Here is a 57,671-nt window from a genome sequence, read left to right as displayed (position 1 = left end):
CTCGGGCAGCACGCAGGCGATGCCTTTCAAGCCGACGGCCGGCAGGTCCAGCTCGATGGTGTCCAGCGGGGTGAATCCGAAGACCTCCTTGCCGTACTCGGCCAGCGCGCGGGAGCGGGCTCCCGGCGTGCGGTACGTACGCGCCCAGGGTGCGGGCTCGGGGTTCACGGACGCGCCCGGGCCGCCCGTGCCGCCTGTGCCGTCGTCGAAGGTCACCGGGTGGCGGAGCAGCGAGCCGAAGTGGCGGGCCAGCGCGTGCACCTGTGCCGGACGGGTCCACTCGCCCGCGTCGGCGCGCGGCGTCAGCGTGACGGTCGTGCCGGGCCGTGGGCGGGCGGAGGCGGGCAGGGTGCGGACGGTGTAGCTGCCGTCGCCGCGTCCGCGCCACTCCACGGCGGGGGCGTCGGGGGTGCGGGCGGAGCGGCTCAGGACGTGGATCTCGTCCGCGACCAGGAAGCAGGAGAGCAGCCCGATGCCGAACTGGCCGATGAAGTCGGCGCGTTGCTCCGCGATCCGGTCGGCGCGCTTGCTGCTGCGGCCGATCGTGGCGAGGAAGGTGTGCACGTCGGCCTCGGTGAGACCGACGCCGTCGTCCTCGACACGGACCACCGAACCGTCGGCGTACAGGCGGATGCCGAAGGCGTCGGCGGGTGTGTCCGTTGCCAGGGCGTGCCGGGCGGTCAGCGCGTCGACCGCGTTCTGCATGAGTTCGCGCAGGTAGACACGGGGGCTGGAGTAGAGGTGGTGGGAGAGGAGATCGACGAGGCCACGCAGATCCACCTGGAAGGTGCGGTCGGCGGCGGCCGCGTTCGCGGCGGGGTCGGGCAGAGTCATCAAGCAGTCCGGAGAGGGAGGGGCGACGGGCGGGCGGGGCGGGGCCGGCGTGCGCTCAGGCGCGGCGGTGGCAGCGGGTGAACTGCTTCTCGGGCTCCGCGAAGTAGGTCCAGGGCCAGCTGGTGTAGGCGCCGTCGAGCGCCTGGAAGACGCGCCGGACCGTGTGGCGCTCACCGGCCAGCGACAGGGCCATGGCGAACATGTTGAAGTCGTGCTGCCAGCCCGGGCGACGCGGATAGGCGGGATGGAGGATGCTGTGGTCGGCCGCGGCCCGCAACTCGGCCTGGATGTCCGCGGTTTCGAGGCACTCCGCACGGTCCGACTCGACCCAGTCCTCGATGTGCGCCATGGCGATCACACAGCCGAGGCGATGCCCCTGCGGGGTGCGGGCCAGCGCGCCGCGGGCGAACGCCAGGCCCTGGCCGGGCTCGCCTCCCCAGCGGGGCTGCACCTGCGAGAGCCACTCCAGGTGGCTCTCCAGGTCCAGCGGGTCGCGGCGCAGGGCTGCGTGGAACCGGGCCTCGTTGACGGCGGGGCTCAGCGACATGCCGCGGCCGGAGGTGAGCAGGCGGCGCCACGGCGTGATCCAGTCCGGCCGCAACTCGGCGGCTTCCAGCAGCTGCTCCTCAGCGATCTGGAGCCGCTCGTGAAAGACCTGCCACTGCTCCTGGGTGACGTTCACGGCGAGCGCGGCGGTGCGCGCCTCCCAGCCCCAGCTGATGTGGCGCGTCCCGGATATCAGCAGGGCCGTCGCCCGGTGTTCCTCGTCCTCCTCGACGGCCCGGCCGATCCACTCCTGCAGACCGTCCACGTCGGCCAGCTCACCGAGGACCTGGTGGTCGCGGCCGAGATCGAAGGGAGCCAATGCGGCCTTGACCGCCTCCCAGTCACCCGCGACGGCCGCCTCCGTGAGCGCGAGCACCCGCGCGTCCCCGAGCGCACGCAGCGGATAGACCCCGTGCTTCTGCCTGGGCGGGATAGGCAGGGCGTGCGGATCCGCCGCCGATCTCTCCGCACCCCTGCCGAACAGCTTGCTGAACATGCCGCGCTCTCTCCTGGTCCCCTGGCTCCACGTGATCTTCCTGGTCCCACGTGATCTTCCAATGCAGCATAAGGGACCCCACGGACATAACTTCCACAGGGTTTTCACCGATGCTTCACGATCCCGACCCCGACTCCGCCCTCGACCTGGCCGCCACAGGACTGGACCCATCGAGGAACTTCGACCATACGACCAGGTGCGCTCACGCTCGCCTCGACGGCTTCCCGCGGCGACCGCGAACCTTGACATCCGGGGACTGGGCCTTCCCGCTGCACCGAACAGCCCTCTCTACCGAACAGCCCTCGGACGCGGTCACCGTCGACAGGCGCGGCGCGGGTGGCCTGTGGGGTGAGATGACCAGACCGCCGCGATCGGCCAGCTCCGAGCTGGCCTTTATCGGTCGCAGTGGGTTGTTTTGATGGCCGGTCTGCTGCTGAGCACCCGGGTCACATGCCGTCGCGACGCGACGGCCCTCGACTATCCAGTCGTCAGCCAGTTCGCGGCGCAAAGCGTCCAGTGCTGCCTGCCGCCGCCTGCCGCTTGCTACCTGAACAGGATCCACTGCTCCTCCGGCCACGACGACGGGCCCGGTGGATACCCCCGGTCGATGGATGACTGGTACCACTGACGCAGTCTTGCCAGCTCGTCCCGCGTGGCAGTACTGATCGGCAGTCGTTCGAGCTCGCAGGGGGCCGCAGGGGCTGTTGACATCCGGGGGCCACAGAGGGACTGGTGCGGTCGAAGTCCTAGCGGGCTTGCCGACTGCGTTCGGTCCAGGCATGGTTGACCTGGAACCGGGGTGTCGTCGCTCATGGCCTTGCACGCGACGTCCGGCCGCCACAAACCGACCGGTGACCGCGGCAGTAGTGGTCGAGGCGAACCGCTGACAGACAATCAAGGGCACAGACCGTCGCTTCGCGAACCGCATGGGCATGCCCGCCCCTCAACGATCATGCCACCTCGCCGATCCGCGACTTCAAGTTGGCGCGGCTTCAATCCTGGGGCATGTCGATGAGCAGGCGAATACCGTCGATCAATGCCTGCGCCTGCCCATCGGGCCAGTCCGCGATCAGGCCCGCAAGGTGCCGGGTCAGCGCGTTGCGGAGCTCAGTGACCGTGGCGCGACCCTTGGGCGTCAATGCGAGCAGGGTGGCCCGGCCGTCGCAGGGGTCGGGGCTGCGCTCAAGCAGGCCCGCGCTTTCTAGCCGGTCGGCATAGCGGCTTGCGCCGGATCGGTCGATGCCGACCTCGTCGGCAAGCCGCGCTGCCGATTGCGGTCCGAGTCGAGCCAGCCCACTGAGCACCGGGTAGGTCTGACGGTCGACACCCGTCGGCGCCGAGTCGAGGACCGCGTCGTAGAGCGCGCTCCGGTTGCGCCGCAGCAGCAGCTGTCCCAGCGCTTGCTCCAGGTCCCGTGCCAATCCCGTATTCGCCATCCACCAATAATACGTGCGAAACGCACGGAATGAGCGTAGGGTTATTGCGTGCAAGTCGCACGCACTTTCCCTAGGGGGGTCTCATGGTCATAGGTCATGTGCTGACCCTGCGGATCATCGGTCAGCCGGACGACGCTGCGGTCGGCATCGCGCGCTGCTTCCAGCCGTCCGACGTTCAGGTCACCGATGGTGTCGTCAGCGACTACTCGGAGTCCGTCGCGCACATCCCACAGGTTCTCCGAGGCGCGTTGCTGGGCCTTGCAGACACCGAGCTTGCGACGTTGATCGGCGCGGGCGAGGTTGTTGAGCGACTGAGGGGCACGCGGCGGACCGAGGGGACACGGTGATGACCGAGAGGCGTCACGGCGCCCTGATCGGGCCGGTGCTGGTGCTGGCCACGCTGGTCTCCAGCATCATCAGCTCGTTCGGTGCTCCGCTGATCCCCACCGTTGCTCGCGATTTTCATGAGCCGCTGAGTACGGCGCAGTGGTCGCTGACCGTGGCGCTGCTGGTCGGCGCGGCGAGTTCTCCGGTCTTGGGCCGGCTCGGCGACGGCCCGCGACGGCGAGTGACGTTGCTCGGCGGCTTGGCCATGGTCACGGCGGGCGGTGTCGTGGCTGCGCTGGCAGGCGGCTTGGGGATGCTGCTCGTCGGCCGCGGACTGCAGGGCGTCGGGCTCGGGCTGGCGCCGCTGGCGATGGCCACCGCCCGGGAAGAACTGCCGCAGGCCAAGGTCACGCCGATGATTGCGCTGTTGTCGGTATCGGCGGGGGCCGGCCTCGGAGCCGGCTACCCGATCAGCGGGTTGCTCGCCGAGGCGTGGGGATTGGCGGGTGCGTACTGGTTCGGCACGATCGTGTCCGGCCTCGCGTTGATCTGTGTCGCCGCAGTCGTACCGTCGAGCGCGGGGCGTAGCGCCCCCAACCGGCTCGACTGGGCCGGCGCCGTGCTGCTGGCGCTGGCGATGGTCGCCGCACTGGTGGCTGTGGCAGAGGGGACACAGTGGGGCTGGGGCTCGCCGGCGATCATCGGCCTGTTGGCCGTCGGCGTAGTGCTCTTCACGGTGTGGGCCGTGCAGCAGCTGCGCGCCGGGAACCCGCTGGTTCAGCTGCGTCTGCTGCGCCATCCCTCCGTGCTGTCCGCCGATGCCTGCGCCATGGTGCTCGGCGTCGCGATGTACATGGTGCTTTCGGGGGTGACGGAGTTTGTGCAATCCCCACGCTCGGGCGGATTCGGGTTCTCCGCATCGGCCGTCGTGGCCGGCCTCGTCCTCATCCCTCTGTCCTTCTTCATGCTGATCAGCTCCCGCACCCTGCCGGCTTTGGTGGCACGCATAGGGATCCGGGCGGTGCTGACGCTGGGCTGCCTCGTAGCCGCGCTGGGCTGCGGATTCTTCGCCGTCTTCCATGGCGCCCTGTGGCAAGCCTTCGTGATGACGGGTGTCCTGGGAGTGGGGCTGGGCACCACCTTCGCCGCGATTCCCGGTTTGATCGTGCAGTCGATCCCCGCCCGGGAGACAGGTAGCGCCATGGGCTTCTACCAAGTGGTCCGCTTCACCGGCTTCTCCGTGGGCAGCGCGCTCACCGCCACCATCCTGGCCGCTCATGTCAGCGGCAACGGCCAACCAACGCTGGGCGGCTACACCACGGTGCTGTGGCTCTCCGCCGGCTTCTGTGTCCTCGCCGCCGCCCTTGCGTGGTTCCTGCCCGCCCGATCCACCCGGCTCACGCCCGCGGAGCGCCTGCCCGCCGACGAGATCCGGCTACTGGAACAGACCGACGGCGACGACGTCTTGTCGTAGGCAGCTCCCAGGCATGACGCCCCGCTCCAGAGTCCGCCTCCCCTGCGCGTGGTTCGATCCACCGACCCCGTCCAGCCACGTCAGGACTGCATCGTGGTTCCTGCACGGGGCACGGGCGTTGCGCGGCGGCACCGGCAGATCGACAATGCGCAGCCGGTCTCCGGACAGGATCCGATGGGCGGAAGGACGGAGCACTTGGACACCAGGGCGTCCACTGAGCCGTCCTGTCTGAGATCAACTGGTTCCGTGGCGTTACCCTGCCGCTCTGCATAGAGTCATGCAGCACGATCTCGGCAAGCAGACAGGCGTCTCAACAGGTTGCGCGCCGCTCTCCCGCACGTATTGACGGCCCGTGGCTCGGTCGTCGCGGTCGTCTCGGTCTCTGCGCTGCGACACGGGCGAGGAAGTGCGGGCCGTGACGTCGGTGTTACCCGAGTAGTTGGGGCGGTTGTCCTTGCCGGTGCGGCGGACGGGGGATGAGGGTGCGTCCGGCGGCAACACATCCTCGGCGATGCCCGCCTCGCGGTGCCGGACCAGCAGCACGCCACGGCCGCCGACCTGCGCGGGCACCGCTTGCGTGACGGCCTGCTCCGCCTCCAGCTGAGCGCGCGTGCGCTCCCACACGCGCATCTGCCGCAGCGAGATCCTCGCGCTCCGCGCGGACCTTCTCCAGTCATTCGACCAGGAGCTTGTCCTCCTCGCCGAGTTCCGCCCGGCGAGCGGCGGCCGCGTTCGGCGACTTCGCTGATCTCCGTCATCCCGCGCCCCTACGAACCCGGTCAGCCCCCTGGCCTGGAAACGGACAGACCGCCCGTGGCCCTCGCCCGACGATCAAGACGACGGACTACCCGCCCACCACCAGCCTAAGGCACGTATTCACGCCCGTTGAGGGTCGGCGGGCCTGCTGCCCGTCTGCCTGTCTTTGGCCTGCCCTCGACCGGAGAGCGCGCCCGAGTGCGGGTGCGGGGCGCGGGTGCAGAAAAACCACTCCGCAACCCGCTGAGCATGCAGCAGGCTCCGCCGGTAGGTAGGGCCTTGCCCTGTGAAGGATCATGTGGGACATGACGATTGCGGATATAGCCATGGTGACAGGCGCGAACCAGGGGATCGGGCGAGAGGTGGCCCGGCAACTCGCCGCTGCGGGCATGGTGGTCTATCTCGGAGCCCGCGATCCGGAGCGGGGCCGCACGGCCGCACGCGAGTTGTCGACTGCAGGCAACGTACGGTTCCTACCCCTGGACGTGGCAGACCAGGCGCAGGTCGACGCCGCGGCCCGGACGATCGAGGCGGAGTGCGGCAGGCTCGACGTATTAGTGAACAATGCGGGCATCGGCGGCACCCGCCCAGCAGTGGAAGAGACCGTCGCGGACGATTTCACAGAGGTCATGGACGTCAACCTGCTCGGCGCGGTCCGCACAACGCACGCCCTTCTGCCCCTGTTGCACAAGGCTCAGCATCCGCGCGTCGTGAATGTGACGAGCGGCCGCGGATCGTTCACCATCAACGACGATCCGCAGCGCATGGAATCCCGGTTGCACGGCCTGGTCTACCCGGTCTCGAAAGCGGCCTTGAACATGCTCACCTACCAGTACGCCCGCGCCCTGCCCGACTTCCGCATCAACGCCGTCGATCCGGGGTTCACCGCGACCGCACTCAACAACCACACCGGCACCAGCACACCTGCGCAGAGCGCCGCGAGGATCGTGCGGCTCGCCCTGGCCATCGACGGACCCAGCGGACGGCTCTTCGACTGCACAGGTGAGGTCGGCTGGTAGCCCGGCGCCGCACCGACAAACCCGGCGCGCGGCCGCCGGACGACGAAGCCGCGGGCCAGACAGCGCACAACGAGCGGCCGGGCGGCGGACGGTGAGACGGGCAGTCGAAGGAGGCTCAGCGCACGGCGCCACCAGACCAGCCACAGCCGAACGCGGCGGCCGTACAACGAACAGCGAGCAGCGCGCACCGCCAAGGCAGCGGGCAACGAACGATGCCGCCGCGCCGAGCCGGACGGCAGCAGACAGGTGGTAGCCGGGGCGGCACGGGCAGCGGCCGATTACGGCGTACAACCGAAGGGACAACAGCCGCCGGCGGAACAACGGGACCGACAATCGCAGCTCCCCACTGCCCAACCGCCGGAGGACGACGGGCCGCTACTCGACAACGGACGAGCCGAACCAGCAGCGGCCGGACGACGACCAGGCAGCGTCAGCAGATCTCGCAGCAGCGAAATCCAACGGCTCAATTCGATTGAACCGACCGACAACACGCACAACGACCCCAGGTCCGGTTTCTTCAACCAGGTGCGAAGCCGTCATCCAGAGCATCCTCCTAACCGCTAATCAATGGGGCGCGGCGGGACTGGCTCAGTATCCCGCCGCGCTTGCCGGCTACCAGCGCTCCAGCCCGACAATCAGCAACCGCGCGTTCATTGAAGCCCCGCCATCTTGAAGTCGCAGGTCATCGGGGTGGTGTGACGTCGTGTCGGGATGCCTGTGCTGGTCGTGGGCGGCAGTCTGTGTCCTTGATCGTCAGGCGGCGGTCAAGGCCGGTCTGTTCGTTTCCAGGTCACGGGGGCGTACGGATTCGTAGGCTCGCGGGATGACGGAGATCAACGAGGTCGTCGAACGCGTCGCAGCTCGCCGGGCGGAGCTTGACGAGGAGGAGAAGCTCCTGGCCGAGCGGCTCGATGCGGTCCGTGCCGAGCGCGAGGAACTCGTGGTGGCGATGCGCGTGTGGGAACGGATGCATGCCCAGCTGGGCGCGGAGAAGTCTTCGGCGCAAGCAGAAAGGGTGCAGGTGGGCGGGCGCGGGCGAGGACACCCTGCCGCCGGACTACCAGCGGCTCATGAAGATCGTGCGGGATGCCGGTGGGCCGGTTCGGGTCAAGGACGTCGGCGTCGAGTTGGGCCTCGAAGTCGATGGGAAGGGACGACTGGAGCCGCTGCGCGGCAAGTTAAGCAAGCTCGCCGGGCGGGGCTGGCTGCGCAAACTGCCTGACGGACGCTTCCAGATCACACCGTAGGTACGGGGTCGCACCCGTAATTGACCTGCCCCCGGCAGCCGTTGGCTCGACGTATGCATGAAGAGGATCAACGAGCCTGCCGGGGACACCGGCTTCCCTGTTTACCAGTGCCGCCTGCCGGTGCCCCGAAGAACCAACGAATACTGCACCGATCTGCTGAGCCGTCACCTGAAGAAGATCGGCTCGCGCTGGCGCCGCTTCGCACCCGGACAGATCGTCGTCATCGTGCTCGCCGTACTCCGACACGACCAGCGCATCGCCGACATGGCCGGTGGCAACCAGGTCGGTGACACCACCGTGCGCCGCTGGCGCGATGAGCTGATATCCCTGCTCGCCGCCCGCGCGCCCCGCATGGACCGCGCCCTGAAGAAGATCGCGAAACGGGGTGGCGAGGTCGTCCTCATCGATGGCACCTTGATCCCCACCGTCCGCCGCACCGGCGCCGCGAACCGGCCCAACTACTCCGGCAAACACCGACGTCACGGCCTGCACTTCCTCGCCCTCACCGACGAGGAGGGCCACCTCATCTGGATCTCCGCAGCCCGCCCCGGCCGCACCCACGACATCACCGCCGCCCGCCGCGATCACATCCTCACCCACCTGCGCGCCGCCGGGCTCGGCGCCCTGGCCGACCTCGGCTCCCTCGGACTGCACGACGACAGTGACGATCCGGTGATCGTCACCGGATACAAAGCCACCCGCGCCCACAAGCTCACCCCCGGCGAGAAGGAGGCCAACCGCGTCCTTGCCGCCGGACGCGCCCCCGTCGAGCACGGCTTCGCGCACCTGAAAACCTGGCGCATCCTCACCAAACTCCGCACCGACCCCGCCCGCGCCACCGACCTCCTGCGCGCCCTGCTGGTCCTCTCGAACCTCGAGCTCTCACGCTGACGGACGATGCCGCCCGCGACCGGCACGAGCATCCCGACACGACGTCACGCCACCCCGATGACCCGTGACTTCAAGATGGCGGGGCTTCAATCATCACTGCTCCGTTACTCATCGAGGACTTGCGAGGTCATCGATAAGCAACGGAGCTTCGTCCGTCTCGGAAACGGCCCGCTGGCACCTCCTCACCGCCCGCGAGTACCGACACGAAATGCGCGAGCGTTTCCTTGCCTGGAACCAGGTCACCGGACGCACCGTGACTGCCTGACGGCACCATCTCCACAGGCAACACAACGCCCTGACATACCGTCAGGCCACTCCAAGCCCAACAACGTGACAATGCTGGGCTTCGGGATCGCCCGGCTGCCCCGTGATGAGCCTGTGCTGGTGGACGGCGCCCGCTCAGCCTTCAACATCCGGGCGTGGCGATCTGATCCCGCGCCGGCGGAATACCTCTGTGCGCCGGTGTTGACATCTGGCAGTGGCTCCGCGGAGGCGGAAGAATTGCAAATACACCAGGCTGTTCGCCACGGCTGTGACACGTCAGGGTTTGAGGTCAGTTGTATTCAAGATGAGAAAGATTCCCTGGGCGTAAGTTTGTGTCAACAACCCCTGCACAAGCGCCGCCTATTTACCAAGACCTGAATCCACAGAAGAGCCTGACCCAGTATAGTTGGAGGCAGACAGAATGCGCGGCATTTTGCGACTGCTGGTGAGCGTGTTGCTCACCGTGGGGTACTTCGCACTACCCGTCTCAGCGTCTCACGCTCAAACCGTGAAGCTTTTCTGTGAGGGATCGCAGACCCTGCACTACGCTCCTGGTCTCAGGCTGCGGCCTCAGCCAGTAACTGTCACAGGCTCCGGTGCGTGGACTGCCTGCCAGGCCCCCAGCGACCCGACACTGACATCTGCGACGTTCAATGTGGGACCGTTCACCACGCTCCTGTCATGCACCGCCTCCGATGTATCCGGCACCTTCACCTATCAGTGGAATAACGGCCGCAGCAGCACGATCCAGTCAACCTCTGACCTCCACCTCGCACCCGGCGAGATTGTCGTTGTTGCCCGTGGCACCGTCGTTGACGGAGAATTCTCCGGTGCACACACACTATTCACCTGGACAGGAAGTGGCCCGGGCCCCCTGGACTGCTTCCACCAGCCGGGTGTGCAATCCCTCACCGGCCCCATGACAATCACCTTCACAAGCGACGAATGAGCCTCTTTCGTGCAGGTACTGATCTTTAGGCTCCGCTTGACGTTCTGCCAGGTCGGGCAGGGCTGATGCGTTCTCGGCTGGCGGGATGTGACGGTACGTCTGCCCTGGCTGCTGCTAGGTGCTTTGCCGGAGTGGAAGCGAGAGGACGCGGCACCGGATGATCAAGGTTGCTGAGACCGAAGATCGACCAGGAGCCGCGTCCACGTGCCGTCCTCCCTGATAAACGTCCTCGCGCGCCACTGCGGGGACGCCGCTTCGCGAACTTGAAAGCCTGGCGGATCCTCACCAAGCTCCGCACCGACCCCGGCCGCGCCACCGCGCTCCTGCGCGCCCTGCTCGTCCTGACCAACCTCGAGGTCAACCGGGAACGGCGTCATGACGGACGATCAAGACAGCAGACTCCCGCCCACGACCAGCACGAGCACTCCGACCGACACTCACCCCAGGGCCTCCGACCAGCACGTTCGAAGATGGCGAAGGCTCATTACAGCGCGACAACGACAGCGCAGGCGATCTCAAGGGCCGCACCACCCGCGAGCGCGAGCGGCCTCTCCCCCGCGCCCGGCCAGCGCAACTACGCCCTCACCGTTTGATCACGGACTTGTTTGCGGACAGACTGCGGCCCATTGAGGTCCACAGGCGTGCCCGCCGACCCACAGTCCCCTCTGCGTCGAGGCGGGCCCCTCCGCCCAGGGGCAGCCTCACCGGTGAGCGCCAACCTGCCCTGCTTCCGCGACCTTCTACTCGGCCCAGGACGTCAACGGGAGGTTCTGCCCCTGGTGCACCACCGACGGCAGCGCCGCTGAACGATTCGAGGGTGAATTCACCGACTCATACGGGCTCGACGGCGTCAGCAACGAGACCCTGGAGTATGTCACCCGCCGCACCCCGAGCTTCCGCGCCTGGCAGGATCCGCACTGGCTCGTCCACTGCAACGACGTGGCCGCCTTCATCGGCGAGGTCGGATACACCGAACTGGCTGTCCGCCCCGAAGCACTCGACAAGCTTCGACTCGACCTTCGAATGGGCGGTTGGCACGACGCATCCCAGCTTGAGACCTTCCTGACCCGCCTCGGGCAGAGCGCAAGCGACGTGCTCTTCCGCTGCACCATCTGCGGCGCCCACCTCACCTACGCCGACGCTTCATGACCGCGGACCAGCTCAGCACGCGCCTTCCCTCCAAGGAAACCGCACCCCTCTTCGAGCATGGAGGCGACCATTTCACGCAGCGGAAGCTGACGGGGTGCGATGTTGAGTCGCTGTGCCGCTGCGGACGGCGGTTGGAGATGGTCTCGCCAGGAAGGCGAGGCGAACAGGCCGTGAGAACGATGGCTTCGGGGTAGGTGGTCAGTTCGAGTCAGGCGTCGGAGGGGGTGCTGGGGATCACCGAATGGGTCCTCGCCCAGCACGTTGAGCTCGGCGCTGCGCCGGCAGGAGGAATACCAGTGCGGTGACGGCTGCCAGGACGACAGCGTTGAACACTGTCGCGGTGCCGAATCCGTGCGCGTACACGCTGACCTGGCCGGTGCGTGCGCTGCCAAGGGCGTTGTAGAAGAGGACGCCGATGACGGCCACGCCGAGCGCACCGCCGACCTGTTGGGCGGTGGACAAAGCGCCGGAGGCCAGGCCGACGTGGTCCTCGTCGATCCTGGAGAGGACGGCGTTGAGCAGCGGTGTCTGCAGAAGTCCTTCCCCGATGCCCTGGACGATCAGGCAGGGCATGACGATCCAGGCGTTGAGGTGTGCCCCGGCAGCCAGTGCGGCCGCGATGGTGGCTGCGAATCCGAGCAAGGCGATGGCCGCGCCGGCTTCCAGTACCCGGCGTCCATGCCGCCTGACCAGGCGGCCCGCCAGCAGGCTGGCCAGGAAGAAGGCAAGGGCTTGCGGGGTGTAGACGAGCCCGGCGGCTACGGCGGACAGTCCGAGCCCGTCCTGGAGCGTGATCGACAAGATGAGGAAGAAGGAGTTGAGGGCGCTGTAGAAGATCAGGATCAGCAACAGGCCGGCGAGGAAGGCTCGTTGGCGGAAGAGTTTCGGCTCAACCAGGGGAGAACGTCCGGACCGGCTGACCCAACGCTCCACCCATGCCAATGCCGCCAGCGCCAGCGCTGCCCCGGTCAGGCTGAGCCAGGTCCAGGTCGGCCAGCCGACTTCCCTTCCTTCGATCAGGGGGAAGACCAGCAGGAACAGTGCGACGGTCAGGACCACGGTGCCGGCCGGGTCCAAGCGGCGAGCCTGGGAGGCGCGGGACTCCGGGAGCAACCGTGCTGACAGCACAAGCGCCACGGCCCCGATCGGAACGTTGATCCAGAACACCGGGCGCCAGCTGGTGCCGAACAGGTCGCTTTGGATGAGCAGACCGCCGAGTACCTGTCCGACGATGGTGGACATGCCGATCACCGCGCCGAGGATGCCGTAGGTGCGGTCTCGGCGACTCTCCGGAAGCAGTACCTGGATCATCGCGAAGACCTGCGGGAAGAGCAACGCAGCGCCCACACCCTGAACCAGGCGGGCAGCGATGAGCACCCCCGCGGTGGGCGCAAGCCCGCAGGCGAGCGAGGCAACCGTGAAGACCAGCAGGCCAGTTTGGAAGATACGCTTGCGTCCGTACAGATCGCCAAGGCGTCCTCCAGTCACCAAGGTCACGGCATAGGTGAGTTGGTAACCGGCCAGGACAAACTGCACCTCGGCGTCCGTGGCGTGCAGGTTGCGTTGGATGGCGGGGGCGGCGATCAGAACGATGAACACATCCATGATCGCCATGAAGGTCCCGGACATGGCCACCAGCACTGCGCGCCACGTGCGGGTGGTGTCCGGAAGCGCGTGCTCTGCCGGCGCAGGGGCGGCAGTTGGCGTGCGTGCGGAGGTCATGGAACCATGCTGCTCACCCTGGGAAAGGGGGACCAGACACAGATTATGCTGGTATCCAACTCGACAGCCTTACACGCGGGTTGGCGTTCATGCCTGGGTGCGTCAGAGGGGATTCCATTGGTGGAGTCTGCAGCGCAGCGCAAGGAACTGGCGGCGTTCGTCCGCTCCCGCCGGGAGCGTGTCTCGCCGGCCACTGTGGGACTGCCCGAAGGGCCGCGGCGCCGAACGCCGGGTCTGCGGCGCGAGGAGGTCGCGCAGCTGTCGGGGGTGAGCGTCACCTGGTACACCTGGCTGGAGCAGGGACGGCCCATCACCATGAGCCGCCAAGTGGTCCAGTCCATCGGCCAAGCACTCCGGATGGGACCCGACGAGCTGCGTCTTCTGTTTATGCTGGCCGACATCCCGGTCCCGGTTGAGCCGGTGTCAGCCTCCAACCCCTTGCTGCAGAAGCTCGTCGACGGGCTCGCCCCGTATCCGGCCTATGCTCTGAGCCCGTGCTGGGACCTGTTGTGCTGGAACCGTTCCGAAGCCGGGCTGATCGGCGATCCCCTGCATCTACCTCCTGCCAAACGCAACATCCTCTGGCTGGTGTTCACCAGCCCGGCCATGCATTCCCTGCTGCCGGACTGGCAACGGGAGGCCCAGCAGTTGCTGGCACAGTACCGGGCAGCCGCCGCACAGTATGCGGGCGATGCACGCTTCGAGCAGCTGACGGAAGCGCTACATGCAGCCAGCCCGCTGTTCCGGTCCTGGTGGCAGCAGCACGACATCGCCGCGTTCCAGCCGGCCCGCAAACACTTCAACCACCAGGTACTGGGTGCATTGAGCGTCGATTACATGAAACTCGCCCCGATGGAGCAGCAGTCGCATGCCCGGGTAGTGGTCTACCTCCCCGCCGACGATGCAACCAGCGTGAAGCTTCCCCGACTTGCCGACAACATAACGGGCGTCGCCGAGACAGGCATGGCTGGCTCGGCGACGCCCGGGTAAAGCACGTCTCACAGGTTGCTGCGGTTACGCCCCCAACGCGTCCCACATGGTCTTGAGCTCCAGGCAGGCATCAAGATCAGCATTTGGCTCATCTCGCGGCCCAGCCCGGATGCCTTCACTCCGCCAAAGGGGCCCGCAGGTTCCCAGGCTACCCATGTGAAAGGTCCGGTGTGAGCCCCAGATTAAGGGCTCGGCCAGGATGGCACACCGGACAGCGGGCGTTCGGGCGGGTGGAGGACAGGTTGGCGGTATGGCCGACCCAGCGGTCGTCTTCCGGCCCTTCGCGGGCAGGACGGCAGGACTCACTGAGCCTCGGGCGTCGCGTTGCGCGGAGCGGGTCCGGGTGAGGCAGGTGGTGACGGGGGCTCAGCAGTGGGTGTTGCTGACGTGGCGGGCTTGGTGCCTGTCGCGGTCATGTTCGGCGCCGGGCGGCCGAGGCCGACTGGGGAGCAGCGATCGTCCCGCACTGCCGCCAGCGCGGGCAGAGCGAACTGCCCGGGCGGAAGGAAGAGCACAACTCCCCCCACGGCAAGTTTCGGTCCCGCGTGGAGCATGCCTTCGCCCGCATGAAGAACTGGGAGATTCTCTGCGACTGCCGTTTGAAGGGCGCGGCGCTCACCATGCGATGAACGGCATCGCCCGACTGTACAATCTCACCCTCGCCGGATCATTGAACGGCCAGACCGGACAACGGTGTTCGCGCTTCTCAAGAGATCATTGCGGGACTCCACTCAGCCAGGTGCCGCAGATGTTCGGCGGCGCGCCGGAATCAGATGCCAACGGGTGGCCATACCAGGGCAGTCGCAAGCCCTCCGCCCCAACGGCCCAATATGGAGTTAAGTGTTGATCATTTGAGACGGCCTATATGGGCCTATAAGAGGTTGCAGACCTGATAGATGAATGTAGTACTGCACCCAATGAAGCACTCGTGTGCCGGCAAGCCCTGAAGCCTCCGCTTCGTCGAGGGCTTTCGCATGATCGACCTGGAGGTGCGTGTGCGTCTCGCCGAGATCTTCCGGAGGACTTGGTGTTTGCGCACGAGGCCGCCGAGGCAACCGGAGTCCCGCAGCAGGTGAGACGCCGGTGGGCGACAGGTGATATGCCGGTGGGCGATGGGTGGCAAGATCCGCCGCTTCTCCGGTCAGCACCGCCTCACTTGGCAACGGTCACGAGCACACGACCATGTACGCACTTCCGGAAGTCCACGAGCGGGCCCGCGTCTATCGGGCCACTCCTCAGCGCGGCACACGGGCCGCCGCCTGAACTCCTCGCGGACGGTTGAGCACTGTGGCGGCGGCTCCCGCCCGCGCGGATGCACGTCTGCCCTACTGCCCGGAAGTCTTCAGACGGCTCGCCAGGCATCCTTGTTGATGCCCAGGTCTTTTCGGGCTCGCTTGCGGTACGTATTCAGACGCTCCTGGGAGCCTATCCCGCGCCACGGGCGGAGGTTCGTGCTCGCGTGCCGGTTTCTCCATCTGCCACAGCGCCGTGTTGACTTCAAGGGCAGCCTCGATGGCTGGAGGGACTGCCATCAGCTCCGGTCCTTCGAAGAGAGCTGAGCGCCTGAGCTCGCCTTCTTCTATCGCGGCAAGGAACTCCTTGCACTCGGTTGAGACTTCCTCCGCGAGCCGAGCGTATTTCGAGGCGCCAGCCACCTCCTTCACGCAGCGCCGTCGACTGGGCGCAGGGGCGGGGCCCCGCGGGTGGCGACCTCAGCCGGGATGACGACCGGCCGCTGTACTGGGCGCGGCTCGGGATGACGCGGGACCTGCGCACGTGGGAGCCGGGTTTCCGGCTCAGTGATGCCCAACGCTCGTTCCTGCTTGACCAGTTGGAGCGAACCTCGCGCGGCCAGACCGACATCCGCTACCCATCCCGCGCCACGGGCATCAAGCGCATTCTCGTCACCGGCTTCGACCCGTTCACACTGGACCGGGACATCAGGATCTCCAACCCGTCCGGGGCCGTCGCGCTCGCTCTCGACGGGACGGTGATCCAGACCAACTCCGGTCCGGCCCGCATCGAGGCCGTCACGTTCCCGGTGCGCTGGCAGGATTTCGCGGAGCGGACGGTGGAGCGGACACTGGCGCCGTACCTGCCGAAGGTCGACCTGTACACGACGGTGAGCCAGGGCCGGGTGGGCCGCTTCGACGTCGAGCGGACGAACGGGGCCTGGCGTGGCGGCTACCCCGACAACGACAACATCAGCAGCACTGGGACCATCCCGGTCGCCTCCCCGGCCACACAGCCGCAGTGGACGACAACCACCCTCCCCTACAAGGGGATTGTGACCGCGCACACCGGCCGGTTCCCGAGCTACGACCACACCGAGGTCACCGAGATCCCAACAGGGAGCACCGAACCCGTCGTACGCCCCGACGGCCCCACCCTTGGCTCCACGGCCCGTGAGGGCGGCGGCGGCAACTACCTCTCCAACGAGATCGCCTACCGCGCGACCCTGCTGCGCGACCGGCTGGGCCTGCACAACAGGCTGCCAGGCGGGCACGTGCACACACCGGTGCTCCAGTTCGGCGCCGGCAACACCGACCCGACGACCGGAAAGATCACGGATCCGCAGTTCGTGCAGAACCGGCTGGACATCATTGCGCAGCTACGGTCGATCCTGACGGTGGCGGCGAATACGACGCTGAAGTGACGTCGTCCCCGCCCCCATCCCCGTCGCCTCGCGCGGTTAGTGGGTGTCGCTGGTGTGGTGGGGCCGGGTGCGGCTCCACCATCGGACGCCGAGTCCCCAGCCGATCAAGATGATCAGCGTGAGGATTTTTCCTTGCCACTCCGAGACGGCGCTGAGGGTAAAGCCGCCGATCGCGGCGCCGATCAGGGTCAAGGCGAGGACGGTATAGGTGTGCGCATCGGTACCGCGCTGGTTGTACTGCTTCATGTGATCAAGCGTACTTACCAACTGGTGGCGCCGGAGATGGCCCCTGCGAGGACAGGGCTGTTCCGATGAGTCACGTGGTCGATACGCAGTCAGCACGCAGTCAGCGAGCAGGTGCGGCAAGGACCTCGGCCGTTCAGGTGTTGGCCGACGGAACCCGGGCAGGGGGTGGGTGGGTAGGTGGTGAAGAACGGATCACGAACAACAGACGGATCACGAACAACAAGGTGAGCGTCACGCGCGGCGGCGGAGGATTCAGCGGGGCAGCTACCACGGGGGAATTAGCGGCACCTCCCCAGCTCCACCTCACGACTCGCCGTGCGCAGCCACCCGTCCCACGCGGGCGGCTGCGGCATTGATGCGGGCGACGTGACGACCACCACATCGCGACCTGAGAGCATCGAGCGCATGGCCAAGCATCGCCGCCCTGGAGCACCGAACAGACCCTCACGTGCCATCCCGCGCGTCGACGACAGTGACCCGCTCGCCCCATACCAGCGCCGGCGCCGTCCGCCTTTGGATATCTGGCGCCGGCACCGTCCGATGCACGGGGCCGGCGGCCACCTTCGCCCGGACGAACCGCGGGTCTTGGAGCAGTGGGACGGGTTCGCCTACCAGATAGTGGGCACCGCAACAGATCTTGCCGCCGCGCGGAAGTGGGTCAATCAGGCTCCACCAGGCGACGAGGCTGCGGCAGTGTGAGCTGCTGCCGTAGAACACTGCCACGAAGCCGGGCTCATCGACGGCAGCAGGCCCTGGCCGCCCACCGACTGCCGTTACCCGGTGGCATACCCAGTTCACCGAAGGCGGAGAGCGAGGTCAGCCTGCCCTCACGACCTTGCTGAGCACCGCGGCGCGACGGAGGGGCGCCCGGTTGGTCGCCGCAGGCGATGCTTCCCCCCCACGTCGCGTAGCATCGCCGCAGGTAGGCGCGGTTGTCGTAGCTGGAGAACGCCTTGTCGCCAATGAGCCCGGTCCGGGCGAGTGTGCGGCCGACCGGCGGCCTGTTCAGGTCCGTACAGGAGTACATCGACGGCAAGTTGGAGGTTCACATCGCGGGCATCTTCCTCTGGTCGGCTCAATGCTCCAAATGAAAGCCTCAAGGGGGTGCCCGCTGCCAGGCACCCCTCGTCATGTCGGGATTCTTCTTCCGGGGCTGAGGACTCAGCTTGTCGAGCCTTGCTTGTCGAGCCTTATGGCTGGCAGTTGTTGATGGCGAAGACCTGCTGGTTGCCGCCCCACGTCGTGAACTTGTATTCGCGTTCGGGCGAGATGGTGACGCATCCGCTGTCCGTTCCGTTCGAAACAACCATGTCGACGGCGACGTTGAAGTCGCATCCGTTGCTGACATACGCCGTCTTGGCCGCCGTCCCCGACGCTCCGTCGACCATGCCAGTGACACACGGCGGGGCGGTCCCGGCTGCGGCGGCCGGGCTGGCGAGGTCCACGGTCCCGGCGGTCAGTGCGAGGCTGGCAACAGCCCCTGAAATCAAGCGAATATGGAACTTCGACATGTTTCCCCTCCTGTGAACACCAACACCTGCGGACTGAACATTTAGCGCCGATACAGCCGATACATTTGATCGAGGTCACGTACACGGTCCAGGGCGCAGAGGTGTATGACACCAGGGAAGGTGAACTGTGCCATATAGCGCAGCCGGCAACTCAACACGGAGAGGGCGCGCCGAATGGCGAGCCCTGGCCCGGCGGCACGCGATTGCGGTGAGCCGCACGGTCGGGCTGGTCGCGTAGGCAAGGTCCTGTTGGCGGCAGCAGGCAACGGAGCACTGTCAGTGGTGGGTGGCAGCATCGGGCGTATGACAGACACCACTGCATTCGACTGGCGGTCCTTCCTGCTCAGGTGGAGCGGGGAGTGGGCGGACTCTCTACCGGACGGCGAGACCCCAGACGAGGACGACGAGGCCGCGTGGAGGGCGCGCTGGCTGGGGTTCCCGCCCGCGTCCGAGGAGCGGATCGCAGTCATGGAGGACCGCCTCGGCCTACGAATGCCCCCGTCGTACCGGGAGTTCCTCAAGGTCAGCGACGGGTGGCGGCACGCGGGCGGGTTCGTGTGGCTGCTGGCGGGGACCGAGGACGCACGCTGGCACAACGACGAGTCGGGACTCGCGGTCATGTTCGAGGAGTACCTGGACGAGGACGCCGGGCCCGAGGAGCGGCGCGAGGCGGACATCTGGCGGCGCGGGCTGCAGCTCGATGTCGAGTCCGACATCACCCACGTCCTCATGGATCCCGAGGACGTGGACGACGACGGCGAGTGGGCCGTGTACACGTGGGCGAGCTGGCGGGCCGCGCCGCCCGAGCGGCACGCGAACTTCCGTGAGTTCATGCGGGACATGTACCGGGAGTTCCACAGCCTCCAGGCGCACCGGGCCGACGGGGAGCCGGCGTTCGCCAACGACACGACGCAAAAGCTGGACGCCCTGGTGGAGGAGGCCCGGCTTGAGGCACTGCGCGGCGGCTGGGAACGGGCCGCGCAGGCGCTGGACGAGGCCAAGGAGTACGGCAGACCGCGGGCCGCCGGGCTGGGCGACCAGAGCCGGACCCGGGCAACAACCGCACGTGCTACCGGTTCGTTCTGGTGGAGGGGGTGGAGCCGGAGGAGTTGCCCAAACGCCTCGGGGACGGGGACGGCTCCGGCACCGGCACCGGCACCGGCACCGTGCTGAACGAGCCCATGACCTGCTGGGAGGCGCGCCACAGGTCGCTGCACAACCAGAGGGAGTTCTCATCCTACGACGACAGGGCTCTCATGGCGGTCGGCCGGGCCGGCACCGGTTGGGGCTTCGCCTTCGACAGCGATCCCGCCCCGTTCGACCAGCGACGGTTCGTCTCTCCGGCAGCGGCCGCCAGCGAGGGCACCCGTGCGGTGGTGGTGTGGAGCGGCCTGAGGACATGGCACGGGGAGCCGTTCTTCCACCTTTCGGCGGCACGAGACGGCGCCAAGCAATACGCATTCACCTACGTGGACGGCGAGGTTCGGCGGAGCGGGGAGATACCGCGGGCGCTGGATCCGAGCCGGTTCTTCGACGCCCTGGAGGACGGGGCCGAGGTTGAACGGTCGCTGCTGGAAGCGGTGGCCAGGGAGTTCGGTGCGTCTCTGCCGCGTCATGCTCTCGTGAACGGGCGGCTGCACACGTTCTCCTCCCGTTCCTGGACGCGTCCGCCGAGGGACGGCGAGACATACGCGGTGATCCGCATGCACTGGGCACCCGCGCCTCCGGAGAACAGCGAGCGGACGAAAGACAACGGGCCGGAAAGCAGCTAGGGGCCGGCCGGGCTGAAGAAGATTCTCGATGCCGTGAGATCGGACATGCCGGTGCGTTGGCAGTACGCGGCGATCAGCATGGACGCCGTGTCCGTGGTGGCCGCTGCGTCCGTGGCACGGCACCACGCCATCCGCTTCCAGCGGTCCGCGACATCGGGCTGTGAGCCCGGTGCGGCTCGCCCCGCGACGACAACAGGTCCACGAAGTCCACGAACTCCTCGTCGGTGGGCAACCGTCCCTGCTCTTCCCAGTCCCGGATCGCCAGGCGCCCTTCGCCGCACAGACATCGTCAGCCGCCGCGTACGGCAAGGTCGGCCTCCGCGACCACAACCAGGTCTTGAAGGCCGACGTCACACAGGACCCTGAACCACCCCACGACGGCTGGGTGGTTCAGGGGCCCGATGGATGAGCACCGTGCTACAGCTGTACCTCAGCCGTGGATCGGGCCCAGGGGGATGTCGGAGACCGTGAGGCTGACGGACTTCACAGAGCCGCCGGTCAGGATGGGGATGCCATTCGGGCCCGGGGCGAACGTGGCGGTCAGGCCGTTCACGGAGCCACTGACGGAGAGACCACCCGCGACGCTGTCGAGCTCGTCGTCGGCTATCTCACGGGTCTCAATGCGGGACGTGTTGCTCATGATGTTGAGCGTCCTTCCTCGGTAGTGGTGGGTCGGTCGCATTGCGTGGCGCAGTGCGATGGGAACCCTCGGACGATTTGACGCTAACCATGGCCGATCAAATAGCAGTGAAATGGCTGGTGAGCGTGGTGCGTGTAGCGACGTGGCGCAGGATGCGGTGCGGAATCCTCACGGGGCGTGCGGGGCCCGGGCGGGGTGGGAAGAATCGGGCAGATGCTGTGTCCGGTCCGGTGCAGGCCGGGGGCGCTGGCTTGGGTGCGAGCAGAGCGGCAGAGTGCCATCCGTCGTGGCATCCAGGCCCGCAGCACGTCTCACGCCTCCTCGTTGCGCCGCCCCCAACAGCGCCCCGAAGACCGCTACCACGATCGCTCCGCCGACCTGGCGGCCGGTGTTGAGCACGGCGGACGCGGTGCCTGCCCGGGCTGACGTACGGCGTCAAGCAGCATCGCGGTCAGCGGTTCGGCGGCGGAACCACTCGTCGGACTGCCTTGGGGCGAGTGCGGCGACGATGGCAACGCCCAGGTCCGCCGTGGCGTATTTCAAGTCCACAGCCGTTCATCTCGTCGACCGGGTGGCCGGCTATCTGGAACTTCTGGCCGCGCATGGCTTGGAGTGCGAACGGGCCGAGTCGTCGAACCCTGGAAAGACCATCTATGAGGACGGCGAACAGGTCGTGGTCGTGCCCTGGTAGACCTCAAGAGGAGGGAGTGGTATAGGAGCGGTCACACTCGGTCATCCCGAAATGTTGATCAGAGCCATTTCTGGTGGCCGTCGACAGTGCGACCGCCGGTGTCGTGCTGTGGTTCGAATCATGTCGAGGTCGAGTGGAGGATGAAGGGCCACACCACGTCCCGACAACTCCTCATAACCGTGCGCAACGCGCAACGTGCCCCCTTCGCGCATCGTGTGACTGGCGTTTCAAGCCGTCGACGACACCGCGTCGAGGCGATCGGCGGTCGGCCGCGGCCGTCGTCCTGCAACACGGGAAAGCCGGCACAACTCCAAACAAACGAATGAAGATCGGGCATTTTCTGGTCTTGCACTCGTGAAGTAATGTTCCGGGCTGCACTGGATCGCGTGACGGGGACAAGGAGCCCCCGGCACATCTCCTTCACGATATCTCCCCGACCGCTCATCAGTTGTTTTACCAGTTCAAGGGCACACTGCCCGGCACGATGTCGCCGCTACGGGCGTCTAAGAAGGTGTCATCACTCGCACCTCGATGATTTCGCAAGCACTAGACAGATGGATGGCACGTGGCCGAAGTAACGGTTTTCCTCCGGGAATATGCGAAGACCCGTCAGGACGTGGGGGCTATCGCCCCGAGCGGCGCCCGGCTCTGCAGGGCCCTCACCCGGTACATGATCCCGAATCCCGGCCGCAGCCGCGCGGTACTCGAAGTAGGGCCCGGTACAGGTGCGGTGACCCGCTACATCACCGACTCACTCGGCCCACTGGACACCCTGGATCTGATCGAGGCCAACCCGCGCTTCGCCGCCCTGCTGCAACACACCTACGCCGGCGATCCGAGACTGCGCATCCACACGGGCCTGATCCAGGAACACGAACTCGCCTCCTACGACACCATCGTGTGCGGCCTTCCGTTCGCCAACTTCGACGCCCGCACGACCGAGGAGATCTTCGACCGGCTTCTCGGGTCCCTGCGGCCCGGCGGCACACTGTCCCTCTTCGGGTACGTAGGCGGCGAAACCGTACGCCGGACACTCGCCGACGCAGTCGACCGCGAGCGCACCCTCGCCGGGCTCGGCGTACTGCGCCGCATCCTGCGTCGGCACACATTCCGCACGGAGACGGTGCTGGGGAATCTTCCGCCGGCCCGGGTCCACCATCTGGCGCCAGTCAGCCCATCGGCTCATCCCGAGTGGGCACCCACGGCACCCACCTGCGACTGCCGCGCGACGTCTCCCTGAACGCGTCCGCCCTGCAGCACAGACCGAGCCGACGGCGCGGGATCCTGGGCTGACCCGGCCGGGTGAACGGCTTGTGAGCGGGGCGTTGTGCAGGGCAGGGCGCGCATGAACATCCGTCCTCCGCGGGTGCGCGTGTGAAGCCTCACAGCGCACAGCAGCGCGCTGTGAGGCTTCAACTGCCCGAAACAGGCCCCGGACCTCCGTGAGGAACTCCGAGACGCAGGCCAGCAGGCGCCTTGAGCCGGAGTTGCCCAAGTAGGACCGGCGCACCGCGGGAGTGAGATGACCGCCAGCTGGAGGAGGTTCGGGTGGCGGGGGAAGGGGCGGCGAATGATCCTGTCGAAAAGTCGCCTGGATCAGCGGAGGTCCCTCATGAAGCACCTGACCGTTCTCGCGACAGCAGTAGCGGCCTCAGCGCTGATCATCCTTGGAGCCGGTACCGCCAACGCCGACGACGACTACGAGCGCGATGTCGGAGTCGCTCCTCAGGTCGGAACCGCCTCGATCACCGACGGTCTTCATAGAGTCGGCTCCTGGCTGCTAGGGCCCGTCTGACAAATGATCACCGACGGGGTTCTCGCAGCCACAAGATCAGAGCTGCTATGACGATCCCAGCCCGGTAGCGATCGGCGAGCTTGTCGAACCTCGTCGCGATCGCACGGAATTGCTTGAGACGGGCAAAGCATCGTTCGACTACGTTGCGGGCGGGGTAGATGTTCCTGTCGAAGGCGGGTGGGCGACCGTCCTGGTCTCCACGACCTCGCCGGTTGGCCATCTGGTCGCGGCGTTCGGGGATCGTGGCAGCAATGCCCCGGCGCCGCAGCAAGCGGCGTATCGCCCAGCTGGAATACGCTTTGTCGCCCAGTACCCGTGCCGGTGTCGTGCGAGGTCGGCCCGTCACAGCGCGCGGGATGCGGATGCTGTCGAGGACCTGGCCGAAAGCGGTAGCGTCGTTGACGTTGCCCGGTGTGAGCACAATCGACAGCGGAAGGCGGCGGCCGTCGACGGCAAGGTGGTCGGGCCTCCACGGGAGCGGCCGAGAGCCTGGCGCGTCCGCGAATGGCCCGGATCTTCCAGTGTGTCCCCGTCTGCAGCCCTCCTTTTGCGGGCGCCGGCCGAGTGCTGGTGGGCTCGGTTGATGGTGGAGTCGACTGACACGGTCCAGTCCACCCGGCCCACCGCGTCGTCGCAAACCTGGAGGTGCTCCAGCAGCGTCGCCCAGATCCCGTCCACTTCCCAGCGGGCGAACCACTCGTAGACGGTCTGCCATGGCCCGTACCGTTCGGGGAGATCGCGCCAGGGAGCCCCGGTCCGCAGCCGCCACAGCACACCGTTGACCACTTGGCGGTGATCACGCCATGGACGGCCACGTCCGCCCCGCTTCGGCAACAGAGGTCCAATCCGCTCCCATGCCGCGTCCGTCAACTCGCCTCGCACTGACACGGAATCACCCTCGGACACGCCCGCAGGAGCTCGGTGCGGGCAGGAGCCCGCACAGGGCCTTCGGGTCAGGTGCGGTGCGTTGGACGATGCCGTCGGGGCGGACCAGTGCCGCTGCGGTGTGGCCACTGCGGAGCCAGCGGTGCAGGGCGGTGCCGGGCGGGGCGGTGACCAGGACACCGCCGCGGTCGTGGACCTCGGAGCGCAGTGCGAGGGGGACGGCTGCAGAGGTGACCAGCGCGTAGCGGCCCGCGGCCAGGTCGTCGAAGCGTCGGCCATCCGGCAACGGGGCGTTGGGGCACAGACGTCCCGCGAGGCCGCGCCCGAGCCGTCCGCGGTCGACCAGGGCTGACCGGTGCAGGGCCGGGGTCCGGCTGTCGAGAATGCGGTTGCTCAGGCCGGGAAGCCAGTGCAGGCGGGGTGCGAGCAGACGGCGAAGGGCGCTGCCGGTGTCCCCGCCCGCGGTCATCGCGGTGCCGACCAGCTTGGCGAGGGTGATCATCGAGCGGGCGTGGGGCTTGCGTTCCGCCTCGTAGCTGTCCAGTACGTGTTCGGGGAGACGGCCGTCGAGGACGGCAGCGAGCTTCCAGGTGAGGTTGGCGGCGTCGCGCAGGCCCGCGCCCATGCCCTGGCCGATGAAGGGCGGCGTGAGGTGGGCGGCGTCGCCGAGCAGGAAGAGCCGCTGCTTGCGCCAGTGGTCGGCGATCTGGGCGCGGAAGGTGTACTCCGCCGTGCGCACGATCTCCAGTTGCTCCGCGGGGAGGTCGCCGGTCCAGGGCCGGATGAGGGGGTGCAGGCGAGTCATGTCGCGGTAGTCGTCGGCGCGTTCCTGGGGAAGGAGTTGGAACTCCCAGCGGTAGCGGCGCTCGCCGATGCGCATGTAGGTGGCAGCACGCGCCGGGTCGCAGACCTGGTGCACGCCCTCCCACTGGGCCAGGTCGGCGTCGGTGGCGAGGTCGACGACCAACCAGCGTTGTGTGAAGGCCAGGTCGTGCATGGTGGAGCCGATCGTCGAGCGGGTCAGGCTGTTCGCGCCGTCGCAGCCGAGCACGTACCCGGCGGTCACGGTGCTGATCTCGCCGGTGGTCCGGTCGGTGAGCCGGATTCGCACCCGGTCGCCGTCGGACTGCTCGATCGCGGTGATCTCCACGTTGCCGCGCAGGGTGACGGTCGGGTGCCGTTCGAGGTTGGCGCGTAGCAGCTCCTCCAGTTGGGGCTGGTCGAACATGTTGGCCTCGGGGTGGCCGTGGCGGCCAAGTTCGGCGCCGCGCCGGAACTCGGCCAGCACCCGCAGCTCGCGGTCCAGGAGTCGCAGGCCGTGGGCGGGGCGGGAGATGGCGGCGAACTGCCTGGCGATGCCGAGGCGGGCGAGCAGCCGGTAGATCTCGTCGTCGAGGTGGACCGCCCGCGGCAGGGGGTAGACCGAGTCCCAGCGGTCCAGCACGAGGGTCTCGATGCCGTACTGGCCCAGCAGTGTCGCCGCGGTCAGGCCGGTGGGGCCGGCGCCGATGACGACCACCGGGATGGTGTCGGCGGTCATGACGCCCCCGGTCCGGGCGTCGCCGGGGACCACGTCCAGCGCAGGGCGTACTGGTCGAGGACCGCACTGATGGCCTCGCGGTCACCAGTGCCGGGGGTGACGGACAGGAAGACGGACCCGTCCTCGACCGCCACGTCGATCTCCACGTCGTGGCCTTGACCGGCCAGGGCCTCTGCGACAGCCAGCCGGGTGGCGTCCGCCCGCAGGGCGAGCTTGTAGGGCTTGCCGACATCGGTGACCGGCAGCGCGGCGAGGACGGTGACGGACTTCGGTGCGGCAGCGCGTTCCGGGACGTGTTCGGCGGCCCACTGGCGGAGCTCGTCCTCGGTCACGTCCGCCTCCGGGACGAGGGTCACGTACGCGACCGGGACCTCGCCCGCGTGCGGGTCGGGGCGTCCGACCGCGCCGGCGCCGATGACGTGCGGGTGGGCGAGGAGAGCGTCCTCGATGACGGCTGGGTCGATGTTGTGGCCGCCGCGGATGATCAGGTCCTTGGCGCGGCCGGCCAGGTGGACGAACCCGTCCGTGTCGAGTCGGGCCAGGTCGCCGGTGTCGAGCCAGCCGTCCACGAGCTTGCCGAGGCCGTCGAGGACCGGACGGCCCTGGGTGTCGCGGCCGGTGACGTAGCCGGCGAACACGGTCGGGCCGGCGATCGCCAGCAGGCCGGTCTGCCCGGCGGGCAGCTCCGCCCCCGATTCCGGGTGGACGACCTTCACCCGCTGGTAGGGCATGCGCTGCCCGACTGCGCCGGGGCGCGGCGCGTCGGGGAAACTGCGGGCGCTGGCACAGGTGGCCTCGGTCAGGCCGTAGCCCTCGACCAGCGTCAGCTTGGTGCGGGCCTCGAATGCGGCGCGGACGGCGTCGGGCAGCGGCGACGCGCCGACCATGGCGTACCGCAGGCTGCTGATGTCCGCCGCGCCGACGGGGCATTGGGCGAGCACCTGGTAGACGGTCGGCACGGCGCTCATGGCCGCGATGCCGTAGTGCTCGACGATCGACCAGAACTCCCCGTACAGGGCGGGTTCGCGGTAGCCGAGCGGTCCTGCCCACACCACCTGCTGGCCCTTGAACAGCGGCGCCAGCAAGGTCACCACGAGGGCGTTGACGTGGAACAGAGGCAGCGCCGCGAAGATCACCGCGTTGCTGCCGAGCATCGAGTTGGCGGCGATCATCCAGGCGTTGGCCACTTCGCCTTCCTGGGTGTGGGCGGCAAGCTTCGGCGTGCCGGTGGTGCCGCCGGTGTGGAAGAACGCGGCCAGGTCGCCCGGCCGGGGCGGTTCCCCCGTGAATGCGGACGCGTCCTCGGCCCGGGCCAGGTCGGCGAGGTAGCCGATGAGTACCCCGTCGATCCGTGGCAGCGGCGCGGGATCGCCACCTGCCGCCGTGGGCCGAAGCACCAGGACCGCGTCGAGCGCTTCGGCCAGCTCAGGAAGCTTCGCCCAGACGTCCGGGGCCAGCTCCGGGCCCGCGGCGACGAGGACCCGGGCACCGGAGCGCCGCAGCAGCTCGCCCAGGTGCGCGGGAGCGAGAGCGCCGTTGAGCGGCGCGGCGATGCCGGCCAGCTGCGCGGCGAGCGTCGCGGGTACGAGTTCGGCGCAGTTGGGCGCCATCAGCGCGACCGGGGCGCCGCGGCGGACCCCGAACCGGTGCAGGACGTTGGCATAGCGGTGCACTCCGGCCAGCAGGTCGGCGAAGGTGCACCGCAGCGGCCCGCGCCACCGCTCGGCGTCGGGGAGCACCGTCAGGGCGGTGCGGTCGGGCCAGAGCCGCGCGGCCCGGGCCAGCAGGTCGTAGGTGGAGGCAGGAAGGCCACGGGCCTCAAGCGGCACCGCCTCGATCGCGGCCAGGTTGTCGGGCCCGTAGTAGCGGGGCCACAGCAGGTCCTCGCTCATCGGGCGTACCTCACCGTCGTGCGCTGGCGGCCGAGGTCGAGCGTGCCGTCGTCGGTGGCGACGGCGGCCTCCACCAGATCGCCGTCCCGCAGGTACTTGGGGTTCTTGGCCTGGGCCTTGAAGAACAGGCGCCACTTGGTCGCGGGCGGCAGCAGCGCGCCGAGGATCTCGACCGGCTTGGGCGGCGCGCTGAGCGCCGTGCCGACCGGAGTGCCCGTGAGCAGCAGGTCGCCGGGGTCCAGCCGCTGGAAGCCGCTGAGTGCCCGGAGGGCTTCGAGCGGCCGGTAGATCATGTCGGAGGCGGGCATGTCCTGCCGCAGCTCGCCGTTGACCCACAGGCGTAGCCGCAGCTCGGCGAACCGGTCGAGGTCGCCCTCCTCCAGCAGCACCAGCGCCGGCCCGGTGGGGGTGAACGTGGGGTAGGACTTGGCCTCGTAGAACTGGGTCTTGGGCAGTTGCAGGTCCCGGGCGGAGACGTCGTTGGTGACCACGAGGGCGGCGATGTGGTCGGCGAGGTTCGCGGCGAAGACCCGGGTGCCGACCGGGAGCGGTGCGCCCATGACGAGGCCGATCTCCACCTCGTAGTCGAGCAGCCGGACGTGGGCGGGCTTGACGATGTCCTCGTACGGGCCGCTGATCGACCCGGACGCCTTGCGGAAGAAGGTGAGCGGGACGCTCTTCGGGTCGAGGCCCGCATCGGCCGCGTGCGAGGCGAAGTTCGTCATCTGGGCCACGACCCGGCACCCTGGGGTGACCGGGGAGAGCACCGCGAGGTCGGCGACCGGAACGCCGGCGTCGGTGCTGTGCGCGGCGGCGGTGACGGCGTCCCGGTCGGCCAGCAGTTCGGCGGTGGTGACGGCCGCGGTCTGCACCCGGACGGCGCGCTGCTCGCGGACGGCGTACCAGCCGTCGGCGGTGCGCAGGACGTTGACGCTCATCGGTTCATCGCTTTCATCAGGCCCAGCAGGCGGCCGGGGTCGATCTCGTTGTCGGCGCGCAGTGCGCGCACGACCTCGCGGATGAGGGCGGGGGTGGGGTTGGCGCCGAGGAAGTCGCGGGTGGCGGGCGGGCCCCACTGGGCCAGGCCGCTCGCGGACATCGGGGCCCAGCCGGGTTCCAGGTCGCAGTCGAAGAGGTCGCCGTCGGCGAAGTGCTCGACCATCAGCTTGTCCGGGTCGCGCCAGTAGTCGAAGAGCTGGCTTCCCTGGATGTGCCGGCCGATGCCCCAGCTGCGCTTGTAGCCGCGCTCGGCGAGGTACTGCCCTCCGGCGGCGATCGCGTCGAGGTCGGTGACCTGGTAGGCGGAGTGGACGTAGCCCGTGCGCGGGCCCAGGTGCATCGCGAGGGTGTGGTGGTCGACCGGGGTGCTGCCCTGGTCGCAGCGGATGAACGCCATGGTGGGTCCGCGGTCGCGCTGGCCGTCCAGGAACAGGAAGTCGCTGACGATCAGGCCGAGGGTGTCCAGGTACCAGTCCAGGGCCTGGGTGAACCTCGGCGTCTCCAGGACCACGTGGCCGAGCCGCTGGATGCGGGCGGGTGCGCGGGGCGGGCGCTGGGTGGCGTTGGTCCGGGCCCGGCGGCCGCCGAAGTTGAGGGGGAACGGGGGCTGTTCGGGCATGGCCGGGAGCTGCTCGGTGCCGTGGACGACGCGGACCGGGAAGCCGGACGGGTCGGTCAGGTCCACGCCCTGCCCGCCGCCGAACTCCCGGAGGTCGCGGACCGGATGGCCGGTGGCGCGGGCCAGGCGGTCGAGGTCTGCGCGCTCGGCGGCCCGGAACGCCGGGCCGAGGAACCGTGAGGCACGGCCGTGGCGCACTACCACGCACGCCGAGCCAGGCATGGTGCCGCGCAGGTACAGCGCCCGGCCGGTGCGCGCGGCGACGGCGAAGCCGAAGTCGCGGGCGAACACCTCGGCGCGGGCCAGATCGGGTTTCTCGAACTCCAGCCAGGCCAGGTCCGCCACTTTGATCACGGGCTGCCGGGCGCGGCCGGGATGTTCCCCGCGCAGCGGCCCGTGCTCGCTGTGCAGGTCCTGGTGTGCGGTGGTGGGTCCGGGCGGGCGGGCTCGGTCGTCCGACATAGGGGCTCCGTTGGTGGTGGCTCGAACGGACACGCTTCTGATGAGAAGCTCTGAAGTGATAGAAGCATCAGACTTGAGGGACCCGATCGTCAAGCGCCGTAGTGATGGAATCATCAGATCTGAATGCGCCTACACTGGCGGGATGCAGAACCAGCCCGACACCACCATCGGCCCGGCGAGTGCGAACCGCTTCGAACGCCGCCGGGCACGCACCCGCCAGGCGCTGATCGGCGCCGCGCGGCAGATCCTGGCCGAGACCGGCGAGACCTCGGCCAGCATCCAGGAGATCGCCGACCGCGCCGACGTGGGCTTCGGCACGTTCTACAACCACTTCGAGACCAAGAACGACCTCTTCGACGCCGCGGTCGGCGACGCCCTGGAGGAGTACGGCCAGCTGCTCGACGGTGCCGCCGAGGGCATCGACGACCCCGCCGCTGTCTTCGCCGCCAGCATCCGCCTCACGCTTCGGCTGGCCGCCTCGCATCCCGAGATCAGCCAGATCCTGCGGCTGCGCGGCCTGCCCCACATCAACGCCGCCACCGGGCTCGGGCCGCGCGCCCTGCGCGACCTGGAGATCGGTAAGGCATCCGGCCGCTTCACCTTCGAAGACCCGCTCGTGGCACTGTCTGCGGTCGGCGGCGCGCTGATCGGCCTGCTCCAGCTCAACTCGACGCGCGATCTCGACGCGGAGGCCGGTCAGCAGATGGCCGAGATGATCCTGCGCATGCTCGGACTCCCGGCGGACGAGGCCCACGAGATCTCCACCCGTTCCCTGCCCGAGCTGCCCTGACCTCGGCGGACCCCGCCGCCGCATGCCCGTCCAGGCCCCCGCGCCGATGCCCGGCGCGGGGCCTGCTGCACTTCCGGCCACACAGGACACACCGGCGACCGGAACTGATGGATAGCTCGTAATTGATGATGTCATCAGTTACGATGAAAAAGGGCCGCCCGGAACCTCAGGCGTTCCCCGGCGCCCGAAACGGCGACAGCGGACCACGGCGTCCCCGGTCACGCTCGAATCCATCGGCATTGCTGCTCTCATCGTGATCAAGGCCCGCCGCTCCGCCACCCTGATCAAGGGACGTACCCCATGACGACGACTCCCCGCTCCTCCCTCCAACCGTCCGAAGAAGCCGCCGCGGGCCGGGCCAGCCACTGCGGCGTCCTGTTCTCCATGTGCCTGGCCCTCGTCCTGGTAGTCGCCTCGGTCTCGGCCCTCAACCTGGCCCTTCCCGACCTCGCCGTGGACCTGTCGGCCACCAACGCCTCGCTCACCCGGATCGCCGACGCCTATACCGTGGCCCTTGCCGCGCTGGTCCTGCCCCTCGGCGCGATCGGAGACCGCATCGGCCGCCGCCACGTCCTGGTCGCCGGGACCGTCGTCTTCGGCGCCGCCTCCTTCGCGGCATCCTTCTCCGACACCACCGCCCACCTGATCGTGTGGCGGGTCGTCATGGGCATCGGCGCGGCCATGATCATGCCCGGCACCCTGTCCACGATCACCGCCGCCTTCCCGGCCGAGCAGCGGGCCAAGGGCGTCGCCGTGTGGTCCGGCTTCGCGGCGGCCGGCGCCATCATCGGCATGCTCGCCGCAGGCGCTCTGCTGGAGCAGTTCTCCTGGCGCTCCATCTTCGTCGCCAGTGCCGCAACCGCCCTGGTCGCGGGGGCTGCCGCGGCAGCACTGGCCCCCAACACCAAGGACCCCCACCCCCACCGACCCGACGTCATCGGCGCAACCTGCACAGCCCTCGCCATCGGCTGCCTGGTGTTCGCCATCGTCGAGGGCAACGAACAGGGCTGGACAGAACCCCCCGTCATCGCCGCCCTGGCCGTCACCGTCGCCGGCTTCGCCGCCTACGCCTTCTTCGGGCTGCGCAACGACCAACCGCTCCTCGACCCGCACCTGTTCGGCATACCCGGCTTCCGCGCCGGCGCCGTCACCGTACTGGTGCAGTTCATGGCCGTCTTCGGGTTCTTCTTCGTCGGCCTGCAGTACCTCCAGCTCATCCTCGGATACAGCCCCCTGAAAGCCGCCGCCGCCCTCGTCCCCGTGGCCGTCGTCGTCCTGCCCACCTCCCACATCACCCCCCACCTCGTCACCCGGCTCGGCATGAAAGCCGTGATGGCCGCCGGCCTGACCCTGCTCAGCGGCGGTCTGTTCGCGATCTCCCGGGTCCACGCCGAATCCGACTACCTGCCTTTCCTCGGCGGGCTGGTCCTGTGCGGCCTCGGCATCGGACTGACCGGAGCCGCGGGAACCGCAGCCATCACCGGCTCCCTCGGCCGCGGTCAGCAAGGCGTGGCCTCCGCGATGAACGACACCACCCGCGAAGTCGGATCCGCCATCGGCATCGCCCTCATGGGCTCCGTCTACGGCAGCCACTACCGCCACGCCCTGCCCTCCAGCATCGACCAGCTCCCGCCCCAGGCAGCCGAATCCGTCCACGACTCCGCGGCCGCCGGCCTGCAGGTGGCACAACAAGCCGGCCCCCAGGGCCCCGCCCTGGAGCAAGCCGTCAAGGACGCTTTCATCAGCGGGCTGTCGGCTTCCCTCCTCGTCGTCTCCGTCATCGTGCTCGCCGCCGCCGTCGGGTGCCTCTTCCGCCCCCCGCCAAGCCCCCGGCGCCGATTCCTGAACCGCGAGCGCGGGCCCGTCCCAGGAACCGTCGGCTGCCGACCGGGGTTCCGTGGCGTGAACTCCCTGAATGGCACGGGCTGTGCGAGCCCCTCTCCGAGCGAACATCTACCGCGAACGCTGAACGGCGCTCCGCCACCTCAAGCAGCTCCGAACTGGCGCAACCCAGTCGACGAGCTCACTGACCGCCACCACGCCGGAGTCGTCCTGGCTCGAGGCTCTTCTGACTCCGTGAACCCACACGGTGATCGTTTGTCAGACAAGCCCTAGGCGGCTGAGCTCCTCCCAGCTGCGGGCAGCGGGCCGGGGCTGGTCGTCTCCTGGGCGAAGCCGACCAGCCGGCTCACACACCAGGGCATTACGCCTCCTCGCCGCCCGGGGTTTTGCATGCCTCGACGACGATCGTCGTGGTCCGGCGGCCGATGCGGAAGTGGAAGTGGCAACCGGGTCGCCAGGTGCGATGTGCCGTGAGCAGGTCTTCAACCGGGACCTCCAAGCCGTGCACGCCCTATAGCCAGACGAAGGGCTCCCAGTGACTTTGGACCCCGAAGACGCGCCCGTGGGGCCGCATCTTCATGGGGCTGCACATCGACGGCTACGAGTTGCTGCTTGAGCAGTTTCCGAACAGCTGATGGTCGTGGCTCCGCCCTCGGCTGTTTCTCGTTGCGGTCGTAACGGGCACTGGAGCCAGGCCAATTCCGGGGGCGGAGATGACACCCGGATGCTATTGCTCCACATACTCCTGGAAAGCGCTCTAGGAAAGCGCTCCGGGAAAGCGCCTGTACGGGGCGGGCGATCACGCTGATACGCGGCGGCCGGTCATCCGTGCAGCCGGTCTTCCGACGTTCGCATGGCGACAGGGCAGTAGACCGCATGCGCAGGCGGGTTCACCTCCCGATGGGAGTCCCGGTGAACGCACCAGACCTCAGCTGTTCAGGCATGGTGAACCATCCAGGGGCGTGATCGTGCCAAAGCCTGACGCCAACGACCTGTCGCTGAAGAGGAGTTGAGCGTCGACCCCAACCGTCACAGCCCCGTGACCTCGGGTTTGCGGTTCTTCGGGGTCGGCCGAAAAACATCCAGCGGGGGCAAACTCACGTTTGAGGGCACTTTGATCACTTAATGTTGCTGAAATATACGGGAAATTGGCTGCTCAGACCTACCGGAGACGACAGACGGTGAAATTGGAGATGTGCACTCCGCTTCGCTACGGGCAGACCGACGCTGGCTCGTGGCTGTATCGGTCGCCTAGCATCTCAATGTCTGCCGTTCCGCCAGCATCCACGTCAGGATAAGTGGATCCGTAACTTCACACAGTAGCGACGTGATGTTTCCATAATTCGCAGCGACAAGTAGTGCAAGTAACGCCCCAGCCCCCCTCTCGATCATCTCCAGTCATTCACCGACAGAGAGAAGAACAGGGAGAAGTATGTCCACAGTAGCCACGAAGGCGCCGCAAGGTCCGGAGCAGTCGGCTCGGTTCGCCGAGATCCTCAAGCGGCTCATCGACAAGTCGGTGGACGGTTACTACAACCCGTACCGCGAGTTCGACTGGCCTGATGCACTGCCCGAGCAGATGTCGTGGATGAGCGATGACCTGATGTCCGTCTACGGCACCGAAGTCGCCGGTGAGTTGACGACCGAGGAGCGCCATCGGCTGTCCCGTTGGGAGAGCATCAACTTCTACAGCCTCAACGTCGAGGGCATCCGTGAGCTGATCATCGAGGTCATCAAGCGTATCCACACGGCGGGGTTTGAACTGCCGTCGGACTTCTTCCACCACTTCATCGGCGAAGAGAACGAACACATGTGGTTCTTCGCCGAGTTCTGTCTCCGGTACGGCAACAAGATCTACACCGGGCCGAAACTCAGCTCCATTCCGCATGACAACGCCCAGGTGGAGAACTTCCTGGTGTTCTCCAGGATCTTGCTCTTCGAGGAGATAGTCGACTTCTACAACATGCGGATGGCCGCCGACGACTCCCTGCACGAGACCATTCGCAAGGTCAACCGGGTGCACCACGAGGACGAGTCCCGGCACATCGCGTTCGGCCGCGAACTGGTCTCGATGCTCTATTCCGAGCTGGCAAGGACCATGACCGACCAGCAGCGCCAGGAGATCGAGCAGTACCTGAAGCGCTACATCGTCTTCAGCCTCCGCTCCTTCTACAACCCGCAGGTCTACCGGGACGCCCGGATCGACAAGCCATTGGAGTTCCGCGAGCGGCTGGTCTCCGACCCGGCCCGCCGCGACCTGGAACGCAAGGTGGTGCGCAAGCCGATGTCCTTCATGGTCAGGTCGGGGATCTTCGCCGACGACCTGCTGCCGGGCATCTGAACCGGGCGAAGGAGGTCTGCATGGAAACGAACGGTCTCGCCTACCTGCGTACCGGCGAAGCCCGGCTCCTGCGCCGTCTGGACGACATGTTCGAGCGGTGGGGCACCGAGGAAGGCGCCACACCGGTCATCGGAGCACCGCTGCTGCCGGTGGCCAAGCTGGCGAAACTCGACTACTACCAGAACTTCCCGCAGCAGGCGCTGGTGGTCAGCGCGCTGGACCTGGAGCGCCGCCCGCAGGGCCAGGACGCCTCTGCCATCGAGGAGTTCCCGCCGGAGCAGCTGCAGAGCGCGGAGGTCGCCCTGCCGTCGGCCACCTGCTACGCCGTCTACCTGGGGCTGGAGGGCACCAGCCTGCCGGGCAACACCCTGGTCACCCTGGTCGGCCGGTGCTTCCGCCGGGAGGAGCGGTACACCGGGCTGCGCAGGCTGCTCGGCTTCCACATGCGGGAGATCGTGGCCCTGGGCGAGCAGGAGTTCGTCGAGGAACACATCAACCGCTTCTCGTCGCGCATCCTGCGGTTCGCCGAGGCGCTGGACCTGCCGTTGTGCAAGGAGGCGGCGACCGACCCGTTCTTCGACGGCGAGGGCCCGCGCGCACTGCTGCAACGCATCGCGCCGGTCAAGTACGAGTTCCTGGCCGGGGAACTGGCCATCGCGTCGGTGAACAAGCACCGCAACTTCTTCGGCGAGCGCTGCGCCATCCAACTGGACGACGGGCGGCCGGTGTTCACCAGTTGCGTCGCGTTCGGCCTGGAGCGGTGGCTCGCCGTGCTGCACGACCGCTACGGCGACTGGGGGGCGGCCGACGAAGCCGTCGCGAAGGCAGACCAGGCACTGGCATCAGCCGCAACCACCGAAGGGACAGCACATGCACGCTGAACGGGAACAGCTCAAGCAGTGGATCCTGGCCCGTCACCCGGAGACACCCGACATAGACCCGGATCTCGACATCCTGGAGAACCGGCTCATCGACTCCCTCGCCTTCATCGAGTTCATGCTTCTGGTCTCCCGGCTCAGCGGCGAGGAGATCGACATGGAGACCCTGGACATCGACGACTTCCGCACCCTGCGGCGAATCGAGGAGCGGTACTTCCGGGCAGGCGTGGCGTGACCGCACCTGCCGACGAGACCGGCCCCGAGCGGTTGCTGCGGGCCGAGCGCGAGACCCTGCTGCCCACGCTGCGTGACCTGCCGTCAGGCATGTTGGAGCGGCGCACCGTGTGCCCGGCGTGGACGGTGCGCGACGTGGTGGCGCACTGTGCGGCGGCACTGGTGGGGCTCACCGCCGGCGCGGCGTACCGGGCGAGCCACGACCAGAACCAGCGGGATGTCGAGAAGCGCCGGGACTGGCCGTTCGCCGACGTGCTGGACGAGTTCGAGCGCGGTCTGACGGTGGCCGGTCCCGCGATCCGCGCGGCCGGCGGCACCAAGGACCTGGCGGCCCTGGGCACATGGATCCACGGCGGCGACGTCCGGGATGCGCTGGGGATGTCCGACGCGTACCGGAGCGCGGGGGCGCCACAGGCCATGGAGGCGCTCGCCGGATGCGCGCGGGTGGTCGCCACTCCTCGGGTGCACGTCACGCTCGACGACCGGGAACTGGTCCTCGGCTCACCGGTAGAGGGCCGGGAGGCGGCGCGGCTCCACACCGATGTCCCCACCCTCTTCCGGCTCTACACCGGCCGGCCGGCCGCCCCGGAACGGTACCGGCTGGCCGGGGCCCGGCCGGAGGAACTCATCAGCGCGGAATGGTAGGTCGGTTCAGCAATGCTCTACCTAGAGGACTTTCACGTGGGGGACGTGTTCGACCTGGGCAAGGTCGAAGTCACCGAGGAGGAGATCCTCGGCTTCGGCCGTGCCTACGACCCGCAGGTCTTCCACACCGACCCGGAGCAGGCCCGGGACTCCGCTTTCGGCGGCCTGGTGGCCAGCGGCTGGCTGACGGCCTCGCTGTTCATGCGCCGGTACGTCGAGGAGATCCTGAACCGGTCTGCCGGGGAGGGCTCTCCAGGGGTGGACGAGATGCGTTTCCACCATCCGGTGCGGCCCGGGGACGTGCTGCGGGCCCGGTTGACGGTGCTGGGGATCGCCCCGGTGCTCGGCCGCCGCGGTTCCGGCATCGTCCGCCCCCGGTGCGAACTGCTGGACCCGCAGGGCTCCGCGGTCTTCAGCATGGTCCTGCACAGCATCTTCCGGCGCCGGGATACCTGACAACAGACGCCGCGATGTCTGACAACACCCGGACACAACCTCGACAGACGGGGAGTAGTAACGCATGGAACCGGTGAACCAGGTCATGGAACCCGTGTCCAAGACCGCGCAGTGGACCGCCGCCGCGCGCGCGATGGAGTCCGAACGGCCGGACCGCATCTTCCACGACCCCTACGCGCGGCTGGTCGCCGGTGAGACCGGCTTCGCACTGCTCGAACGCTACGCCGGTTCCGCGGTCGTCCCGTTCGTGCTGGTGCGCAGCCGGTACATGGACGACGCCATCGTGCGCACCGTCCAGGAGCGCGGCATCCGCCAGGTGGTGCTGGTGGCCGCCGGGATGGACATGCGGTCCGTCCGGCTGACCTGGCCCGAGGGGGTCACCCTCTACGAACTGGACCGGCCGGCGCTGCTGGAGACCAAGGCGGCGCTGCTGGCCGAGAACCCGCCGCAGCGTTCGGCGGGAGCCGTCAGCCGGTGCCGGGCGGTACCGGTCGACCTGGCCGCCGCATGGCAGGACGAGCTGCGCGCCGCGGGCTTCGACGCCGGGCAGCCGACCCTGTGGGTGGCCGAGGGACTCTTCTTCTTCCTGCCCGAGGACGTGGTGCGCGGCCTGCTGGGTTCGCTGCATGAGCTGTCCGCGCCCGGGTCCGTTCTGATCGGCGACATGACCAGCCAGGCCACCCTCAAGAACCCGCTCGCCAAGGGTTTCATGCGGGTACTGATGGAGGACGGCAACCCCTGGCTGTTCGGGACCGACGACCCGGAGGAGTTCCTGGCGTCCTGCGGCTGGGTGACCAGGGAGCTGCTTCAGCCCGGGGAGGAGGGCGCCTCCTTCGGCCGCTGGCCGTACCCGGTGCCGCCGCGCTCGGTGCCCAACGTGCCGCGGTCCTTCCTGTTCACCGCGGGGGTGAGGTCCGCGTGACGTACGCCGGACCCGCGCAGCCCCCGTTCGGCCGGGTGGACCGGGTGCTGGCGATCGCGGCGCACCCGGACGACACGGACTTCAAGGCGGGCGGCACCATCGCGCAGTGGACCGCGGCAGGCACCGAGGTGACGTATCTGGTGCTGACCGATGGAGCGGCCGGGGGTGAGGACCCGGCCGTGCCCCGCGCCGAACTGGCCGCCGTCCGGGAGGCGGAACAGCGAGCCGCCGCCGACGCCCTCGGTGTCAAGGAGGTCGTCTTCCTCGGCCTGCCCGACGGGGAGTTGACGGTCGGCCTGGAACTGCGGCGGGAGATCACCCGGGTGATCCGGCGGGTCCGCCCGCAGCGGGCGCTGATCCAGAGTCCGGAGATCAACTGGGACTTCCTGCCGGACGTCCATCCCGACCACCGTGCCGCGGGAGAGGCCGCGCTGGCGGCGCTCTACCCGGACGCCCGCAACCCGCGTGCCTACCCGGAGCTGCTGTCCGAGGGGCTGCGGCCGTGCGTCGTCCCGGAGATCTGGGTGATGACCTCACCGCGCCCCGACACCTGGGTCGATGTCACCGACGTGTTCGATCGCAAGCTGGCCGCGCTGCGCGCCCACACGTCGCAGACCGCCCACCGTACGGACCTGGCGGACGGCATACGTTCCAGGTTGCGTGGGCAGGCCACGGCGGGCGGTCTGGCGGACGGCCGTCTGGCCGAGGCGTTCCAGGTGATACGTACCGAACAGGCCGGCCGGCCTGTCGACAGCACCCCTTGAGGAGGGTCCCTTGCCGATTCCGAAGCTTCTGGGCGGCATCCTGGTGATGGTGATCTGGGGGGTCAACTTCGCCGTCATCGACATCGGACTGCGGTCGTTCGACCCCTATCTGCTGGCCTCACTGCGATTTCTGCTGGCGGCCGTGCCCGCGGTGTTCTTCTTCAAACGCCCCCAAGTACCGTGGCGTTACATCGCGTTGTACGGGTTGTTCTTCGGCATCGGACAGTTCGGGCTGCTCTTCGCCGGGATGCACTTCGGGTTCTCCGCCGGGCTCGCCTCGGTGGTGATGCAGCTCCAGGCGTTCTGGACGATCGGGCTGGCGGCGGCCGTGCTGCGCGAGCGGGTCGTGCCGCGTCAGCTGACCGGCGTGGTGGTGGCGGCCGCCGGGATCGCGCTGATCATAGGCATCACCGACGGGTCGGTCACCGCCGTCGGCGCGCTGCTGGTGATCGGCGCGTCGCTGTCGTGGGCGTCGGCCAACATCGTCATCAAGAAGGCCCACCCGAGCGACGCGCTGGCGTTCACGGTGTGGGCGAGCCTCATCCCGCCGATCCCGATGTTCCTGCTCTCGCTGGGCGTCAACGGCTGGGGTTCGATCACCCACTCCTTCGACCACATGGGCTGGGCGGGCATCGGTTCGCTGGCCTACATGGTGTACCCGACGATCCTGTTCGGCTTCACCCTGTGGGGTCATCTGCTGCGCAACTACAAGACCTCCCACGTGGCCCCGTTGTCCCTGCTCGTGCCGGTCTTCGGGATGGCCTCCTCGATACTGATCCTCGGCGAGCCGCTGGGCCCGCTGAAGGCCACGGCGATCGTGCTGGTCATCCTGGGACTGGTCATCAACCAGTTCGACCTGGTCGGCCGGTTGAAGACGCGTTGGCAGGCCGCGCCGGCCGTGCCCGCGCAAGGAGAAGTCACCGGCGGCGACTCGGCCGCCAGCACCACGAGAGCGAGTTGACCCAGATGCACAGCCGCCTGCTGACCGATGACGCACCCCGGATGTTCGCCGTCGTCTTCGACCAGGACGAGGACGTGCTCCCCGTACTGGAGGAGTTCGCCACCGCCCACTCGGTGGCCGGGGCCTCGTTCACCGGAATCGGCGCCTTCCGTGACGCCGCGCTCTCGCTCTTCGACCCGGAGAGCAGGACACACGTCCCGATCCCGGTCACCGAGCACACCGAGGTGCTCAGCCTGACCGGCAACATCGCGCTCAAGGACGGGCGGCCCTCCGTCCACATGCACGCGGTGCTCGGCCGCCGGGACGGCTCGACCGTCGGCGGTCACGTGCAACGCGCCACGGTACGGCCGACGTTGGAGGTGGTGGTCACCGAGTTCCCGAGCCCGTTGACCAGGCGCCTGGACGAGGCGCGCGGACTGCCCGTCATCGATCTGGACGCGGACCGCTGACCATGGCGGCCGGGAGGGGAATACGCGATGCGGGTGGCGGTGATCGGTGGTGGAGCGGCGGCGGTCAGTCTGCTGGACAGCATGCTGCGCCGTTTCGAGGGCGAGGACAGCCGCTGTGACATCACCGTGTACGAGGGATCGGCCAACCTGGCCACCGGCCGCGCCTACCGCCCGGACCTGGACTGCGCCCTGGTCAACCGCGAAGCCGGGTACATGTCGGTACGGTGCGCGGATCGGGGCCACTTTCTGCGCTGGCTGCACCGCGAGCCGCGCTACCGGGACACCTCGTACGCGTCACTTCCGGTGGACTCCTACGTTCCGCGCCGGATCTACGGCGAGTATCTGACGGCCCATCTGGAAGCCTGCCGTGCCGACGCCGAGCGGCGTGGCTGGACGGTGGAGGTCGTACCGGAGTTCGCCGTCGAGGCGAAGGCGACCGCCGACGACGTGATGGTCCGCAGCGCACGCGGCGTCAGCCACTTCGACCGGGTGGTGCTGTGCCTGGGGACCGGCGAGCCCGCCGACCCCTACCGGCTGACCGGCGCCCCCGACTTCCACCCGGACCCCTATCCCCTGCGCTCGGTACTGCCCGCGATACCCGCCGACGCGCACGTCCTGGTACTGGGCAGCAGTCTGTCCGGGGTGGACGTCGCGCTCGGACTGCTGCGTTCCGGACACCGCGGGCTGATCACCATGACCTCTCGGCACGGTCTGCTGCCGGGGGTACGTGCCACCCAACGCCCGTACGAATTACGCCATTTGACGCCGGAAGCGGTGCGGCGCCGGGTGGCGCGCGACGGTGCGCTGCGGGTGCGGGACACCTGGCGGCTGCTGCGCGACGAGCTGACAGCGGCCGGGGTGGACCTCCGCGCGCTCGCCGCGGACCGGCCCGCCGCGGAGCGGCTGCGCGAGGACCTCTCCCGGCTCGACCACAACGCCTGCCAGGCGGCAGTGGCGGCGATGATGCACCAGGTGCGGGAACCCGTCTGGCGCGCCATGCCGGACGCCGACCGGCGGCTGTTCCTGAGCCGGTTCCATGCGTTCGGCAAACCGCTGTACAACCCGATGCCACCGCCCACCGCCCGGGCGCTGCTGGATGCCATGGACAGCGGCCAGTTGACGGTACGGTCCCGAACGGCCGCCGTCACCGCTCGTGCGGGCGGCGGCTTCACCCTGGAGGACGGCGACGGACGGCTGACCGGGGTGGACACGGTGGTCGACGCCACCCGTTCCGGGCTGGCTCGTATCGGCAGTCGGGCGCAGCCCTTCGTCGACTCCCTCACCGGGTCCGGACTGGCTGTCCGCAACCCGCTCGGCGGCATGCGCATCGATGTCGCCAGCAACGCACTGCGTGCCACCGTTCCCGAGGACGTCCCACGGTTCTTCGCACTGGGCGACATAGCCTCCGGCGACCTCTTCTACGCGGGCAGCATGTACATGCTCAACGCACGGGCCGAGGTGATCACCCGCGCCCTCGCCCGTACCGCGAACGACAGGAGGTGAGGGAGCGGACACCCCATCGCCCACATCACGAGGGCCGGCGACCCGCGCTTGACCGTCTCGCCGCCATCCAGTACGACTGCATGAGGTAGTCGCCGACCGATGCGGGAAGAGGCCCTCATTGCGCGACCACGACAAGATGCCCTCGGCCCGCACCACGAGCGGTCGAGCCCCCGCCCGGGGGCCTGAGGCCGCAGTACGCGCCCAGGTCCCGGATCTCCTCGCTCTTCAGAGTACGGCCGGAAACGCCGCCGTTGTACGGATGCTCCGCCAGGTGCGGCGCTCCGCGGTCCACGACGTGCTGCGCGCCGGCGGGCGGCCTCTGGACGATGCCACCCGTACGGACATGGAGGACCGCTTCGGCGCGGACTTCTCCGACATCCGGATCCACACCGACGCCTCCGCCAGGAAATCCGCAGCCGAAATCGGCGCCCGCGCCTACACCAGCGGCAACCACATCGTCATCGGCGACGGCGGCAGCGACAGACACACCCTCGCCCACGAACTCACCCACGTCATCCAGCAACGCCAAGGCCCCGTCGCCGGTACCGACGTGGGGACGGGCCTGAAGGTCAGCGACCCGTGCGACCGCTTCGAGCGCGCGGCAGAGGCCAACGCCATCCGCGTCATGAGCCTCGGCCCCGGCCCGGCGGGCTCGGTCCAACGGGCGGGGGTGCGCTCAGCGCCGCAGTCCGCATCGAAGGCGGGTCCGCCGGCCGTACAGCGGGCGGGCCAGATCACCGCCCTCAAGGCATCCGGGCAGGCCTGTGCCTTCGGCCAGGGCGAGGTCGAACGCGGAGGCATGGGGACGGTCGCGCTCGTGCCCGCCGTGCTCAGCGACAACCTGGACCTCTTCGCGATCGCCGACAAGTACCGCACGGGATTCACCGGGGGGACGGCGCCCGTGGACCGATTCGCCCTGGTGATCGGGGTGAACTGTTGGCTCCAGCGGCAGCAGAGCGCGGCTGCCGAGGAGACCTTGCTCAGGAACAAGATCAACGACTTCACGCGCCGCTGGGACAACAACCGATTCCGGGTCGAGGTCGTCGGATTCACCTGGGCCGACCACAGGGTCTCGTCCACCGCGGACATCGACCAAGCCACCATCCCCTACGGCGAGATCAGGGATCACATCCTGCGCCACCGCGTGGTGAGAGAACTGGTCCAGGGGCTGACGGATCGCGGCAGAGACCATGTCTATCTGCACACGGGCGACTCCGACACCCGGTCGTTCGGCACCAAGGCAGGACCGCTGTTCTCGGCAGCCGCCAAGGTCCTGGACAGCGGGGAGAAGGACCTGTTCAGCGGCGGCTACACGGCCTCCGAGGGCACCAAGGACACCGACGAGGGCATCCTGATCTGGCACGCCAATCAGGTGGACCTCGCCGTCCGGGACGCCATGGCCGAGGTGAATCCGCGCTCGGTCTACTACCCGGAGCCGAACACCTTCGTGAAGGTGAAGACGGACTGGGACCTGGACCAGCTGGAGGACGGCATCTCCTTCGGGACCGGCAGGCTGGAGGGCGAGCATCTGGTGAACTCGCTGCGCGCCAAGCGTGACAACGTGACAGAGGGCTTCGACTCCCGGTACGCGATCTCCACCGACATGGACCGGGTCGGCATGAACGTCGGAGGGCACAGGAAGGGCCAGGCTGTCACCGAGGACACGCTCAAGAAGCTCTTCGAGCTCACACAGAGCCATGCCAGGAAGCAGGAGTGGCAGGACCGCGTCGCCGCGGTGTACCGACTGGACAATGACGTGAAGCTGGCCCTGGCCGAACTCGTCTACGCGAAAGTGACCGACCTCAGCGTGCTCAGGAGTCTGGCCGCCAAGGAACTGACCTCCGACAGCCCCATCGACACGAAGGGCCTCAAGACCAGGATCAGGGAGAACCGGACGCTGGCGAACCTCGATGACCAGGTGGTGGAGATGGCGGTCCGGAGCAGGAACAGGCTGCTGTACGCAGTCACCCGCGCCTACAAGGAGCTGTCCGGCCGCTGAACCGTCGTTCGCGGATCTCGCCCCCGCCCCGGGGGCTTCTTCGACCACGGAGGGGTGGGCGGATGCGCTCGCACAGGGGGCAACACCTCGACGAAAGCCGTCGGACGGGTTGGGCGACAACGCTTACCGGCACCGAACTCCAGCCCGTGACACGGCCGTTGGCGCCGCCGGCCACCGGCTTGGCCGGCCTGCAGCCCGTCCTGGGCAACCAGGCCGTGGCCCTGGTCGCCGAAGAACGCGCCGCAAAGGGGCGCCTCAGTGGACTGCTCACCGGGCAGGACAGCGGTACCCGCCGGATCAGTACCCGCGATGTCAGCAAAGCCCTGACCAAGCGCCTCACCGAGGGCCCGGTGTTCAGCGCCGACGAGCTCCGGAACATCCAGATCCTCTCCCGGTCACCGAAGTGGCTCGACGACATCGGCATCGGCCGCTACGAGGACGCCGAAAAGTACACCGAGAAGGGCGACTACCGCACGTGGCTGCGGCTGCGGCCGGGTCAGCGCCTGCTCATCGCCACCCTGGAGTGGACGAGGCGCCGGCCGGAAGAGGGCCGGCCGACGCCCACCAGTCCCGCATACACCCTCGGCCGTCACCTGGCCCTGCGCGGCGGCTCCCTGCCCGACGACGCACGCAAGAGTGCCGAAGAAGAGCGTGATCGGCAGATCCACGGGACCTTCGTCGACACGCTGGATCCCCGCGCCGCCCTCGTACCGAACGACCCGGACGCGTGGCGTAAGGACGCCCGGGCCCGGACCGTCCTGACCCACGTCTTTCTGATCCTGCAGAACGGCCTGAAGGTGTACAAGGAAGGCGCGGGTCACATCGACTTCAGGGAAGGGGACGTCGCCCGCGCGCTGGCCCACGGCGGACGGGTCAACATCCGGATCCCGCAACTGAAGGTCAGGGACTCCGCCTTCGCGCTCACCGACTGGCTCGGGCTGACTCGCGACGGCGGACACGAGGTGAATCCCGCGGAGCGACGCGCCTTCGGCACCCACCACATGAAAATCGGCGACAACAAGGACGGCGTCGCGGGCAAGTTCAGGGAGCAGGGCGGCAAGCTCGCCTCGGTGAAGAACGTGGTGCAGTTCGGAAGCAGATGGGAACGCGTGCGGCTCTACGGTCTCGATCTGGCCGCCGGTGGCCTGGGCAGCCGCGACTTCAATGGTGACGTGGTCCTCCCGGACGGCGGGCACGGCCATATGTTCCTCGGCTTCACCCCACCGCGCCGCCATCGCGCCGGTGCCCTGCAGGTGGGAATCGAGACCACGTCACCGGGTGGCCCCAGCCCGGTCGGCTACCGGCACACGTGGCGCTCCACCGAGGCCACCGCCAACCCGGAATCCAGCTTCTACGGGCACAAGAAGGACAAGATCGGCGAGGGGAAGCTGGCCGTGAACCAGCGCTATGTCGACCTCGGCGAGTTCCGGACCCCGACGGGCGGCGGCTGGATGCGGTTCCTGGAGGAGCTGAAGGAGGACTGGGCGGGACGGCTGGCCGCGGCGGAGACCGATCCCGTCGCACGGCGTGCGCTCTACTCGGAGCTGGCCGGCCGCCGCCGGGACGCATGACGGGGGAAGAGGCGGGGGGCTTCAGCCGGGCTCGTACAGCCCGCGGGTGGCGTCGACGTTGCGCTTCGTGATTTCACCGGCGAGGCGATCGACGATCCTGCCGCGGAGCGGATCGAACTCCGCCAGAACCATCCCGGGGAGCGTGCCCAGGTCCCGGTGCTTGTGGGTCTTGAGGGAGAGCCTGATCCTGTCCGGGAACAGAGTCCCCCCAGGGGTCACTTGGAACCGGGCCCAGAAGTTCCGAGCATCCGCTCTGGCCCACCTGGCGATCATGTCCTCGTAGGGGATCATCGCGGAGTTGGTGACGTAGGTGCCCGCCACCAGGTTGCTCGCGTCGGTTGCCCCGCCGATCTGTGCACCCTGTACGTGCAGCCATTCCCAGTTCTGCTGCAGTTCGTACGGGGCGCCCAGGAAGCGCTTGGCGTAGGCCACCACACCGAGGGCGTTCCACCCGTTCATCGCGCTGTCCTGGCCGGAGCCTCGGTCCACGGCGGTCAGCTCCGTGCCCGGCACCCAGCCGGTGTCCGGGCGGGGAGGGGTGAGCCGGGCGTACTCGGCTCGTAGCGCGCTCTGCGTCTCCTCAACCATGTCCGGCGCGAAGAACTCCGCGTCGTCGAACCGTCGGTTCGCGATGCGGATGCGGTGCGCGGCGGACCGGACCGTGCCGGCCGTGGAGACGTACATGACCCGCGTCCGGTCTCCCGGGAAGCGGCCTCCGTACTCGAAGAAGTTGACACCGTTGTCCTGGTTCTTGAGGATCAGACGTCGTTGTTCGTACTGGCGCTCAGCGAGACGCTCGTACCGCACGCCCTCGAAGTGGCGGGCCGTGTCCTCGTCGATACCGAGCACTTCCAGGGCCCGGCCGCGAGACAGATCCAGGCCGTACAGATGCCCTTCCGCCCTCGGTACCCGCGAGCCACCGGAGTTGTGCCAGATTTGCGGACCGTGCCTGGCGATCGCGGCGAGGAGACCGGGCGTGGCGCGGCCCAGAGCCTCGTCGCCGACGCGCAGGACGGTCTTGGCGATGCTGTCGTAGTGGAAGAGGCCACCGAGCGCGTCCCAGAGATGGCTCCATAGGGGGTTCGCTCTCCCAGCAGGCGTCCGGGGGTCCCTCTTCCGGTAGGCGTCCTTGATGAAATCGTCGAGGGCGCTCGTCCGGACGTCGCCGTCGAAGCCGTGGGCACGAAGTGCGGCCTTCAGCCTGTCAACGCCGTCGTACTCCGCGAAGAGCAGCCTGCCGTCGGCCTTCTTCACGAAGGCGTACTCGGTACCCGTGCCGCGCGAGTTCTGGTAGATCCGCTCGTCGTAGTTCGCCAGGTGCATCGCGCGCTGCACGACCGGAGTGCTCGCGGGCGGTGCGGGCGCCGGGGCGGGAGGCCGGCTGCGGTGGGCGGCGGGGTCACTGTGGATGCGCACGTCGGACTGTTCGCGGGAAGTGCCGCCCGCTCGCAGCATTCTGAGGACCGCGCCGTTTCCCACGGCCCGTTGGAGGGCCAGGAGCGATGGGCTCCTCCCGGAGGGAGCCAGGGCCGACGCCGGCCTGGCTTGCTCGGACCCAGGCGGCTTCCGCACCGGGCACTGCGACCGATCCGACGACGGAGTCCGACTGCGCAATGCTCCTCCTCAAGGCAAAACCACCACACAGTGGCCCGTGACGTTGAGCAGCGTCAAGTGCGGGCCGTTTCCTGTGCGTTGAGGAGAGGAGAACGCGATGGGACATTGATGGTACGTCCGGCAATCCGGTCCGGTGGCCGGACCGCGATGCTTCCTGTGGGTGATCTGACCACAGGGTCACTTTCCCCGCTTGCGGAAACGGTTCTTGAAGTACTTCCGGCCACGTTCTTCCACCATATCGAAGGCGAGCAAGTGTCCTTGACTTGCCGTCAGCCAGCAGGAAAGCAAAGGGGGATCACGTGGAATGATGTTGCCGGAGACCCCTGTTTGCAGTCGAACCGCCATCCATGGCCCAGTTGTCGGAGCCGCACCGTCCGGAGGCTCGAAACCCTGCACCCGCGGTGGCCGGTTTCACCCAGGTGCGTAGGCGAGTGCTGGCGGCATACTCTCGACCGGCCGAGCATCGTCCTCGCGTGAGCCATCAGTCTGCGGCACCTTTTGCGGGTGTGCACTTCCACGCGCCCTCCGATGAGTTCACGCTTCCACAAAAGGCCAGAGGGGGATCACCGTGGCAGACACCGCCAACATTCAGGACTTCAACCTCAATCTGACACCGCACTCGGTGGCCGTGGGAAATCAGCGCTACTTGTGGATCACCACCAGCAACCGGAAGGTCGTCAGGGTCAATCCCAACGACCCCAACAGCAGGCGGGAAATCCCGACCCTGAATTACGACCTCACCGCCGGGGTCATGAAGGACCCGGTATCCGAGAACCTGCGGATCTGGATGGCGTCGCCGGACAAGGTGGACCCCATCCTGATGATGGAAACCCAGGGGTCATTCCCGATCACCGTGTACGAGTTGGAGCCACGGGACGGCCGGGCGGAGAGCATCAAGCTCCGGACGACCGACAAGGGCACCGAGGGCAAACCGAACATCAGCTACGACCTGCTGTTCGCCGAGCCGATCCACAACTACGTCGGCATCCTCCCCATCCCCGCCCATGGCGGCACCTACGCCAAGATGCCCGTCGGCCATGACACCTATCTCTGGGACGTGGCCGTCGCGACGAACCCGATCGACAAGAAGACCCACACCTACTGGGCGACAGGTCAGAAGCGGGCCAGCAACCCCACCAGGACCAAGAACGGCGTGTTCCGGCGCTCGCCCGGTCAGACGACATGGGAAAGCGTCGGAATCCTCGACAACCCCGAGCAGAAGCCCTTCTACATCATCGCCGACACCGAGGCGGTCTGGTTCACCGCCACCAACCCCAACCAGGTGATCCGCTGGGACATCGCGGAGGGCCTCAGCACCACAGTTTCTCTGGGCGACGCGGTGCCGCAACAGCTGGTGTTCTACACGAACGACAAGGTGTGGGTGGCCTCCAGCAAGGGCCTGCACGAAATCGACCGCCATCAGCCGAGCCTGGTATCCACGATCGAACTCCCCCACGGCAAAGGCGCGCAGGGCCTGTGCGTCGGTACCAACGGGGAGCTCTGGTACACGAGCCCCGCGAACAAGTCCTTCGGCAAGTACGTCGTACCTCCGCCTCCTTACGGTGGTGCTTCCCTCGTCGGCCGGACCCAGGTGGTCTATCAGGGCGAGTCCGTGGTGCACATGAAGGACCACGTCCAGCAGCCCCTCATCGCCGAGTACATCTCCAACGGCCATCCCGTACCGGGGATTCCGCTCACCTGCCGCATCGATGCGGACGGGGCGACCTTCGACGACGGGACCCGGGAACGTGTGGTCCTCACCGATCAGCTCGGCCGGGTCGCCATGCCGCCCGTGGCAGCCGGGCTGACCGAGGAAGTGGCGATCCTGAGCGTCGGTCTGGGCAACACCGAACCGCACGCGACCACGACGCTGAGGATCACCCAGGACTAGCGGACCGGCATCGACCCGTGCGGTTCATCCCGCCTTCAGGAGGGAGCACCAGAATGACAGCCACTACGACCCCAGCCGGCAACCCCGACGAGTTCCCCATCGGCGCGCCCGCCGTGGACCTGGCGTGGCAGAGCGACGACCAGAACCTGTGGTTCGTGACGGCAGAGGGCACCATCGGCCGCTTTGAGCCCCGTAACCCCTGGGGCAGCACCGTCTTCACTCCCGGGCCGCCCATTGCCGGTACCGCCGACTCCCTGGTCGCCTGGCCCCACCACGGGGTGTGGACCTTCATCTCGGGACAGAGCGCAGCCGCCTTCGTCAAATGCGACAGCCACGGCAGCTACCAAATCCACTCTCTGGGCAGCGGGCGGGAATGCCACTCCATGGCCCTCGCCAAGAGCCGTGAAGGATGGGACCGCATCGTCGCGGTGCTGTCCGACCGGAACCGGCTGGTCTTCGTCAACTCCGACGGCGCCACCTCGAATTCACTGTCGTACCCGGACGGCCTGTACGGGGTGGCCGTCTCGGAGCGCGAGCCGGCCCTCTACTGGCTCAGCTCTCCCGGGGGCAGGTCGCTGGTCAGGTATGACGCGCACAACGGCACCTTCCTGACTCCCGTCACCATCGGCGTCGAGGCACGGGACCTGGCGGTCACGCCGTCGGGCGACACCGTATGGGTGGCCAGCCCGGACAACGCGCTCTTCAAGTACAGCGTCGCGGACGGTCTGATCACGCGTGTCGACGCTCCCTGTCCGGCGCACCGCCTGAAGACGACGGCGGACGGCACCCTCTGGTTCACCAGCCGCCAGGGCGATGCCATCGGCTACGTCCTGCCCGGAGAGGGCCGGGCGACCGTGTTCTCCACCGGCGACGGTTCGCGGCCCTCGGGGCTGGCCGTGTCCGCCGACAGCCGACTGTGGGCCGCGCTCTCCGGCAGGCCGGCGTTGCGGCGCGTGTCCCGGTACCGGCTGGCCGTGGTCTCGGGGGACGACCAGGCGGTCGCGGTCGGTCAGCGCTTCCCCGAACCGCTCGTGGTCAAGGCCGTCCAGCTGGACGGTACGCCGGTGGCCAAGCAGCGGATCGAGTTCTCCGTCGAGGGCGGCTCGGCCGTTTTCGAGAACGGCAAACCGAAGGAGGTCCGGTACACCGGCAGCGACCTCGACCAGCTCGGCGTCGCCACGAGCTCCCTGCTCAAGGCGCTCAAGGAAGGCCCCTGCGTCGTCACCGCCCGCTGGACGGAGACCGAGGCCGTCGCGCCCTTCTCCCGGCTCACCGTCACCCCGCCGGTGGGCGCCGCGCACCACGTCCGGTACGTCGCGGGTGCCGGGCAGACCGTGCCCCCGGGGAAGTCCTTCGACGAGCCGATGAAGGTCATCGTGGAGGACGAGAACGGCAGTCCCGTGCCAGGCGCCGAGGTCACCTTCAAGATCCGGGACGAGGGCGCGGCGACGTTCCCCGGTGGAGTGGACACCGCCAAGGTGACGAGCGGAGCCGACGGTTCGGCTGCCTCCCCGGTGCTGACGGCCGGTGACAAGGCGGACGTGTTCGCCGTACGGGTCTGGGTGGCGAAGACCCCGGTCAGCCTCCTGCTCGACCAGTACATCCAGTGACGGCCGCGTACTGACGACCCTCCCGGCTCCCGCCCCGCGGCGGGAGCCGGGATCCGCCGGCCGGCACCCGGTTGCCCGGCGCAGAAGGAGGAACCGCCTCACCATGCCGGAGAACGATGCGCTGCTGCGCACCGAGTACGACTTCGAGCTCCCCCACGGCTATGTGGACGCCGCGGGCACCGTGCACCGCACGGGTGCCATGCGGCTCGCCACGGCCCGCGACGAGCTGTCGCCCCTGATCGACCAGCGGGTCCGGGAGAACCCCGCCTATCTGGGGGTCGTCCTGCTCAGCCTCGTCATCACGCGGCTGGGGACCGTGAGCGACATCCACGCGGGCGTGGTGGAACGGCTCTTCGCCAAGGACCTCGCCTATCTCCAGGACCTCTACCGACGCATCAACGGCCTGGACTCCGGTCACGGAGCCGTCGCCTGCCCCTCCTGCGGAACCAGCTTCGCCCTGCCCGGACCGGCCACGGGCAGCCGCCTGGGGGAAGCATGACGCACCCGGAGCGCCGGCTCCGTGAGGAGAGCGCCTACATTGCCTACCACTTCCACTGGGCGTACGAGGACATCCTCGCCCTGCCGCACGCGGAGCGGCGCGCATGGGTGCGTGAGATCGCGCGGATCAACTCCTCGATCGGTGAGGGGCGGTGAGTGTGGTGGGGATGGTGACGGTGGTGGGGGTGCTGAAGCGGTGGAACCCGTTGAGTTCTTTGAAGCCTCAGCGGGGGCGGCGGGGGCGGCGTGCGGGCCGGGCGCCGATGCCGGCCTCTCCGGCGGGGGCTCTGGCCGGCCCTCCGCCGCGTGCGGACTGGAGCGTCGTCGCGCCGGTCGGCCTGTTACGGCTGCCGGTGTCGCTCTCCTGCGGGCTCGACGGCTTCCGGCAGGACCTCGCGGCCTGGCGCCCGGCGCCGCTCGTCACGGCCGATGGCCGGCTGCTGCCACGCGGGGTGCCGCTGGTACTGGCGCTGGCGCCGGCCGGCCGTGGCGCTCCAGTGTTCGCGGAGCCGGTGGCGGTGGCGGCTGGGACGGAAGTGCCGCCCGTCGCCGGGGAGTTGCCGCGAGCCGAGGTGTCGGGGGTGGAGGTGGGCTCCTCCCCGAGCCCGAGCCCGAGCCCGCCCCCGCCCCTTCCCGGAACCGGGGGCTTCGCCGCCGTTCCTCTGCTGGACGACAGGACCGTGGGCCATCGGCCCGGCGCGTACGGGACGGGCGCCCGGCCTACGGGCGTCCGGTCTACGGGCGTCCGGTCTGGGGACGAGGCCGTTGCGGAACTCCACCTGTCTTCGCGGGGGATCCGCCTGCCCTCGCAGGGAGATGGTGCGGACCGGCGAGTGGACCGGCGAGTCCGAAGCGTGCCCTACGACCGGTCCGGAGCTTCGCCGGGCCAGGAGCGTGCCGAGGAACGAAAACCCGGGCCCGTCGACCGCCCCGGGAAGCACCGGGAGCCAGGGGCCAGGGGGAAAGCCCACGGCACCGATACGCCGGTGGGTCCGGGGCATGCCGAGATCTCCGTCCCCGAGCCGCCCACGAACCCGGGGCGCGACGACGGAGGCGGCCTCGGCCACCGTGAAGCTCACCCGAACCGAGGTGAAGCCGACGGCCCCGGCCCGGCAAGGGGCCGGCAACCACACCGTGCCCGACCGGTCCAAGGCGAGCCCGCCGTACTTCGTCTCCCTTGGAGCCACAGGCACCGCCGGCACGGATCAAACCAGGGCGCGGCCGGCGAGGACCGGGCGACGCCACCGCAAGACGGAGCGGCGCCGCCGCAAGATGCCGGTCGCACCCTGGGCCGGCAGGACCACGACGCGTTCCCGACCGGTCCCCGGCGGCGGCTCGGCGTCGGGCAGCCGCTACCTCAGGTACCCGTCAACGCCAAGCCGTTCGTCGCCCCGCCCGCCGCTGGGAACGGGCCACCGCCCGACGCGGCTGCCGGTGGTCCCTCCACCGGCAGTCCCGTGTTCATCTCCACCCCCTCCCCCGCCCCACCCCCGCAGACCGCACGAAACCCGACCGCGCCGAACACCGCACCGGACACCGCGGCCCTCGCCCGCGAGGTCGCTCAGGAAGTCGCCCGGCGGCACGCCGGTCTCCTGGCCGAGGCCGTGGTTCCGTCCCTCGGGCTCTCCCGGCGGATGCGCCGGGCGGCGACGCGGTGGCAGTGGCCGTGGCAGTGGCAGTCACAGTCGCTGCCGGCACCATCGCCGGCGGAAGACAGCCCCTGGGGGGCCTATCCACCCCGCTGACGCCCCACGCTTCGCTCCCGCAGCAGCCCTACCGCCTGATCCCACGGAGTGCTCGCACATGCCGGACCAGCCGTTCGCCGTCAGTTCCCACTTCCAGCTATCCATCGGCATGCACGCCCTCGGCTCCTTCACGTCCTGCGAAGGGCTCGGCTGCGCCATGGACGTCGAGGAGCGCATCGAGGGCGGGACGAACGGGCACGTGTGGCAGCTGCCGACACGGCTGCGCTACACGAACGTCGTGCTCAGCAGGCCGCTGACCCAGGAGACCGTGCTCGTCTGGGCGTGGCTGCGGGCGCAGGTGATCGAACCGGTGCGGCTGCCGGGGCAACTCGTCGCCCTCGGCCCGGACCGGCGGCCGCTGGTGCGGTGGCTGCTCGACGGTGTGCTGCCGGTGCGCTGGAGCGGACCGACGTTCGATGTGGACCAGTCGCAGCCGGCCCGGGAGACCTTGGAGATCGCCCACGACGGCTTCCTGGGCATCACCGTCTGACCCGTCCGACCCGCCCGACCCGCCGTCCGACCCGTCTGACCCGCCCGACCCGCCGTCCGAACCTCTGACCCGCCCGAACCGTCGAGAGGACCACATGCTTCCCGAGCTGCTGGGAGGCGCGCCGGTACGCGCCGCCCTCGTGATCTACGACCCGCCGACGGGGACCGGCAACGCCCCGGGGCCGGAACGCGGCCGCGTCCGCTTCCACTTCAACCCCGAGCGGGTCCAGGTCGGCAAGCAGGCCCGCTGGGACCGCAGCCCGGCGCCCTCCAGCGAGGAGGCGGCACGGGCGCAGTTCGTGGGGGCCCAGCCGCGCACGATGACGCTGGAGGTGTTCCTGGACGCGGGCGACTTCCGCTCCGGCGTACAGGACCAGGTGGAGAAGCTGCTCGACTGCTGCGCCCCGACCGCGCGGAGCGCCACGGCGAAGCCCGCGTCGGCGCCCTGGGTGCGGCTGGAGTGGGGGCGTTCGCGCACGACCGCGTTCCTCGCGCTCGTGACGCAGGTCGACGCGGCGTACACCCGGTTCGGGCACGACGGGACACCGCTGCGCGCCACCTGCACCGTCTCCCTGGAGGAGGTGGGCGGCTCGACGCCCCGGCAGAACCCGACGTCGGGCGGCGACGGGGCGGTGGACACCCACCTCGTGGTGGCGGGCGACACCCTGGCCGGACTGGCGTGGCGGGCGTACGGCGATCCGACGAGGTGGCGGGCGATCGCCGCGGCCAACGGCGTCGACGATCCGGCCCGGATACCCGTGGGCACGGTGCTGGTCCTGCCGGTCCTGGAGGAACGGCCCGCGGGAGGTGCCTGGTGACGGAGCGGCTGTACGCGGCGGAGCCGCTCATCGCGTTCGGCTCCCCGCTGCGGGAGCTGTGGGCGGAACGGCTGGTGGAGGCTTCCGTGGACACGTCGGTGGGTCTGCCGGCCCGTGCGACCTTGCGGTTCCGCGATCCCGGGCACCAGTTGCTGGCAGCGGCGCGGATCGCCGTCGGCGCACCGCTGACCGTGGCGGTGGCCGCCGCACGCCGCCGCACCCGGGCGGGGATCTTCGACGGCGAGGTCACGGCGCTGGAGACCGAGGTGGACGCCGACGGGACGTTCACGACCGTGCGGGCCATGGACCGGGGGCACCGGCTGACGCGGGGACGGCGGGTGACCGCCTACGTCGACACCACGGTGGCCGAGGTCGCCGGGCAGGCCGCCTCCCGGCACGGGCTGACGACCGGCCGGATCGACGCCGAGCGCACCCGCATCCCGCACCTGGCCCAACCCAACCTGACCGACTGGGAGTTCCTGAACCACCTGGCCGACCAGCGCGGCCTGCGCCTGACGGTCGACGGGAGCACCCTGCACATGCGCCGCCCGGCCGCCGCCGACGCGGCGCCCGCACCCGGCACGGGGGCGGACCGGAGTCCGTTCGTCCTGGAGCACGGGGTGAACCTGCTGGGGCTGCGCGCGGCCGTGTCCTCCGAGGCGCAGGTCGCCGAGGTGGAGGTCCGGGGCTGGGATCCCGACGGCAAGGCCGCGCTGTCCGCGAAGGCCGGTGCGGGCGACAGCGATCGGCTGCGCCTGGGCGTCACGCCCGCGCGGCTCGGCACGGCCTTCCCCGGGCCGGCGCCGGAACTGCTCGTCGGCGGCCGGGCGCACACCACGGCGCCGCAGGTGGATGCGGCGGCCCGCGCGCTGGCGGCGGAGTCGGCGGCGGCGATGGCCACGCTGGCCGCCGAGGTCGCGGGCACCCCCGAGCTGCGGGCGGGCGTCCCGGTGGCGCTGGCCGGGGTGGGTGAGCCGTTCACCGGCAAGTACACCCTCACCTCCTGCGGTCATGTCTTCGACGGGGACCAGGGTTACCGGACCCTGGTCCGGGTGGGCCCGCTCCCCCCGCCCGTCGTGCCCTACCCGCCGCCGCTGTGCGCGCTGGGCGTCGCGGTGGCGGTCGTCACGGACATCAAGGAACCGGGGAAGGGTCAGCGGGGCGCCGTACGGCTGCGTCTTCCGTGGCTGTCGCAGGACTATGTGACGGACTGGGTCCGTACCGTCCAGTGGGGCGGGGCCGGTGGCGGCGGCGTGTTCGCTCCGGAGGCGGGGGACGAGGTCCTCGTCGGGTTCGAGCACGGGCGGCTGGACCGGCCGTACGTCCTCGGCGGGCTCTACAACGGCGTCGACGCCCCCACCGATCACGGCCTGCCACTCGTCGACGCCGGTACGGGCCGGGCCAACAGGCGTTCGCTGGCGTCCCGTTCAGGTGATCGCCTCGAACTGCTCAGCGCCGCCGACGGCCCCCAGGGCGTCCGGCTCCTGAGCGGCGACGGCAAGCTCGTCACCCACCTCGACCGGAAGGACACCACCCTCGCCCTCACGGCGGGGGAGGGAGCGAAGACCGTGCGGGTCTCGCTCGACGGCCGCGGCGACGGCACCTTGACCATCGATGCGGGCGAGACCGGCACCCTGATGCTCCGGGCCGGCACGGTGACCGTCACGGCGGCCGGCAGCGGCGGCGGGCAGCTGACGCTGGAGGGCGCCACCGTCACCGTGAAGAGCGGCGGCGAGCTCAAGCTCGAAGGGCAGCGGACCACGATCACCGGCAACACCGTCGACATCAACTGACCCTGCATCAACTGACCCGGCACGGAGGGAAGAAGAGCGTGGACATCATCGGCGCGGGGTGGGCGTTCCCCGCCGTCATCACCGGCACCGGCCGGGTGGGTCTGGCGACCGGCGCCGAGGACGTGGCACAGGCCGTGCGCCTCATCCTGTCCACCGCGCCGGGCGAGCGCCCGATGCGGCCGGAGTTCGGCTGCGGGATCCACGGCCTGGTCTTCGACTCGCTCGACGCCACGACCGTCGCCCGTGCCGATGCGGAGGTGCGCCGGGCACTCGACCGGTGGGAACCGCGGATCGAGGTCGACGACCTGCTGTTCAGCACGGACAGCGAGGACATCGGCGTGCTCTACATCGACATCCGCTACCGGCTGCGCGCCACCAACGAACCCCGCAACCTCGTCTTTCCCTTCTACACCCTGCCCGGAGACTCCCCCAGTGAGTGACCTCCCCACGGCCGATCTGCCGCCCGAGCCATCCGCGTTGTCCGACGCGTCCGACGTGGACGACGTGTCCGGTGTTCCCGTCCCGGACCTGGACGACCTGCGCTTCCAGCCGCTCGTGGACGCCGCCAAGCGTGCCCTGCCGCAGCGTGTCCCCGAGTGGACCGATCACAACGTCTCCGACCCCGGTGTCACCCTGATCGAGGCTTGCGCCGAGCGGACCGACCAACTGCTCTACCGAGTCAATCGCATGACGCAGCGTCAGCGATCGGCCCTGCTGCGGCTCATGGGCATCACGCCGCTTCCCGCGTCACCCGCCAGGATCACCGTTCTCTTCACACGCACCGACACCACGACCGGACGCCGCAAGATCCCTGAGGGAACCAAGGTCATGACCAAGGGCGAGCAGCCGGTCATCCTGACGACCACCGCACCGCTCGTCCTCGCCGAGAACCAGTCCACAGGCGTCGTGGCGGCCGTCGAACAACTCGTCCCGGTCACCGAGGTGCTGGGCACGTCCGACGGCCTCCCGGGCGGCCGCTTCGCGACCCGCCACCGCCCCTGGGGGCCCGGCACTCCGGTCGCGGAGCCCGCGTTCGGCCCACCGCTGACGCTCCGGGTCGGGGGCGACGTCTGGCGGGCGGTCCGTACCTTCGCGGAGGCCGGGCCGGACGACCGGGTCTACTGGTGGGACGACGCCTCGTGCGAGGTCGTTCTCGGGCCTCTGGTCCCCGCCGAGGGCCGGCCCGAACAGCATGGGAACGTGCCGTCGGCGGGCACGGAAATCAGCGCGGAATACCACGTGTACCGAGGGCGGAAGGGCAGCGTGCCCAGCGGAACACCACTGACGGCGGTGTCGCAGGCCGGGCTGTACGCGACCGTCCTCGGCGTGCTCGCCCCCGCCGAGGACGCGGAGGACTGGCGGCAGGCGTTGGAGCGCGCGGGGCTGGGCCTGGCCCCGCTGCGCCGCGCGGTCACGGCCGCCGACCACGAGCAGATCATCGAGGAGCACGTGGCGGGGCTGGCCCGGGTCCGGGTCACCGCGCTCACCCGGCCCACCGACTCACGCCTGCCCACCGCCCTCACGGTGCCGCACCGCCCGGCCGAAGTCCTCGCCTGTGCCGTCGCCGCCCGGGACCCGCTGCGGGTCGTGCACTACTTCGACGACGGCGGAACCCTCGCCCCTCTCCCGGTGCCCCTGGAACGACCGGGCGGGCCCGACGAAGGTGATGCGGTGCCTGAGCCCGGTGATGCGGTGCCTCAGCCCGTCGCGAACGCCAAGTGCCTCGACGCCGTCATCCGCACCGGCGAGGACGAGCCCAGACTGTGGTTCTACGGGGCCCAGTGCCTCTGGGACGGTGCGGACGCGTCACCACAGAACATCAGCGACGCGTTCCCCGATCTGCCGGCGGAGTTCTCGTCGAACCTCGACGAGGTGGCCGTCCTCGCCGACCCCGGCTCGGCCGACACCTACGAACTGTTCTTCTTCAAGGGCGAGACCTTCTACCACCGCGCCTATGCCTACGCCTCCACCGACCGGGCCTTCGTACCGAAGCCGGGCAGCCGGGGGGTGCGGTCCCTGATCTCGGAGGCGTTCCCCGGCCTCTCCCCGC

The 57,671-nt window shown here is 69.0% G+C and carries 48 protein-coding genes and 5 pseudogenes (2 of these 53 running past the window's edge); 39 read left to right on the top strand and 14 right to left on the bottom strand.

The window, feature by feature from the left end; translation table 11 throughout:
* The 3 genes from ACRAS8_RS35925 to ACRAS8_RS35915 form a co-directional block, all read right to left on the bottom strand.
* Window positions 1-834, bottom strand: partial view of an HSP90 family protein gene (locus tag ACRAS8_RS35925; protein WP_438490218.1) — the start only. It extends 1,023 nt beyond the left edge of the window; 834 of the gene's 1,857 nt are visible here — the first part of the coding sequence; its start codon is at window positions 832-834; the stop codon falls past the left edge of the window.
* 55 nt (window positions 835-889) lie between these two features.
* Entirely contained in the window at window positions 890-1,876 is a 987-nt protein-coding gene (locus tag ACRAS8_RS35920; protein ID WP_438490217.1) for a hypothetical protein, read from the bottom strand.
* Window positions 1,877-2,868: 992 nt separating this feature from the next.
* On the bottom strand, window positions 2,869-3,312 hold the full coding sequence (locus ACRAS8_RS35915) for a MarR family winged helix-turn-helix transcriptional regulator (protein ID WP_438490216.1): 444 nt from the start codon (window positions 3,310-3,312) through the stop codon (window positions 2,869-2,871).
* A 98-nt stretch (window positions 3,313-3,410) separates the two neighbouring features.
* Between ACRAS8_RS35915 and ACRAS8_RS35910 the strand changes: the two genes are divergently transcribed.
* The 3 genes from ACRAS8_RS35910 (at window position 3,411) to ACRAS8_RS35900 (ending at window position 6,888) form a co-directional block, all read left to right on the top strand.
* The gene (locus ACRAS8_RS35910) at window positions 3,411-3,659 is read left to right on the top strand and encodes a hypothetical protein (RefSeq protein ID WP_438490215.1); all 249 of its coding nucleotides are present in this window, start codon (window positions 3,411-3,413) and stop codon (window positions 3,657-3,659) included.
* Complete coding sequence (locus tag ACRAS8_RS35905) at window positions 3,659-5,113, top strand: MFS transporter (RefSeq protein WP_438490214.1); 1,455 nt, start codon at window positions 3,659-3,661, stop codon at window positions 5,111-5,113. The genes ACRAS8_RS35910 and ACRAS8_RS35905 overlap by 1 nt, the downstream gene beginning before the upstream one ends.
* Before the next feature lie 1,061 nt (window positions 5,114-6,174).
* The gene (locus ACRAS8_RS35900; RefSeq protein WP_438490213.1) at window positions 6,175-6,888 is read left to right on the top strand and encodes an SDR family NAD(P)-dependent oxidoreductase; all 714 of its coding nucleotides are present in this window, start codon (window positions 6,175-6,177) and stop codon (window positions 6,886-6,888) included.
* 790 nt (window positions 6,889-7,678) lie between these two features.
* On the opposite strand, the gene ACRAS8_RS35895 is transcribed toward ACRAS8_RS35900, so the two are convergent.
* Complete coding sequence (locus ACRAS8_RS35895) at window positions 7,679-7,894, bottom strand: hypothetical protein (RefSeq protein ID WP_438490212.1); 216 nt, start codon at window positions 7,892-7,894, stop codon at window positions 7,679-7,681.
* 64 nt (window positions 7,895-7,958) lie between these two features.
* On the opposite strand from ACRAS8_RS35895, the gene ACRAS8_RS35890 reads away from it, so the two are divergent.
* The 4 genes and pseudogenes from ACRAS8_RS35890 to ACRAS8_RS35875 form a co-directional block, all read left to right on the top strand.
* The gene (locus tag ACRAS8_RS35890; RefSeq protein ID WP_438490211.1) at window positions 7,959-8,135 is read left to right on the top strand and encodes a hypothetical protein; all 177 of its coding nucleotides are present in this window, start codon (window positions 7,959-7,961) and stop codon (window positions 8,133-8,135) included.
* Window positions 8,136-8,192: 57 nt separating this feature from the next.
* Window positions 8,193-9,026: a transposase family protein gene (locus tag ACRAS8_RS35885; protein ID WP_438490210.1), complete on the top strand. Its 834-nt coding sequence runs from the start codon at window positions 8,193-8,195 to the stop codon at window positions 9,024-9,026.
* Window positions 9,027-9,362: 336 nt separating this feature from the next.
* Window positions 9,363-9,668, top strand: a complete 306-nt coding sequence (locus tag ACRAS8_RS35880) for a hypothetical protein (RefSeq protein ID WP_438490209.1) — start codon at window positions 9,363-9,365, stop codon at window positions 9,666-9,668.
* Window positions 9,669-10,977: 1,309 nt separating this feature from the next.
* Window positions 10,978-11,388, top strand: a pseudogene (locus tag ACRAS8_RS35875) (CbrC family protein); the annotation flags it as partial.
* A gap of 234 nt (window positions 11,389-11,622) precedes the next feature.
* On the opposite strand, the gene ACRAS8_RS35870 reads toward ACRAS8_RS35875, so the two are convergent.
* Window positions 11,623-13,110: an MFS transporter gene (locus ACRAS8_RS35870; protein WP_438490208.1), complete on the bottom strand. Its 1,488-nt coding sequence runs from the start codon at window positions 13,108-13,110 to the stop codon at window positions 11,623-11,625.
* Window positions 13,111-13,116: 6 nt separating this feature from the next.
* On the opposite strand from ACRAS8_RS35870, the gene ACRAS8_RS35865 reads away from it, so the two are divergent.
* The 3 genes and pseudogenes from ACRAS8_RS35865 to ACRAS8_RS35855 all read left to right on the top strand — a co-directional run.
* A complete protein-coding gene (locus tag ACRAS8_RS35865) occupies window positions 13,117-14,100 on the top strand; it encodes a helix-turn-helix transcriptional regulator (protein ID WP_438490207.1) in 984 nt (327 codons plus the stop codon).
* 455 nt (window positions 14,101-14,555) lie between these two features.
* Window positions 14,556-14,767: pseudogene (locus ACRAS8_RS35860) on the top strand (transposase family protein); the annotation flags it as partial.
* A gap of 996 nt (window positions 14,768-15,763) precedes the next feature.
* Window positions 15,764-16,756 (top strand): annotated as a pseudogene (locus ACRAS8_RS35855) (pyroglutamyl peptidase); the annotation flags it as partial.
* Window positions 16,757-16,792: 36 nt separating this feature from the next.
* Here ACRAS8_RS35855 and ACRAS8_RS35850 read toward each other — a convergent pair.
* Window positions 16,793-17,002: a hypothetical protein gene (locus ACRAS8_RS35850; protein WP_438490206.1), complete on the bottom strand. Its 210-nt coding sequence runs from the start codon at window positions 17,000-17,002 to the stop codon at window positions 16,793-16,795.
* Between the two features lie 405 nt (window positions 17,003-17,407).
* Here ACRAS8_RS35850 and ACRAS8_RS35845 point away from each other — a divergent pair, with 405 nt between their 5' ends.
* Entirely contained in the window at window positions 17,408-17,701 is a 294-nt protein-coding gene (locus ACRAS8_RS35845) for a DUF6087 family protein (RefSeq protein WP_438490205.1), read from the top strand.
* Window positions 17,702-18,192: 491 nt separating this feature from the next.
* Here ACRAS8_RS35845 and ACRAS8_RS35840 read toward each other — a convergent pair whose 3' ends face one another.
* Complete coding sequence (locus tag ACRAS8_RS35840; RefSeq protein WP_438490204.1) at window positions 18,193-18,513, bottom strand: hypothetical protein; 321 nt, start codon at window positions 18,511-18,513, stop codon at window positions 18,193-18,195.
* Between the two features lie 303 nt (window positions 18,514-18,816).
* Between ACRAS8_RS35840 and ACRAS8_RS35835 the strand changes: the two are divergent.
* Window positions 18,817-20,285, top strand: a pseudogene (locus tag ACRAS8_RS35835) (SMI1/KNR4 family protein).
* A gap of 430 nt (window positions 20,286-20,715) precedes the next feature.
* Here the strand turns inward: ACRAS8_RS35835 and ACRAS8_RS35830 are convergent.
* On the bottom strand, window positions 20,716-20,925 hold the full coding sequence (locus tag ACRAS8_RS35830) for a hypothetical protein (protein WP_438490203.1): 210 nt from the start codon (window positions 20,923-20,925) through the stop codon (window positions 20,716-20,718).
* Window positions 20,926-21,454: 529 nt separating this feature from the next.
* Between ACRAS8_RS35830 and ACRAS8_RS35825 the strand changes: the two genes are divergently transcribed.
* The 3 genes from ACRAS8_RS35825 (at window position 21,455) to ACRAS8_RS35815 (ending at window position 23,411) form a co-directional block, all read left to right on the top strand.
* On the top strand, window positions 21,455-21,616 hold the full coding sequence (locus ACRAS8_RS35825; protein ID WP_438490202.1) for a hypothetical protein: 162 nt from the start codon (window positions 21,455-21,457) through the stop codon (window positions 21,614-21,616).
* Between the two features lie 670 nt (window positions 21,617-22,286).
* Window positions 22,287-22,856 (top strand): class I SAM-dependent methyltransferase, encoded by a 570-nt coding sequence (locus ACRAS8_RS35820; RefSeq protein ID WP_438490201.1) that lies wholly within the window; start codon window positions 22,287-22,289, stop codon window positions 22,854-22,856.
* Window positions 22,857-23,228: 372 nt separating this feature from the next.
* The gene (locus ACRAS8_RS35815; RefSeq protein WP_438490200.1) at window positions 23,229-23,411 is read left to right on the top strand and encodes a hypothetical protein; all 183 of its coding nucleotides are present in this window, start codon (window positions 23,229-23,231) and stop codon (window positions 23,409-23,411) included.
* Here ACRAS8_RS35815 and ACRAS8_RS35810 read toward each other — a convergent pair.
* The 5 genes and pseudogenes from ACRAS8_RS35810 to ACRAS8_RS35790 form a co-directional block, all read right to left on the bottom strand.
* Window positions 23,397-24,299 (bottom strand): annotated as a pseudogene (locus tag ACRAS8_RS35810) (IS5 family transposase). The gene ACRAS8_RS35815 and the pseudogene ACRAS8_RS35810 sit on opposite strands and share 15 nt — an antisense overlap.
* A 4-nt stretch (window positions 24,300-24,303) precedes the next feature.
* Window positions 24,304-25,836 (bottom strand): bifunctional 3-(3-hydroxy-phenyl)propionate/3-hydroxycinnamic acid hydroxylase MhpA, encoded by a 1,533-nt coding sequence (mhpA, locus tag ACRAS8_RS35805; RefSeq protein ID WP_438490199.1) that lies wholly within the window; start codon window positions 25,834-25,836, stop codon window positions 24,304-24,306.
* Window positions 25,833-27,728: an acyl-CoA synthetase gene (locus tag ACRAS8_RS35800; RefSeq protein WP_438490198.1), complete on the bottom strand. Its 1,896-nt coding sequence runs from the start codon at window positions 27,726-27,728 to the stop codon at window positions 25,833-25,835. Before ACRAS8_RS35800 ends, mhpA begins: the two co-directional genes overlap by 4 nt.
* Window positions 27,725-28,666 (bottom strand): fumarylacetoacetate hydrolase family protein, encoded by a 942-nt coding sequence (locus tag ACRAS8_RS35795; protein WP_438490197.1) that lies wholly within the window; start codon window positions 28,664-28,666, stop codon window positions 27,725-27,727. Before ACRAS8_RS35795 ends, ACRAS8_RS35800 begins: the two co-directional genes overlap by 4 nt.
* Window positions 28,663-29,808 (bottom strand): VOC family protein, encoded by a 1,146-nt coding sequence (locus tag ACRAS8_RS35790; RefSeq protein WP_438490196.1) that lies wholly within the window; start codon window positions 29,806-29,808, stop codon window positions 28,663-28,665. Before ACRAS8_RS35790 ends, ACRAS8_RS35795 begins: the two co-directional genes overlap by 4 nt.
* A gap of 142 nt (window positions 29,809-29,950) precedes the next feature.
* On the opposite strand from ACRAS8_RS35790, the gene ACRAS8_RS35785 reads away from it, so the two are divergent.
* The 14 genes from ACRAS8_RS35785 (at window position 29,951) to ACRAS8_RS35720 (ending at window position 45,163) form a co-directional block, all read left to right on the top strand.
* On the top strand, window positions 29,951-30,598 hold the full coding sequence (locus ACRAS8_RS35785) for a TetR/AcrR family transcriptional regulator (RefSeq protein WP_438490195.1): 648 nt from the start codon (window positions 29,951-29,953) through the stop codon (window positions 30,596-30,598).
* Between the two features lie 300 nt (window positions 30,599-30,898).
* On the top strand, window positions 30,899-32,713 hold the full coding sequence (locus ACRAS8_RS35780; protein WP_438490194.1) for an MFS transporter: 1,815 nt from the start codon (window positions 30,899-30,901) through the stop codon (window positions 32,711-32,713).
* A 1,159-nt stretch (window positions 32,714-33,872) separates the two neighbouring features.
* A complete protein-coding gene (locus ACRAS8_RS35775) occupies window positions 33,873-34,781 on the top strand; it encodes a diiron oxygenase (RefSeq protein ID WP_438490193.1) in 909 nt (302 codons plus the stop codon).
* 20 nt (window positions 34,782-34,801) lie between these two features.
* Window positions 34,802-35,662, top strand: coding sequence for a hypothetical protein (locus ACRAS8_RS35770; protein ID WP_438490192.1), 861 nt, complete (start codon window positions 34,802-34,804; stop codon window positions 35,660-35,662).
* Window positions 35,652-35,894, top strand: coding sequence for an acyl carrier protein (locus ACRAS8_RS35765; RefSeq protein ID WP_438490191.1), 243 nt, complete (start codon window positions 35,652-35,654; stop codon window positions 35,892-35,894). Before ACRAS8_RS35770 ends, ACRAS8_RS35765 begins: the two co-directional genes overlap by 11 nt.
* Window positions 35,891-36,538, top strand: coding sequence for a maleylpyruvate isomerase family mycothiol-dependent enzyme (locus tag ACRAS8_RS35760; RefSeq protein WP_438490190.1), 648 nt, complete (start codon window positions 35,891-35,893; stop codon window positions 36,536-36,538). The genes ACRAS8_RS35765 and ACRAS8_RS35760 overlap by 4 nt, the downstream gene beginning before the upstream one ends.
* A 36-nt stretch (window positions 36,539-36,574) precedes the next feature.
* A complete protein-coding gene (locus ACRAS8_RS35755; RefSeq protein ID WP_438490189.1) occupies window positions 36,575-36,994 on the top strand; it encodes a MaoC/PaaZ C-terminal domain-containing protein in 420 nt (139 codons plus the stop codon).
* 64 nt (window positions 36,995-37,058) lie between these two features.
* On the top strand, window positions 37,059-37,916 hold the full coding sequence (locus ACRAS8_RS35750) for a class I SAM-dependent methyltransferase (RefSeq protein WP_438490188.1): 858 nt from the start codon (window positions 37,059-37,061) through the stop codon (window positions 37,914-37,916).
* Window positions 37,913-38,680 (top strand): PIG-L deacetylase family protein, encoded by a 768-nt coding sequence (locus ACRAS8_RS35745; RefSeq protein ID WP_438490187.1) that lies wholly within the window; start codon window positions 37,913-37,915, stop codon window positions 38,678-38,680. The genes ACRAS8_RS35750 and ACRAS8_RS35745 overlap by 4 nt, the downstream gene beginning before the upstream one ends.
* Window positions 38,681-38,690: 10 nt before the next feature.
* Window positions 38,691-39,641, top strand: coding sequence for an EamA family transporter (locus tag ACRAS8_RS35740; RefSeq protein WP_438490186.1), 951 nt, complete (start codon window positions 38,691-38,693; stop codon window positions 39,639-39,641).
* Window positions 39,642-39,646: 5 nt separating this feature from the next.
* Window positions 39,647-40,090 carry a PPC domain-containing DNA-binding protein gene (locus ACRAS8_RS35735; protein WP_438490690.1) on the top strand — a complete coding sequence of 148 codons (444 nt, stop codon included), beginning with the start codon at window positions 39,647-39,649 and terminating at the stop codon, window positions 40,088-40,090.
* Between the two features lie 27 nt (window positions 40,091-40,117).
* Complete coding sequence (locus ACRAS8_RS35730; protein WP_438490185.1) at window positions 40,118-41,593, top strand: FAD/NAD(P)-binding protein; 1,476 nt, start codon at window positions 40,118-40,120, stop codon at window positions 41,591-41,593.
* A 271-nt stretch (window positions 41,594-41,864) separates the two neighbouring features.
* A complete protein-coding gene (locus ACRAS8_RS35725; protein ID WP_438490184.1) occupies window positions 41,865-43,592 on the top strand; it encodes an eCIS core domain-containing protein in 1,728 nt (575 codons plus the stop codon).
* A gap of 146 nt (window positions 43,593-43,738) precedes the next feature.
* Window positions 43,739-45,163: a PE-PGRS family protein gene (locus ACRAS8_RS35720; protein ID WP_438490183.1), complete on the top strand. Its 1,425-nt coding sequence runs from the start codon at window positions 43,739-43,741 to the stop codon at window positions 45,161-45,163.
* Between the two features lie 21 nt (window positions 45,164-45,184).
* Here the strand turns inward: ACRAS8_RS35720 and ACRAS8_RS35715 are convergent, their stop codons facing one another.
* Window positions 45,185-46,579 (bottom strand): hypothetical protein, encoded by a 1,395-nt coding sequence (locus ACRAS8_RS35715; RefSeq protein ID WP_438490182.1) that lies wholly within the window; start codon window positions 46,577-46,579, stop codon window positions 45,185-45,187.
* Window positions 46,580-47,345: 766 nt separating this feature from the next.
* On the opposite strand from ACRAS8_RS35715, the gene ACRAS8_RS35710 reads away from it, so the two are divergent.
* The 10 genes from ACRAS8_RS35710 to ACRAS8_RS35665 all read left to right on the top strand — a co-directional run.
* Window positions 47,346-48,668: a hypothetical protein gene (locus ACRAS8_RS35710; protein ID WP_438490181.1), complete on the top strand. Its 1,323-nt coding sequence runs from the start codon at window positions 47,346-47,348 to the stop codon at window positions 48,666-48,668.
* Window positions 48,669-48,721: 53 nt separating this feature from the next.
* Entirely contained in the window at window positions 48,722-50,278 is a 1,557-nt protein-coding gene (locus ACRAS8_RS35705) for a hypothetical protein (protein ID WP_438490180.1), read from the top strand.
* Window positions 50,279-50,381: 103 nt separating this feature from the next.
* On the top strand, window positions 50,382-50,777 hold the full coding sequence (locus tag ACRAS8_RS35700; RefSeq protein WP_438490179.1) for a hypothetical protein: 396 nt from the start codon (window positions 50,382-50,384) through the stop codon (window positions 50,775-50,777).
* Window positions 50,774-50,932, top strand: coding sequence for a DUF6760 family protein (locus tag ACRAS8_RS35695; RefSeq protein ID WP_221911647.1), 159 nt, complete (start codon window positions 50,774-50,776; stop codon window positions 50,930-50,932). The genes ACRAS8_RS35700 and ACRAS8_RS35695 overlap by 4 nt, the downstream gene beginning before the upstream one ends.
* 1,301 nt (window positions 50,933-52,233) lie before the next feature.
* Complete coding sequence (locus ACRAS8_RS35690; RefSeq protein ID WP_438490178.1) at window positions 52,234-52,521, top strand: hypothetical protein; 288 nt, start codon at window positions 52,234-52,236, stop codon at window positions 52,519-52,521.
* Window positions 52,522-52,579: 58 nt separating this feature from the next.
* On the top strand, window positions 52,580-53,011 hold the full coding sequence (locus ACRAS8_RS35685) for a phage tail protein (RefSeq protein WP_438490177.1): 432 nt from the start codon (window positions 52,580-52,582) through the stop codon (window positions 53,009-53,011).
* 94 nt (window positions 53,012-53,105) lie between these two features.
* Window positions 53,106-53,828: a CIS tube protein gene (locus tag ACRAS8_RS35680; protein ID WP_438490176.1), complete on the top strand. Its 723-nt coding sequence runs from the start codon at window positions 53,106-53,108 to the stop codon at window positions 53,826-53,828.
* The gene (locus ACRAS8_RS35675) at window positions 53,825-55,621 is read left to right on the top strand and encodes a VgrG-related protein (protein ID WP_438490175.1); all 1,797 of its coding nucleotides are present in this window, start codon (window positions 53,825-53,827) and stop codon (window positions 55,619-55,621) included. Before ACRAS8_RS35680 ends, ACRAS8_RS35675 begins: the two co-directional genes overlap by 4 nt.
* Before the next feature lie 38 nt (window positions 55,622-55,659).
* The gene (locus ACRAS8_RS35670; RefSeq protein ID WP_438490174.1) at window positions 55,660-56,061 is read left to right on the top strand and encodes a GPW/gp25 family protein; all 402 of its coding nucleotides are present in this window, start codon (window positions 55,660-55,662) and stop codon (window positions 56,059-56,061) included.
* Window positions 56,054-57,671 carry the 5' portion of a hypothetical protein gene (locus ACRAS8_RS35665; RefSeq protein ID WP_438490173.1) on the top strand. It continues 599 nt past the right edge of the window, so 1,618 of the gene's 2,217 nt are visible here — the first part of the coding sequence; it begins with the start codon at window positions 56,054-56,056; its stop codon lies off the right edge, out of view. The genes ACRAS8_RS35670 and ACRAS8_RS35665 overlap by 8 nt, the downstream gene beginning before the upstream one ends.

It is taken from the genome of Streptomyces sp. S186 (assembly GCF_051603415.1).
In the GTDB taxonomy this organism is placed as follows: Bacteria; Actinomycetota; Actinomycetes; order Streptomycetales; family Streptomycetaceae; genus Streptomyces.
Note: the sequence above shows the minus strand (reverse complement) of the source record. Positions and strands in the feature narration are given on the sequence as shown.

Coding starts and splice junctions, on each gene's coding strand:
- ACRAS8_RS35920 (WP_438490217.1), bottom strand. CDS start 1,876: ATGTTCAGCAAGCTGTTCGGCAGGGGTGCGGAGAGATCGGCGGCGGAT.
- ACRAS8_RS35915 (WP_438490216.1), bottom strand. CDS start 3,312: ATGGCGAATACGGGATTGGCACGGGACCTGGAGCAAGCGCTGGGACAG.
- ACRAS8_RS35905 (WP_438490214.1), top strand. CDS start 3,659: ATGACCGAGAGGCGTCACGGCGCCCTGATCGGGCCGGTGCTGGTGCTG.
- ACRAS8_RS35900 (WP_438490213.1), top strand. CDS start 6,175: ATGACGATTGCGGATATAGCCATGGTGACAGGCGCGAACCAGGGGATC.
- ACRAS8_RS35890 (WP_438490211.1), top strand. CDS start 7,959: ATGAAGATCGTGCGGGATGCCGGTGGGCCGGTTCGGGTCAAGGACGTC.
- ACRAS8_RS35885 (WP_438490210.1), top strand. CDS start 8,193: ATGAAGAGGATCAACGAGCCTGCCGGGGACACCGGCTTCCCTGTTTAC.
- ACRAS8_RS35880 (WP_438490209.1), top strand. CDS start 9,363: ATGCTGGGCTTCGGGATCGCCCGGCTGCCCCGTGATGAGCCTGTGCTG.
- ACRAS8_RS35870 (WP_438490208.1), bottom strand. CDS start 13,110: ATGACCTCCGCACGCACGCCAACTGCCGCCCCTGCGCCGGCAGAGCAC.
- ACRAS8_RS35865 (WP_438490207.1), top strand. CDS start 13,117: ATGCTGCTCACCCTGGGAAAGGGGGACCAGACACAGATTATGCTGGTA.
- ACRAS8_RS35850 (WP_438490206.1), bottom strand. CDS start 17,002: ATGAAGCAGTACAACCAGCGCGGTACCGATGCGCACACCTATACCGTC.
- ACRAS8_RS35845 (WP_438490205.1), top strand. CDS start 17,408: ATGGCCAAGCATCGCCGCCCTGGAGCACCGAACAGACCCTCACGTGCC.
- ACRAS8_RS35840 (WP_438490204.1), bottom strand. CDS start 18,513: ATGTCGAAGTTCCATATTCGCTTGATTTCAGGGGCTGTTGCCAGCCTC.
- ACRAS8_RS35830 (WP_438490203.1), bottom strand. CDS start 20,925: ATGAGCAACACGTCCCGCATTGAGACCCGTGAGATAGCCGACGACGAG.
- ACRAS8_RS35820 (WP_438490201.1), top strand. CDS start 22,287: ATGATCCCGAATCCCGGCCGCAGCCGCGCGGTACTCGAAGTAGGGCCC.
- ACRAS8_RS35815 (WP_438490200.1), top strand. CDS start 23,229: ATGAAGCACCTGACCGTTCTCGCGACAGCAGTAGCGGCCTCAGCGCTG.
- mhpA (WP_438490199.1), bottom strand. CDS start 25,836: ATGACCGCCGACACCATCCCGGTGGTCGTCATCGGCGCCGGCCCCACC.
- ACRAS8_RS35800 (WP_438490198.1), bottom strand. CDS start 27,728: ATGAGCGAGGACCTGCTGTGGCCCCGCTACTACGGGCCCGACAACCTG.
- ACRAS8_RS35795 (WP_438490197.1), bottom strand. CDS start 28,666: ATGAGCGTCAACGTCCTGCGCACCGCCGACGGCTGGTACGCCGTCCGC.
- ACRAS8_RS35790 (WP_438490196.1), bottom strand. CDS start 29,808: ATGTCGGACGACCGAGCCCGCCCGCCCGGACCCACCACCGCACACCAG.
- ACRAS8_RS35785 (WP_438490195.1), top strand. CDS start 29,951: ATGCAGAACCAGCCCGACACCACCATCGGCCCGGCGAGTGCGAACCGC.
- ACRAS8_RS35780 (WP_438490194.1), top strand. CDS start 30,899: ATGACGACGACTCCCCGCTCCTCCCTCCAACCGTCCGAAGAAGCCGCC.
- ACRAS8_RS35775 (WP_438490193.1), top strand. CDS start 33,873: ATGTCCACAGTAGCCACGAAGGCGCCGCAAGGTCCGGAGCAGTCGGCT.
- ACRAS8_RS35770 (WP_438490192.1), top strand. CDS start 34,802: ATGGAAACGAACGGTCTCGCCTACCTGCGTACCGGCGAAGCCCGGCTC.
- ACRAS8_RS35765 (WP_438490191.1), top strand. CDS start 35,652: ATGCACGCTGAACGGGAACAGCTCAAGCAGTGGATCCTGGCCCGTCAC.
- ACRAS8_RS35750 (WP_438490188.1), top strand. CDS start 37,059: ATGGAACCGGTGAACCAGGTCATGGAACCCGTGTCCAAGACCGCGCAG.
- ACRAS8_RS35735 (WP_438490690.1), top strand. CDS start 39,647: ATGCACAGCCGCCTGCTGACCGATGACGCACCCCGGATGTTCGCCGTC.
- ACRAS8_RS35730 (WP_438490185.1), top strand. CDS start 40,118: ATGCGGGTGGCGGTGATCGGTGGTGGAGCGGCGGCGGTCAGTCTGCTG.
- ACRAS8_RS35705 (WP_438490180.1), top strand. CDS start 48,722: ATGACAGCCACTACGACCCCAGCCGGCAACCCCGACGAGTTCCCCATC.
- ACRAS8_RS35700 (WP_438490179.1), top strand. CDS start 50,382: ATGCCGGAGAACGATGCGCTGCTGCGCACCGAGTACGACTTCGAGCTC.
- ACRAS8_RS35695 (WP_221911647.1), top strand. CDS start 50,774: ATGACGCACCCGGAGCGCCGGCTCCGTGAGGAGAGCGCCTACATTGCC.
- ACRAS8_RS35685 (WP_438490177.1), top strand. CDS start 52,580: ATGCCGGACCAGCCGTTCGCCGTCAGTTCCCACTTCCAGCTATCCATC.
- ACRAS8_RS35680 (WP_438490176.1), top strand. CDS start 53,106: ATGCTTCCCGAGCTGCTGGGAGGCGCGCCGGTACGCGCCGCCCTCGTG.